Origin of the sequence: Nocardia xishanensis NBRC 101358 (genome assembly GCF_001613365.1) — a bacterium.
GTDB lineage: Bacteria > Actinomycetota > Actinomycetes > Mycobacteriales > Mycobacteriaceae > Nocardia > Nocardia xishanensis.
Genome location: NZ_BDCF01000029.1, coordinates 1 through 57,671 on the forward strand (window position 1 = coordinate 1; position 57,671 = coordinate 57,671).

At 66.5% G+C, this 57,671-nt stretch carries 31 protein-coding genes and 1 pseudogene (1 of these 32 running past the window's edge); 11 read left to right on the forward strand and 21 right to left on the reverse strand.

Features of this window, described 5'->3' with window-relative positions; genetic code table 11:
* On the forward strand, positions 1–408 hold a 408-nt coding region (locus NX1_RS21705; RefSeq protein ID WP_169812268.1), incomplete at its 5' end, for an acyl-CoA dehydrogenase C-terminal domain-containing protein.
* Positions 409–463: 55 nt separating this feature from the next.
* Here NX1_RS21705 and NX1_RS21710 read toward each other — a convergent pair.
* On the reverse strand, positions 464–1,366 hold the full coding sequence (locus NX1_RS21710; protein WP_068062562.1) for an MBL fold metallo-hydrolase: 903 nt from the start codon (positions 1,364–1,366) through the stop codon (positions 464–466).
* 158 nt (positions 1,367–1,524) lie between these two features.
* Between NX1_RS21710 and NX1_RS21715 the strand changes: the two genes are divergently transcribed.
* The 3 genes from NX1_RS21715 (at position 1,525) to NX1_RS21725 (ending at position 4,195) form a co-directional block, all read left to right on the forward strand.
* Entirely contained in the window at positions 1,525–2,379 is an 855-nt protein-coding gene (locus NX1_RS21715; protein ID WP_068062565.1) for a LysR family transcriptional regulator, read from the forward strand.
* 167 nt (positions 2,380–2,546) lie between these two features.
* Positions 2,547–3,434 (forward strand): fumarylacetoacetate hydrolase family protein, encoded by an 888-nt coding sequence (locus NX1_RS21720; protein ID WP_068062568.1) that lies wholly within the window; start codon positions 2,547–2,549, stop codon positions 3,432–3,434.
* Positions 3,431–4,195, forward strand: a complete 765-nt coding sequence (locus NX1_RS21725; protein ID WP_218024165.1) for an IclR family transcriptional regulator — start codon at positions 3,431–3,433, stop codon at positions 4,193–4,195. Before NX1_RS21720 ends, NX1_RS21725 begins: the two co-directional genes overlap by 4 nt.
* A 243-nt stretch (positions 4,196–4,438) precedes the next feature.
* Here the strand turns inward: NX1_RS21725 and NX1_RS36455 are convergent, their stop codons facing one another.
* Both NX1_RS36455 and NX1_RS38725 read right to left on the reverse strand, forming a co-directional pair.
* Positions 4,439–4,696 (reverse strand): nuclear transport factor 2 family protein, encoded by a 258-nt coding sequence (locus tag NX1_RS36455; protein WP_373864903.1) that lies wholly within the window; start codon positions 4,694–4,696, stop codon positions 4,439–4,441.
* Positions 4,668–4,799, reverse strand: a pseudogene (locus NX1_RS38725) (nuclear transport factor 2 family protein); the annotation flags it as partial. The pseudogene NX1_RS38725 and the gene NX1_RS36455, both read right to left, overlap by 29 nt.
* 164 nt (positions 4,800–4,963) lie before the next feature.
* On the opposite strand from NX1_RS38725, the gene NX1_RS21735 reads away from it, so the two are divergent.
* Positions 4,964–5,644, forward strand: a complete 681-nt coding sequence (locus NX1_RS21735) for a class II aldolase/adducin family protein (RefSeq protein ID WP_068062574.1) — start codon at positions 4,964–4,966, stop codon at positions 5,642–5,644.
* A gap of 39 nt (positions 5,645–5,683) precedes the next feature.
* Here the strand turns inward: NX1_RS21735 and NX1_RS21740 are convergent, their stop codons facing one another.
* Together NX1_RS21740 and NX1_RS21745 are read right to left on the reverse strand one after the other, a co-directional pair.
* Positions 5,684–6,163, reverse strand: coding sequence for an SRPBCC family protein (locus NX1_RS21740; protein ID WP_068062577.1), 480 nt, complete (start codon positions 6,161–6,163; stop codon positions 5,684–5,686).
* Positions 6,164–7,054: an NAD(P)-dependent oxidoreductase gene (locus NX1_RS21745; protein ID WP_169812269.1), complete on the reverse strand. Its 891-nt coding sequence runs from the start codon at positions 7,052–7,054 to the stop codon at positions 6,164–6,166. It abuts the gene before it with no gap.
* A gap of 137 nt (positions 7,055–7,191) precedes the next feature.
* Here NX1_RS21745 and NX1_RS21750 point away from each other — a divergent pair, with 137 nt between their 5' ends.
* Positions 7,192–7,935 carry a GntR family transcriptional regulator gene (locus tag NX1_RS21750; RefSeq protein WP_068062582.1) on the forward strand — a complete coding sequence of 248 codons (744 nt, stop codon included), beginning with the start codon at positions 7,192–7,194 and terminating at the stop codon, positions 7,933–7,935.
* A gap of 170 nt (positions 7,936–8,105) precedes the next feature.
* On the opposite strand, the gene NX1_RS21755 is transcribed toward NX1_RS21750, so the two are convergent.
* The 4 genes from NX1_RS21755 to NX1_RS21770 all read right to left on the reverse strand — a co-directional run bounded on the left by NX1_RS21755 (position 8,106) and on the right by NX1_RS21770 (position 12,160).
* A complete protein-coding gene (locus NX1_RS21755; protein ID WP_068062585.1) occupies positions 8,106–9,746 on the reverse strand; it encodes a long-chain fatty acid--CoA ligase in 1,641 nt (546 codons plus the stop codon).
* A 70-nt stretch (positions 9,747–9,816) separates the two neighbouring features.
* Positions 9,817–10,668, reverse strand: a complete 852-nt coding sequence (locus NX1_RS21760; protein ID WP_068062588.1) for an alpha/beta fold hydrolase — start codon at positions 10,666–10,668, stop codon at positions 9,817–9,819.
* 3 nt (positions 10,669–10,671) lie between these two features.
* Positions 10,672–11,580, reverse strand: a complete 909-nt coding sequence (locus tag NX1_RS21765; RefSeq protein ID WP_068062591.1) for a VOC family protein — start codon at positions 11,578–11,580, stop codon at positions 10,672–10,674.
* 37 nt (positions 11,581–11,617) lie between these two features.
* On the reverse strand, positions 11,618–12,160 hold the full coding sequence (locus tag NX1_RS21770; RefSeq protein ID WP_068062594.1) for a VOC family protein: 543 nt from the start codon (positions 12,158–12,160) through the stop codon (positions 11,618–11,620).
* Between the two features lie 169 nt (positions 12,161–12,329).
* Between NX1_RS21770 and NX1_RS21775 the strand changes: the two genes are divergently transcribed.
* A complete protein-coding gene (locus NX1_RS21775; RefSeq protein ID WP_084501649.1) occupies positions 12,330–12,725 on the forward strand; it encodes a YciI family protein in 396 nt (131 codons plus the stop codon).
* 327 nt (positions 12,726–13,052) lie between these two features.
* Here NX1_RS21775 and NX1_RS21780 read toward each other — a convergent pair whose 3' ends face one another.
* From NX1_RS21780 to NX1_RS21805, 6 genes are all read right to left on the reverse strand, one after another.
* Positions 13,053–13,496, reverse strand: coding sequence for a DUF6069 family protein (locus NX1_RS21780; protein WP_068062597.1), 444 nt, complete (start codon positions 13,494–13,496; stop codon positions 13,053–13,055).
* A 154-nt stretch (positions 13,497–13,650) separates the two neighbouring features.
* Positions 13,651–15,369, reverse strand: a complete 1,719-nt coding sequence (locus tag NX1_RS21785) for a CocE/NonD family hydrolase (RefSeq protein WP_068062599.1) — start codon at positions 15,367–15,369, stop codon at positions 13,651–13,653.
* A gap of 442 nt (positions 15,370–15,811) precedes the next feature.
* Positions 15,812–16,507, reverse strand: coding sequence for a TetR/AcrR family transcriptional regulator (locus NX1_RS21790; protein ID WP_157119933.1), 696 nt, complete (start codon positions 16,505–16,507; stop codon positions 15,812–15,814).
* Positions 16,508–16,603: 96 nt separating this feature from the next.
* Positions 16,604–17,629 carry a 4-hydroxy-2-oxovalerate aldolase gene (gene dmpG, locus NX1_RS21795; protein WP_068062602.1) on the reverse strand — a complete coding sequence of 342 codons (1,026 nt, stop codon included), beginning with the start codon at positions 17,627–17,629 and terminating at the stop codon, positions 16,604–16,606.
* Positions 17,626–18,609, reverse strand: a complete 984-nt coding sequence (locus tag NX1_RS21800; RefSeq protein WP_068062605.1) for an acetaldehyde dehydrogenase (acetylating) — start codon at positions 18,607–18,609, stop codon at positions 17,626–17,628. The genes dmpG and NX1_RS21800 overlap by 4 nt, the downstream gene beginning before the upstream one ends.
* A gap of 5 nt (positions 18,610–18,614) precedes the next feature.
* The gene (locus NX1_RS21805; protein ID WP_068062607.1) at positions 18,615–19,439 is read right to left on the reverse strand and encodes a 2-keto-4-pentenoate hydratase; all 825 of its coding nucleotides are present in this window, start codon (positions 19,437–19,439) and stop codon (positions 18,615–18,617) included.
* Between the two features lie 201 nt (positions 19,440–19,640).
* Between NX1_RS21805 and NX1_RS21810 the strand changes: the two genes are divergently transcribed.
* Complete coding sequence (locus tag NX1_RS21810; protein ID WP_068062712.1) at positions 19,641–20,372, forward strand: IclR family transcriptional regulator; 732 nt, start codon at positions 19,641–19,643, stop codon at positions 20,370–20,372.
* Positions 20,373–20,845: 473 nt separating this feature from the next.
* On the opposite strand, the gene NX1_RS21815 is transcribed toward NX1_RS21810, so the two are convergent.
* From NX1_RS21815 to eccA, 3 genes are all read right to left on the reverse strand, one after another.
* Positions 20,846–22,207, reverse strand: coding sequence for a phosphatase PAP2 family protein (locus NX1_RS21815; RefSeq protein WP_068062610.1), 1,362 nt, complete (start codon positions 22,205–22,207; stop codon positions 20,846–20,848).
* A gap of 394 nt (positions 22,208–22,601) precedes the next feature.
* Positions 22,602–23,693 (reverse strand): serine hydrolase domain-containing protein, encoded by a 1,092-nt coding sequence (locus tag NX1_RS21820; RefSeq protein WP_218024166.1) that lies wholly within the window; start codon positions 23,691–23,693, stop codon positions 22,602–22,604.
* Between the two features lie 246 nt (positions 23,694–23,939).
* Complete coding sequence (eccA, locus tag NX1_RS21825) at positions 23,940–25,757, reverse strand: type VII secretion AAA-ATPase EccA (protein ID WP_068062714.1); 1,818 nt, start codon at positions 25,755–25,757, stop codon at positions 23,940–23,942.
* A 199-nt stretch (positions 25,758–25,956) separates the two neighbouring features.
* Here eccA and eccD point away from each other — a divergent pair, with 199 nt between their 5' ends.
* Genes eccD through eccCa form a run of 3 tightly spaced genes read left to right on the forward strand, consistent with a single transcriptional unit; the run spans position 25,957 to position 32,857 of the window.
* Positions 25,957–27,411, forward strand: a complete 1,455-nt coding sequence (gene eccD, locus NX1_RS21830; protein WP_084501651.1) for a type VII secretion integral membrane protein EccD — start codon at positions 25,957–25,959, stop codon at positions 27,409–27,411.
* Positions 27,404–28,798 carry a type VII secretion-associated serine protease mycosin gene (mycP, locus tag NX1_RS21835; RefSeq protein WP_084501652.1) on the forward strand — a complete coding sequence of 465 codons (1,395 nt, stop codon included), beginning with the start codon at positions 27,404–27,406 and terminating at the stop codon, positions 28,796–28,798. Before eccD ends, mycP begins: the two co-directional genes overlap by 8 nt.
* 15 nt (positions 28,799–28,813) lie before the next feature.
* Complete coding sequence (gene eccCa / locus NX1_RS21840; protein WP_068062619.1) at positions 28,814–32,857, forward strand: type VII secretion protein EccCa; 4,044 nt, start codon at positions 28,814–28,816, stop codon at positions 32,855–32,857.
* Positions 32,858–32,873: 16 nt separating this feature from the next.
* On the opposite strand, the gene NX1_RS21845 is transcribed toward eccCa, so the two are convergent.
* The 3 genes from NX1_RS21845 to NX1_RS21855 all read right to left on the reverse strand — a co-directional run.
* Positions 32,874–33,266, reverse strand: coding sequence for a hypothetical protein (locus tag NX1_RS21845; RefSeq protein ID WP_068062622.1), 393 nt, complete (start codon positions 33,264–33,266; stop codon positions 32,874–32,876).
* 111 nt (positions 33,267–33,377) lie between these two features.
* Complete coding sequence (locus tag NX1_RS21850; RefSeq protein ID WP_068062625.1) at positions 33,378–35,537, reverse strand: WXG100-like domain-containing protein; 2,160 nt, start codon at positions 35,535–35,537, stop codon at positions 33,378–33,380.
* A 9-nt stretch (positions 35,538–35,546) separates the two neighbouring features.
* Positions 35,547–57,671, reverse strand: partial view of a C2 family cysteine protease gene (locus tag NX1_RS21855; protein ID WP_068062628.1) — the 3' portion only. It continues 6,654 nt past the right edge of the window; 22,125 of the gene's 28,779 nt are visible here — the last part of the coding sequence; the start codon falls outside the window, past its right edge — the gene reads right to left on this strand; the stop codon is at positions 35,547–35,549.

A 57,671-nucleotide genomic window follows, 5' to 3' on the forward strand; every position in this document is an offset into this window, starting at 1 on the left:
ATCCGGGAGACCGCCGATTCCGACACCGGCAACGGCCGCCTCAAGGCCGAGAAGATACTGCTCGCCACCGCGCTGGAGGACGTGCAGGACATGGTGGGCAGGCTGACCGGCCACCTCGTGGCCGCACAGGAGAATCCCGCCGAGCTGTACAAGGTCGGCTTGGGCTCGGTGCGCTTGCTGCTCGCGGTCGGCGATCTGCTCATCGCGTGGCGTCTCATCGCCGCCGCCGAAATCGCCTATACCGCATTGGATTCCGGCGTGAAGGAGGCGGATCGCGCCTTCTACGAAGGCAAACTGGCGGTCGCGACCTTCTTCGCCAAGACCGCACTGCCGCAGCTGAGCGCCGACTGGGCCGTCCTGTCCGAGATCGACGCATCGATCATGGAACTCGACGAAGCGGCATTCTGAGACCGATCGCGTGCCGGTGGTCGCTCTCCGGACGACCCCGGCACGCGGCACGGCGTCATGCCACCTCCGCGGGGTGTTCCGCGCACAGGCAGCTCACGCCTCGCTCGATCCATTCGGGCAGCCGCCACTCGGGGTGTCGTTCGATCATCAGCGCTCGAACCTCTTCGGCGACAGTCTCTTCGGCCACGGCCGAGTCCCGGCGCACCCAGGTCTCGTCGCGCAGTTCGGTGAGATAGTCACGGACGTCGGCCAGCAGACGCGCGCCACCGACATCGCCGTGGCCGGGGACCACGACGCGAGGACGCTGCTCCGCCAGCCGTTTCACGACCTCGATCCACCGGATGCCGGAGACGTCGGTGTCGTGCGGCGGGAACCACGGGAAGATCGCGAATTGGCCGGCTTCGGCCAGGTCGCCGGTGAACATCACGTCCACGTCGGGGACGGTGACCACCTGGTCGCCTTTGCTGTGGGCGCGGCCGGTGGGCTGCAACAACACGGTCCGGCCGCCCAGATCGAGTTCGTAGTCACCGTCATAGATGAAGTCAGGGAGGGGGATTCGGGTGCTGTCCAGTTCGCGGGCTACCGGTTCGCCGAGCTGGGTGAACATGGCCAGATACCCCTCGCCCTTGGTGGCGAGGTCCTCGGCCTGCGCCGTGTTGACGAGGTAGGTCGCCGCTCCGGTGAAGGTGTGCGCGCCGAAAGCGTGCTCGGGGTGGAAGTGGGTCGTGGTCAAGTACAGGCGACGACCGCGGGCGTACTCCGACGCGAAGTTCAGTACCTTTTCGGCGTTGCGTGGCCCCAGACCGGTATCGACGACAAGGACCGAGTGGCTCCCGCCGATCACCCCAATGTTCGGGACGAGATCCACGTTCCGGTTCTCGATCACCACGAGGTCGCGTGCGGCCTCCTCGACGTTCGCAGTCTCGACCAGGGGGTCGGGGAACGGGTAGTCGGCCATGATGTCGGCTCCTCTGCACGGTGGGAATACGGTGCGCCGCACCGATCGGGCCGGTGGGGCGCCACGCGAATGACTCGCTGCCAGTGCATCATCGGGTTCGTCGCGCGGTCCAAGACCAGTCGTGCACCGCCGATACCGCGACGGTATCGTCGCCGGTGATGGAGCTACGAACGCTGCGCTATTTCGTGGCCGTCGCCGAGGAACTCCACTTCGGCCGGGCCGCTGCCCGCCTGCACATGAGCCAGCCGCCGTTGAGCCGGGCGATCAGGCTGTTGGAGTCCGACCTCGGTGCCGCGCTGCTGCACCGCTCCCCCGCGGGCGTGTCGCTGACCGCGGCGGGCACGGTGCTGCTCGACGAAGCCCGCCGCCTGCTCGAGCAGTCCGAGCAAATCCGTGTGCGCGTGAGCGCGGCGACCGGTACCTCGACCATCACGATCGGACTCCTGGATACCGGGACCGACCCGGACGCGTTGCGAATGGCCGCTGCCTATCGGCGGCAGCACCCAGAGGTGGAGATTCGGATTCGCGAGGCCGACCTGACCGATCCGACCTGCGGGCTGCGCGCGGGATTGGTCGACGTCGCGATGACCCGCGGGCCGTTCGACACGACCGGGCTGTCGGTGCACGTGTTACGCACCGACCCCGTCGGCGCGGTGCTGCGCGCCGACGATCTGCTGGTACGCCGTGAGCATCTGACGCTGGCCGATTTGGCCGATCGCCGCTGGTTCCGGTTCCCGGAGGGCACCGACACGATCTGGCAGTCGTACTGGAACGGCGGCGAACCTCGCGAGGGACCGGTGGTTCGTGGCGTTCAGGAATGCCGGCAGGCCGTGCTCTGGAACGGCACCGTCGGGATGACGCCGCTCGGACACGATCTGCCTGCGGATCTCGCCGTCGTCCCGCTGACGGACATGCCGCCGAGTCCCGTGGTGGCCGCCTGGAACCAAGGCGACACCAATCCCCTGATCACTTCGTTCCTCCAGGTCGCGACGGACGCTTACCGAGCTCGATAGCTTCGCGACCACATCCTTGCCGGGGCCGGAAAGCGGTCGGCGGCACGAGTCGGCGTGCCCAGGAAATTTCGCCCTCCGGAACACCCGGCCTGCCGAGCGAGCAAGCTTGACAACCATCGCGAAAGTGTGTGCACTTTAGGGAGCTCACCTATTCACAAGGGGTTTTCATGTCGCAGCGTTGGTGTCTTGTCCAGTTCGTCGAGAACAACCGAGCCGAGCCCAGCATCGGCGTGCTCGCGGACGGCAAGGTCAGCCGAGCGCCGCGGTCGCTGTCCGGTCGCACCCTCCTGGAAGTCTTCGACCGATGGGCCGAGTTCACGCCACTCCTTCGGAACCTCCAGCTCTCGGCACTCGAGGTCGCGCCGGACGCCCAGCTGGTCGCTCCCCTCACCTATCCCCGAAAAATCATCTGCGCCGGGGCGAACTACTACGGACACGCGGAGGAGATGGGCACCCAGCGCCCTGACCCCGACGGCGAGCCGTTCTTCTTCCTCAAGCCACCGACAACGACGGTGGTGGGTGCGCACGACGACGTGCGGCTGCCGGATGCCGCGGACGTGGACTGGGAAGCCGAGCTGGCCGTCGTGATCGGCAAGGGCGGCCGCGATATCGATGAGCGAACGGCCCTCGAGCACGTCGCGGGCTACACCGTCGCCAACGACCTGTCCGCGCGCGGACGGTTCCCGAGAAGGGATGCGGTCCTCCCGCCATTCGGCTGGGACTGGTTCCAGCACAAGGCATTCGACGGCTCGTGCCCCTTGGGGCCTGGAATCGTCCCCAGCTGGCAAATCGGCGACCCGCACGACCTCACACTCCGGCTCGCCGTCAACGGGGAGATCAAACAGGAGGCATCCACCGCCGACATGGTGATCACGGTGCCGCGGCTGATCGCCGCCGCGAGCCGCGTTCTGACACTCGAGCCGGGTGACGTCGTCCTGACCGGAACGCCGGCCGGGGTCGGCATGCCGCACAAGACCTTTCTGCACGTCGGCGACCTGGTCGTCACCGAGATCGACGGCATCGGCCGACTGGAGAACAGAATGGTGGCCTCATGACCACGGCGGCGATGCCGTCGCACGAGTCGGTCTCCTCGGCCGAGAACGTCCTCACGCTCCTCATCGCACTCCGCGAGCACGGCCGGTTGCGCGTGGCCGACGCCGCCGAGCTGCTGTCGGTGACGCCGCCGACCGCACACCGGCTGTTAACCACCCTCAAGCGACACGAATTCGCCGAACAGGACCGGAAACGCGCCTACCTCCCTGGACCTCGGCTGGCACAGTTGCCGTCGGGCGCCGAGCCGCCGCACGACCTGGGCGTCCTGGCCCATCCCCATCTGGCGGCGCTGGCGCGCAAGGTAGGCAACACAACTTTTCTGGTGACGTTGCAGGGCAACGGCTGCCGTTTCATCGATGGCGTGCAGAGCGACCGCGCGCTGCGAGTCGGCAGTCGCGTCGGGCTCCTGCTCCCCGCGCACACCACATCGGGTGGCAAGGTACTCCTTGCCCAGCTTCCGGACACCGAACTGGTCGCGCTCTACCCCAACCGCCATGTCCGCCTTCGTGATGGCTCGGTGCGTGATCTCGTCACGCTACGTCGCGAGCTCGGCGTCGTCCGCCGGACGGGTTATGCCCTGAGCCTCGAGGAAAACGAGCAGTGCGTGAACGCCGTCGGCGTCCCGGTCATCACCCGGTCGGGCAAGGTCGTCGCCGCGGTCGTGGTGGCGTGCCCGTCGGTGAATTCGAGCCGCAGACACCTCGTCGATCTCGTGCCCGACGCCAGGGTGACCGCGACCGCTATCGCGAATAACCTCGCCTGACAGCGGGTTTCACTCCGGTCGGCCCGGTGCCGACCGCACCGCTGGTGCGACAGCCCCCGCGAACTGTGCGAACTGCTCGGCACGTTGGGCCGTCGGCCAATCGACGAACATAGTCATCCATGGTCGTGCTCGATGAGCACGCTCGGCGGCGGAGTGGGTTTGTCCGCGCAATCCCGGAGAACCTTCGTCACCCGCCTCCACAGGGTTCTGTGCGTGCGACGCGTCCTGTCGCGTTGGGCGCGGTTATGCGAAGACCGGCGCCAAGTCGAAGAAGACCCGGTATTCGTCGATCAGGCCGCTGTCACCGACGGTCCAGATCGACGCCACCGGGATCGCGACCCTCCGGCCATCCTTACGCGTGTACGTGACGGTGAGCTCGACGATCGTGTCCGTGCCCACGACCCACTCGTTGACGATGTCGTGCCGCATCCCATCGATCGTGGCGAAGAAAGCCGGCGCAGCCCGCCTCGACCGCATCGCGGCCTTCGAGAGTGGGCACATTGCCGAAGGTGATCTTGCCGCCGGGCGCGAAAAGCTCGGCGAAGCCCCTGGCGTCGAGGGCGTCGACCGCCCGCAATGCTGTGGCGGTCAAAGCGTTGGTCATGGTGCATCCTTTCGAACAAAGTACATACACCTTGACTCTCGATAGTGATGCCGGTCACGGTGGATGCCCGCGGATTTCAGCTAGCGGAACGAGTCCTCGGCAGGCGTTACCGAATTCGCTTCCAGCGTGGTGCCACCATTCCTGGGTGCATACAGTTAGCTCTTGTGCGCTCCCCCACCACCCAGACCCTCGAAATCCAAGTTGCCGACGCCGCGCGAGCCTTGGCCGCGCTGGGGCTCGTCGACGCGTTCGGGCACGTGTCCGCCAGAGACGCCGACCACATGGTCATCACCCCTGCGGCCGATTTGGCGACCGTCACGGCTTCGAACTGCCTCCGCGTCCCGTTGACCGCCGCGGCATTGCCATCCGGGTGCCCGGCCGAGGCATGGGCCCATCTGGCGCTCTACCAGCGCTACCCAGCGACCGGAGCGATCGCGCGTGCGCAGCCCGCGGCATCACTGGCCGTCGGCATGCGCACCGACCGCTTCTCCCCGACGCATGGTCAGGCGTGCTGGCTCGGCGACTCCATTCCGGTGTATCCGTCCGCGCTGCTGGTCCGCGAGGCCGACCGAGGCCGCGGGCTCGCCGAGGCGATGGGATCGGCGGACGCGATGATTCTGCGTGGCAACGGCGCGATCACGATGGGCAGCGACCCGGCCACGGCGGTGGCCACGATGTCGGTGCTGTCGGCAGCGTGCACCGTCTGGCTCCAGATGGGGGGCGAACCCGCCGCGCCCCTGTCGGCGGAGGAGATCCGCGCTTGGCAGGCCGTCAAGCCGGAGTTGCTGCCCCGGCTGGCAGCGCACCTGCTGCGTAAAGCGGGACAGGCGGGCCCGGCTCGGTGAGCCGGGCCCGCCTGGCGGCGAAGTTCGATCGACGGGACGTCAGGTCGCGGGCACAGTGATGTGCGCTTCTCCGCGCACGACGCGACGCATGGCGCCGAGCGTGGCGCCGACGGCCGCTACGTACTGGGTCGTGGTCTCCTCGGCGTACGCCGACTCCTCGGGGGAACCGCTCTGGGCGCCATCGAGCACAAGCGCGAAGCTGAACCGGAGGAACAACTCCCCCGCCTCCTCCTCGATGTCGTTGGCGATCGTGCCGAGGACCGGACCCGACAGGCGCGTGAACACCACCCGCCGCTGAGGCTGCAGGGTCACCCGCTCCAAGTAGCGGTCACCGAACAAGTCCATCTCGCGCTCGAAAGTCTCGCTGTCGAGGCGAGCGGTGACCTCGCAGTGCGTCATGGTCGGCACGAAGGGCAGCGCGTTGTTGGCCTTCATGACCAGTCCCCGCCACACGGCGGCCCGATCGAGAGTCGGCTCGCCCGGCTCGTTGACCGGCAGGCGGTGGGTGACATAGATCATTTACTGACTCCTCTGTGTGAGAGCGTTTTCGCTGGAAATCTGGTCGTGCACGCTGGCTATATCGAGTTCGCCCCAGCCATCGGCCAAGGCTTGGTCGAACACCGCTTTGGCCGCCTCGAACACCGGCCTGCGCTCGCCGAGATCGTGCAGGTGCACCTCGATCTGGTCGAGGATCTCGTGCAACGTCGCGATGGGCCCAGGGGCGGGCAGCCATGAGCGGTGCGCCATGATGGGCCCTCGCTGGGCGAACAGCGCCGAGCCCGCGATAGACGTCTCGAGGGTGCGCTGGACCATGTCCAGGTCCAAGTTGTTGCGGCGGGCCAGCACGATCGCTTCCGCCGCCGCGACCGTATGGGTGGCCACCAGCATGGACGAGATGTACTTCAGATGGGTGCCGCTGCCGAAGTCACCGGTTCTGACCCACGGGCCCGAGATGGCGTCCAGGACATCGGCCACTCGATCGATCGCCTCCGCCGCCCCGGAGGCGAAGACGGTGGCCATACGAGACCCGACCATTCCCGGACTACCGCTGATCGGGCAGTCGAGCATGGTGGCCCCGACATGCTCGAGCTGACGCATCAGTCCGAGCTTGCTCGCGACCGGGATCGTGCTCATCTCGAGGTGGACCGCCCCGGGGCGCATCGTCGACAGCGTGCCCTCGGGCCCACAGATGACGTGCTCGACGGTCTCGGCGGTCGGCAGGATCGACACGATGACTTCGCACGAGGCGGCCAGGTCCGCCGGCGACGACGCGATGGCGCCACCGGCGGCCTCGAGCTCGGGACACTCGATGCTGCGCCGGTACCCGACGACGTCGAAGCCGCGGTCGAGCAAGTTCTCAGCGATCGGCAGGCCCATTTTGCCCAGGCCGATGACCCCGATTGTTCTCACGTTCATCACGTCCTCACGGGTTTTCGGGGCGGGAAGGGGACGGCTTCGAAGCCGCTACTCCGCAATACTGTATGCAGTTTACTGGACGGTCACGGGAAAGAGAAGGAATATGTATACACATCGCTTAGGCTTGGGCCATGAGTCGCAAAGTGCTGGTCCCGCACATCACCAAAGTGGAGCTCCCCGAGGCACGTCAGGCGATCCCGCACGTCCACGCCTATCTGCGCGAGCGGATTCTCGACGGCACGCTGCGACCTGGGACCAAGCTCTCTCAAGTTTCGCTGGCCGAGCAGCTCGGCGTCAGCCGCACGCCGTTGCGCGAGGTACTGCGGATGCTGCAAGAGGAGGGCCTGGTCCAGATCGAACCGAACCAACGCACCCGCGTCTCCGTACTCGATCCGCGTGAACTCGACGAAATCTATGCGAGCCGAGTCGTGCTCGAGTCACTGGCCGTAGGAATGACCGTGGGCAACTTCGACGCCGACGCGCGACAGCAGGCGACCGAGCAGCTGGCGGCCATGCGAGCGGCCGCGAAGGCAGGCGAGACCGAGCGCTGGTTCGTCATCCATTCGGCATTCCATCGCACGATCACCTGCGGCGCGGGCGACACCATGCAGAAGCAGTTACGTCAGCTGGCCGACCGGTGCGTCCGGTACATCCGGATCTACCAGGGTGGCGAGCCGAACAGCTGGCACAAGGCCGGTGATCGCGAGCACGCGCAGATTCTGTCCGCACTGGAGGAGGGAAACAAGGCCGTCGCCCAAGCCCGTATGGCCAGCCACTTGGCCCACACCGCCCTCAAAGTATTGAGCGACACCTCACCCGACTACCAACCGACCGCCGTGCCGTTGGCACTGGCGATGGTCGGCGTTGCGGACTGACGGCGCGGCGACATGAGCAGCGACAGTCTTCGGGATCAGGTCGAAGCCAGGCTGGCGCCATGGCACCGACAGCTCGGTGCGGACCGCGCCGCGTGACCGCGCGGCGTTTGCGGACCGACCCCATATCACCACTGCCCATGGTGAAGTGGTGACGCGGGGGTCAGCAGTGCTCAGCCGAGCGTGGTGACGTCCATATCGCCGTTGGCGTACTGGCTGCGCAGCCGCTTCTTGTCGAACTTGCCGACGCTGGTCTTGGGCACCTCGGCGATGAACGTCCAGCGTTCCGGCAACTGCCATTTCGCGAACTTGTCGGCCAGGAAGTCGCGCAGCTCCTCGGCCTTGGCCTCGGCGCCCTCGGCGAGCACCACAGCCACCAGCGGGCGCTCGTCCCACTTCTCGTCGGGCACACCGATGACGGCGGCCTCGGCGACGGACGGGTGGCCGATCACGGCATTCTCCAGATCAACCGACGAAATCCATTCGCCGCCGGACTTGATGACGTCCTTGGAGCGGTCGACCAGGGTGAGGTAGCCGTTCGGGCTGATCTTGCCGACGTCGCCGGTGCGCAGCCAGCCGTCGTCGAACTTGTCCGGGTCGATGACCCCGCCGTCCGGCGAGTAGTAGGAGCCGGTGATCCACGGACCGCGGACTTCCAACTCCCCCAGCGACACACCGTCGTTGGCCACAACACCGCCCTCGTCCGCGACCAGACGGGCCTGCACACCGGCGGGGAAGCGCCCCTGCGTCACCCGGTAGGCCCACTTGTCCTCCTCGGTGACCGCGGTCGCGGGCGGATGCGCGACGCTACCGAGCGGCGAGGTCTCCGTCATGCCCCACGCGTGCAGCACCCGCACGCCGTGCTCGTCCTCGAAGGTGCGCATCATCGAGGGCGGAACCGCCGAACCGCCTACCACGACCGCGCGCAGATGCGTGATGTCCTGCGGATGCGCCGCCAGCCCCGCCAGCACGCCACCCCAGATCGTCGGCACCGCGGCGGCGAAGGTCGGCTGCCGCGCGGCCATGCACTCGAGCAGCGGACCCGGCTGCAGGAACCGGTCGGGCATCAGCAGATTCGAGCCGGACATCAACGCCGCGTACGGAAGCCCCCAGGCATTCGCATGGAACAGCGGCACGACGGCCAGGATGGTGTCGGTTTCGAACAGACCCATCCCGTTGTTCGCGCCGACCTGCATGGCGTGCAGCCAGTTGGAGCGGTGCGAGTACACCACGCCCTTCGGGTCGCCGGTGGTGCCGGAGGTGTAACACATTGCCGCGGCGGAGCGTTCGTCGATCACCGGGAAGTCGAAGGTGTCGGGCTGGGCGGCGAGCAGCTCGGTGTAGGAGTGCACCTGCACGCCCTCGGGGGCCTGCAGCGTGGACGCGTCACCGTTGGCGACGATGACGTGGCGCACCGTCTTCAGGTTCGGCAGGTACTGGGCGAACATCGGCACCAGGCTGCCGTCGACGATGACGACCTGGTCCTCGGCGTGGTTGGCCACGTAGACCAGCTGCTCGGGGAACAGGCGAATGTTGAGCGCGTGCAGCACCGCGCCCATGGCGGGCACCGCGATGTAGGCGACCATGTGCTCGTTGTTGTTCCACATGAAGGTGCCGACCCGGTCGCCGACGCCGATGCCGAACCCGCGCAGCGCGTTCGCCAGTCGAGCCGCCTCGGCGCCCATCTCGCGGTAGGTCATGGTCCGCACACCGGAGCCGGTCCAGGTGGACACGGTGGAATCGCCGGTGAACGTCGAGGCGTAGCGCAGCAACGTGGCCAACGACAGCGGCTCGTCCTGCATGGTGCTGAACATCGGAACTTCTCTTTCTTCCAGTGACATGCCGTCGAATTCGCCGCGGCGGCGGGCGCGCGGCTCGGCCAGGTCAGGCCTCGGACAGGAACGGTTCCACCACGCCGAGGAACTCGGCGGTCTTCTCGATCATGGTCCAGTGGCCGCAATTGCCCAGCACGTGCAGCCGGACGTCCGGCAGGAGTTCCAGCAACGCCCCCGACGATTCCTGCCACGGCACGACCCGGTCGTCGCGCCCGTGGATCATGAGGGTCGGCTGCGCCACCCCGGTCAGCTCTGCACCGGACAGGGCCAGGTCGTCGACCCAGCGTTGGCGCGGTTCGGGAAACATCGCTTCCCAGGATTTCGCGACCGCGGGCTCGGCGCTTGCCCCATAACGCATTTCGACCAGCTGGTCGGTGATCAGCCCGCGATCGTAGGCGAACAGCCCGATGATCTCGCGCATGTTCGCCATCCCCGGCCGATAGCTCCAGACCTTGTCGAGCCCTTGCGGGAGCGCCATCGCGACACCCATCGAGCCCATGAGGACGAGGCGGCGAACGGCCCGGGGGCGCTCGGCCGCGAGCGAAAGAGCGATCGCCCCGCCCATCGAGTTGCCGATGATGTCGAAGGTTTCGATGCCGAGTTCGTCCATCAGCGCGAGCGCGTGCCGGGTCCACGCCTGACGTCCCCACGTTCGCGGCTCTCCGGCGGCTGTGCCACCGAAGCCCAGCTGGTCGGGGGCGATGACACGCCGGGTCCGCGACAGGGACGGCAGCACAGGACGCCAGTTGGCCGCGGCGCTGACACCGGGACCGGATCCGTGCAGGAGCAGCAGCGGCGGCTGCGCGCTCTCGCCGCTGGGCTGCCCGGTGTCGATGACGGCGGTGGGCACCCCATCGACCTCACGGATCGATGCGGTCAGCTGATCGCTGGTGACGGTCACTTGCTAGCTCCTCGTTGGGGTGGAAGGGATTTCGGTCCTCGGGGCCGGACGCTGCGTCGAGACCCGCGCGACCGGGCCGAGCCACATATCGATCGAGCCCGGTTCGTCCGGATCGAACGTTCGCGGTCGCCAGGCCGCGTCATCCTCTATGCGCCGCACCCCGTACGAGTACTCGTAGGTGAAACCCTCGGGGCCGAGAAAGTAGAGGAACACCGCTGTCGACTGCGGGTGGCGACCAGGACCCATTTCGATCCGGACATCGTGCTCTTGCAGGAAGTGCCAGGAACGGAACACGTCGTCGATGGACTCGACCTGAAAGTTCATGTGGCACAGACCAGCGCTCTCCCCCTGGAATACGGCGAGCTTGTGGTGCACGGGATCGATCCGCATCAGGCACGCGGCGTCGCCGATCCAATCCGATACGCGGGCGTTGAAATGCCCGTTCCAGAACCGGTAGGCCTCGTGCACATCCGGGGCGTCGAGGCAGAGATGCCCGAACTCCGTGATACCGGCAGGTCGCGTGAAAGCGACCGGGCGGGTGATCGTCTCCTGCTGACTGACCAGCTCGATGCGATTGCCGAAGGGGTCGTCGAAGCCGATGAACTCGGCCACGCGCCTCGATCGAGCCTCTTGCTTCGACCCACGCCGCACCGCGAAACCTGCCCGCTCCAGATCGGTTTCGGCCGCCTCGAGCGCAGCCGAGTCGGCGACGGTGAACCCCGAGGCCAGGACCCCCGACACCCCCTCGACCAGAGCGAGACAGTGGTGGCGGGCGTCGGCGCGAAGATGCGCGACGCCCGGTTCGGTCTCACCGGCGAGCTCGAGACCGACGATGCGAGTCGCGAAGTCGACGGCGGTCCTGAGATCGGCGACTCCCGACCGCACGTAGGCGATGTCGGTCAGCGTGATCATGGGTTTCCTCTCCTGTGGAACCGTGCCGAACAGGCTGTCAGGAGTCGATCGCGTCCGGGATGAGGTTCTTCACCAGCCCCGGCTGCAGATAGCCGGTCTCCCCGTACCGAGCGACCAGCGCCGCGTTGTCGGCCAGCAGTTTCTCGATCGGTTCGGTGAGGTCGATCGCCGCCAGGAATGGCTGGCGGGCGGGCAGCCCGGTCTGCCAATACACCTCGCATCGGTTGCCCTCGGGATCGAAGAAGTAGATGCCGAACGCGTTGCCGTGCGTCACGATCATGTCGAAGTCGACATCGTGCTCGATGAACCTGCGGTGGAACTCGATCAGTTCGGTCAGATGGTTGACCCGGAACGAGACTTGCTGAATCAGTTTGGTGTTCTCGTCGGCGCGCGCGACGGTCCGGCCTTCGACGAGCTGGAACTCGTGGTGCTCGAATTCCGGTCTGGCGCTGAAGAACCGCATGCCGAGATTCAGATCTTCGTCGGTGACGGTCAATCCGAGAACATCGCGGTAGAAAGCGGTACTGGTCTCCAGGTCATTGCAAAAGACTCCGAAATGACCGAGTTCAGCGATCGGCATGGTGAACCTTCCTTTCGATTGATGGTGGCCGGGTCATGGGGGTGGTCGATGAATTGCGCCTCGAAGGGCTCGACCGAGGAGTCCGCATAGGGCGTCGCTCCGGTTCGCTACTTCCGACGGTAATGTGTATGCACTTTCGCGTCAAGCTCAAATTGCATACAGTTCTGGGATGAATTCCATGCCTCCCGTTACCGAGCACGACGCTCCAGATCTCTCGCGGCTCCTGGGCCGGGACTACTGGATGGCCATCTCGACCCCGGTGGACGGGACGACCGCCGAGGACATCGCCGCCCTCGTCCCGGCGCATATCGCCTGGCTGCTCGGCCTCGAGGAACGTCATCTCGTCTTCCTGTCCGGCCCGCTCGTCAGCGGTCCCGGCGTCGGCCCTGGATCGGGCGTCACGGTGTTACGCGCCGCCGACGAGGCCGAGGCAACGGCCATTGCCTCGGCGGATCCCTTCGTCACGGCCGGTCTGCGAACCTTCGTCGTTCATCGGTGGCGCCTCAACGAGGGCAGCGTCTCGGTGCGCCTGTCACTCGGTCACGGCACCTACGAATGGCAGTGAGACGGTGTCGCGCATGATCGACGGGAGGCTCGGCGCGGCGGCATCGGTCGCGTTCGCTCATCGCCAGAGCCGCTGACAAGGCATGGGCTGCAACGCTTTCCGCATATCCTGATCGATTCGAATTGTGGCCCGTCCCATTTCGTACATTGCCTTCGCGAAAGTGTGCGCTGCTACGGAGTCGGCCTGGTAGTGCATCGGCGGCCAACCCGGGAATTGGACTGTGACATGGCATTGCGTCGCATTGCCTCGGTCGTACGGTGCGGTCACGTGCGGACCTCTGATGGCAGCTCGGGCATCGGAGAGTGGATCGCACTTCCAACGGCGCTATCACTTGTCGGTGTGCTGCCGCGTTCCGGACCGATCGCCGCTTCCGTAAGCCAGGAGCGGAACGACTACGGCGGCGACTGCCAAGTGCATCAGGGCCAGCGTGGCTTTGGTACTGCCGGATGCCTGGACGTACGCCATGGGCGCAAGCGACACCAGCAACACGGTGAGGGTCAGTCGGGTCCAGATGGTCGCGGCCCGATCGGCGAACCGGTTCAGCCACTTCCGCGTCACCGAGGCGAGCAGGGAGACGACCAGCGTGCTGCCGACGACCTGAGGCAAGCCGACGACCTGGGGAGGCTGTCCATTGCGGGCATCGACGAGAAGTTCGACGCCGAGACCGTGGGCCGCGACCCACAGCAGGGCCGTGGCCAAGACGGCGCCGCCGACCGCGTACGCGTAGCGGAGGAGGGTGGGGCTGGCCTGGTTGGTGGATGTAGTGGTCATCAGGGGACTCCATTCAGAGATTGGGACGGTCTTGCCCGGGTGCGGGCGCCGCAGGAAACAGGGGTAAGCCGCGCCGGTTTCCGGCCAGGGGCTCAGCGAGAAGGTGATCGAGACGAGCGGACCGCCGAGCGACCGCGGCCGCAGGGCACCGCGTTCATTCGCCGTCCAGGATCGGAAGAAGCAGGCGCGAGCTGGAGTGCACCGTGTTGACGCCCGCTGTGCCGACGGGGGCGTGACTGAACAGCAGCATGGGCTGGAAGTCCTTGCGATTGTCGTCGCTGGTGAGGATCAGCCGGATGCGGTGCCCGCGCCTGAACCGGCGGGCATTGGCGACCAACGGAATTCGGTAGTCGACCGGCTCGCCAGGAGGTACAGGAAGCGGCGCCCGCATCGGGAGGACGGGCCGCCCCGTCTCGCTCGCCTCCTCGTCGACTCGGCGCATGCCTGCGCGCAGCCAGCCCTGGGTGATGTCGACGGCCGTGCCGTCGGGGCCGACGTCTTGCAGGAGCAGGATCCATGCCGTGTCGGTCGCGCTGCTGGTCGCGATGAGCCGTAGTTCGGGGTGACCGACCATGTCGATGTCGTCGGGAAGCGGATCGCTGGTCCAAATGAGCTGTCGCGGCATCGAATTCGCGCCGTCTGTGGCGTAGCTGCGCTCGCCCGGTCGCTCGACGGTCGTCAGGGAGCCGTCGGCGCTCAGGACGAGGGCTGTGTGCGTGGCCGGCGGGGGCCAGGAGTCGGCGGTGCGCCACTGTTCGGCCCCCGGCAACCAGTAGCGGATGGCAGGACCTTCGAGAATGCCGGTGTCCCGTCCCTTGAGCCAGTGGTCGAACCAGGCGAGCGCCTCGATGTGCATGCTTTCCCACGGCCAGGGCAGGCTGTGTTCCCCGAGCATGGCCATGCGCACGTGCGGGTTGCCTGCCAGGGCGTCCGCGGCTTTGAAGAGACCGGGCAGGTGGAGGGGGACGTTGGACCACTCGCCGCCGAGGTAGACGGGTATGTCGACATCGGCGAGAAGATCGGTCAAATCACGGTCGTCCCACCAGGCATCCCGGGTGGGGTGATCGATGGCTATTGCCTCGAGCAAGCCGTTCCATGGTTGGGGGTCGTGGCGGAAGCGGCTGACCAGCCGCAGGCCGCGGTTCGCCTGGACGCCGTCGATCTTGTCGAACCGCCGGTGGACGGCCGGGATGGCGAGGAACCGGCGCAGCAGACGAGACAGGCCCCTGCGGTAGAGGCGGTCGCCGTGCGCGGACAGGACCGCCAGCGAATGGATCCAGGGGGTGATGAAGGACTCGCTGAACAGACCGTTGTGGTAGGCGGCTTCCCAGACCTGGACAGTGACGTTGAAAGGGAACAGGGCTTTGAGGTGTGGCGGGCGCTGTGTGGCTGCCGCCAACTGAGTCATGGCGTAGTAACTGATCCCGATCATGCCGACGTTCCCGTCGCACCATGGCTGCGCGGCGGTCCACTCGACCAAGTCGAACAGGTCCTTGCGCTCCTTCTCGTCGAAGAAGGTGTAGTCGCCGCCCGAGCCGACCGTCCCGCGGAGGTTGGCGATGACATGGGCGTAGCCGCGCGGTACCCAGAAGTCGCTGGCCCCGGCCTCGATGACGGCCGCGGGGGCGCCGAGGTCCTGGAGCTGACGAGGGTAAGGGGCCGCGGCGATGAGTGCCGGGAACCTGCCCTCCGCGTCGGGCCGATGAACGTCGGCCAGGAGCTGGATGCCGTCGCGGACCGGGACGGGCACATCGTCCTGGCGGGTCGTCCCGTAGAGGGCAGCGGACAGATTGCGGTACTGACGACCGGTCGTCTGCGGTCCGTTGAGCCGGCGCTGACCGGGCTCCACTCCAGCGGCCTTGAATCGGGCCATGTAACTCTCATTTCCACGTGTACGGAAATTAACTGGCCTCACGGTACGCGCACCGACTCGCGGCGAGCAAGGGTAATTTCTATTGTCCGTGAAAATACGTTGTTCCGGTGGGCGTCGCCCGGGCGGTCGCTGGCTACCGGACGGTCGCCAGAAGTTCGCCGACACAGGGTCCACGTTCGGCTCGGCGGTACAGCGGGAGCCTTGGGACGGAGCCTCGTCCAGCGGCACGCTTTCGCCGCAGTCGCGTGGGGGTACGAACCGGACGCGTTTGCCACGCGGAAGCCCGACGTCCGAGAGCGGGGAGGCGCTTGGCGATCAGGTCGCGCAAGCCCGGGCGGCCAACTGCGATTCATCGGAGGGGGCGGCAGGCTTTGGAGACGAGCGGCCTGCGCTGGAGGACGGGGCTGGCGGGCACCGTCCGCGCTGGCCAGTTCCCTTCCCGTCAGGCGTTGCCCGCGATATCCCCGCCCAGGGGACCCGTGAGGTAGTGCTGCACAGTCGGCGCGACCAGTCGAATGACCTGCTCCGAGGGAATATCGGCGATGCGGTCGAGCGCCCAGACATAACGCGTCATCGCCAGACCCACGATCTGCGTGGAGACCAGGTCCGCGCGCAACTCGGCCTCGTCGCTGGGCAGGCTCGCCGACACGACCTGCAGTACGAGCGCGGAGAAGACGGCGCGGAGGCGCTCCATGGCGAAGGGCTCGTGACTTGCCGCGAGGACGATCGAGCGCAGGACCTCCGCGGTGGCCGGGTCGTCCCACATGCGCAGCGCCGCCTCGACGAAGGCTCGCCCGCGCTCCTCCAGCGGCGCCCGGGCGGCCTCGGCGATGCCAGCACCGAAGGCCTCCGGCGGCTCGAGCGCCGCCTTCAGAAGTCCCGGCTTGTTGGAGAAGTAGTAGTTCACCAGCGTGGGATCCACATCGGCGGCCTGAGCCACCGACCGCAACGAGGTCCCGTTGTAACCCCGCTCGGCGAAGGACTTTCGCGCCACCGTCAGGATGCGGTCCGCCTGCGCGCCGCGTTCCCCCCGCGGACCCCTTCCGGCTCGTGCCACTATGTCCCCCTCTTGCCCGTTCCACGAACGTGCGTGATCGCCGCTGATGCCGTTCAGTACCTGCTGAACATATTTCAGCATAGCGTGAAATTGCAACCAGCCGGGAAAGCCCAGCACGGCAGGACCGCCGTCAGCAGATCAGCTCGGCTTCTTCGACAGGCCCGCCGCTGCCCTCCGTCAGGCATTCGCCCCATCGAAAGCCGCGAGCAAGTCCAGGGCTATGTCGACGATGAGATCCTCTTGACCGCCGACCAGCCCGCGGCGTCCCACCTCGAGCAGGATCGTGCGCACGTCGATGCCGTACCGCTGCGCCGCCGTTTCGGCATGGCGCAGGAAGGACGAGTAGACCCCGGCGTACCCGAGCGTGAGGGTTTCGCGGTCCACGCGCACCGGGCGATCCTGCAGCGGCCGCACCAGGTCGTCGGCGGCGTCTTGCAGGGCGAACAGATCGCAGTTGTGCTTCCAGCCGGAGAGGTCGGCGACGGCGACGAAAGGTTCGATCGGGCAGTTTCCCGCCCCCGCGCCGTGTCCGGCGAGCGAGGCGTCGACCCGGGTGACGCCTTCTTCGACCGCCGCCACGGAATTGGCCACCGACAGCGAGAGGTTCTCGTGCGCGTGGATGCCGATCTCGGTGCCCGGGTCGAGCGCGTCGCGGTAGGCGCGGACCCGGTCGCGGACACCGTTCATGGTCAACCGGCCGCCGGAATCGGTGACGTAAACGCACTGCGCCCCATACGATTCCATCAGTTTGGCTTGTTCGGCGAGGCGAGCCGGTTCGGCCATGTGCGACATCATCAGGAATCCGGAGACGTCCATGCCGAGTTCCCGCGCGGTGGCGATGTGCTGGGCCGACACATCCGCCTCGGTGCAATGGGTGGCCACCCGCACCGATCGGACGCCGAGCCGGTAGGCGTGCCTCAGTTCTGCGATGGTGCCGATGCCGGGCAACAGCAGTGTGGTCAGGCGAGCGTTCGTGAGATTGGCGGCGGCGGCCTCGATCCATTCCCAGTCGGTGTTGCTGCCCGGCCCGTAGTTCAAGCTGCCTCCGGCGAGACCGTCGCCGTGGGCGACCTCGATGCCGTCGACACCCGCCGCGTCGAGCGCGGCCACGATCCGCCCGACGTCGTCGGGCGTGATGCGATGGCGCACCGCGTGCATGCCGTCGCGGAGTGTGACGTCCTGGATGAACAGCTGGGTGGTCATCGGAGCGCTTCCTGTCCTGCCGGCGCGGCGGCGATCGTGTCGGCGATGGATTCGGCGTAGCGCACCGCCGCCGAGGTCATGATGTCGAGATTGCCCGCGTAGGCCGGGAGATAGTGGGCGGCTCCTTCTACTTCGAGGAAGACCGTCACCTGATGGGTGGGCGCGGCCGCGGTGTCCGCGCCGAGCAGGGTGCGCACCGGTTGATCCTGCGGAACAGGGCTGATCTGAACTCGTTGCTTGAGGCGGTAACCGGGCACGTAGGTGGCCACCTGCGCGACCATCTGTTCCACCGATTCGCGAATCGCCTGGTGCGTGCCGGAATCGGGCGCTGTGATCAGGCACAGCACGGTATCGCGCATGATCAGCGGCGGGTCAGCGGGATTGAGGATGATGATGGCCTTGCCGCGCTGAGCTCCGCCGACCGTTTCGATCGCGTGCGCGGTGGTCTCGGTGAACTCGTCGATGTTCGCGCGGGTACCGGGCCCGGCGGATTTCGACGCGATGGAAGCGACGATCTCGGCGTAGGCGACCGGCACGACCCGAGAGATCGCCGCGACGATCGGGATGGTCGCCTGCCCGCCGCAAGTGACCATGTTGACGTTGCGGGAGTCGCGATGTTCGTCCAGGTTCACCGCCGGCACCACGAACGGGCCCAGCGCGGCAGGCGTCAGGTCGATCAGGTATTTGCCCAGCGGTTCGAGCACCGCCGCGTGGGCGGCGTGGGCCTTGGCGGAGGTCGCGTCGAACACCACATCGATCTCGTCGAAGTTCGGCAGCTTCAGCAGGCCCTCGACACCGTCGGCCGTGGTCGGGACTCCGAGTCGTCGCGCGCGGGCGAGGCCGTCGGAGTCGGGGTCGATGCCGACCATCGCCCCCATCTTCAGGACGTTCGAGTGCCGGATCACCTTGATCATCAGGTCGGTGCCGATATTGCCTGACCCGATCACCGCGACTGCGATCTTCGCGGGGTTGTCGTTCATTGATTTCACTCCTGGACGAAGGACACGGTCACCGAGCCGAGATCGGTGATATCCGCGGTGACGGTTCCGGGTGCCTCGATCGCGGCCATCGGGCCGAGCGCTCCGGACAGAACTATCTGGCCCGCACGCAGGGGCTGACCGAAATCGCGAGTGGTACGCGCCAGCCACGCCAGCGCCAGCAACGGATCACCGAGGCAGGCGGCGCCGGTCCCCGTGGACACGCACTCGCCGTCGATCGACATCCACATCCGCGCCGAAACAGTCTCGAACTCATCGAGAGTGCGGCGCTGAGTACCGAGCACGAACAAGCCGCTGGAGGCATTGTCGGCGACGGTGTCACCGAAGGCGATATCCCAGCCCGCGATGCGGCTGTCGACGATCTCGAGCGCGGCCACGGCGTAGTCGACCGCGCCGCGCACCTGCTCCTCATCGAGTGGTCCGTCGACCAGGTCCTCGGCCAGGACGAAAGCGATCTCGGCTTCGACCTTCGGTTGCAGCAGCCTGCTCAGCGGCACGGGAATGTCCTGCTCACAACGCATGTCGTCGAACAGCACACCGAAATCCGGCTGATCGACACCGAGCTGCCGCTGTACCGCCGGGGAAGTCAAGCCGATCTTGCGTCCAACGATCGTGGCGCCCGCCGCAAGGCGCTCGGCGGTCAACCGCTCCTGCACCGCGTAGGCGGCGGCCACGTCGTCGGCCCCGATGAGATCCCGCACCGGAGCGCACGGGGTGCCGGAGCGCGCAGCGGCGCTCAGCAGGTTCGCCGCGGCGATCGTGGCGGAACCCGCGTCCACGGCGGGTCGGTCGAGTCGGGAAGGTGTTGGCATCTGGGCTCTCGGATTCGTTCGGATGGGACTGGCAGTGGCACCCACTGTCGCCGCCGGGATGTCCGGTCGGCCAGCATCGCGTTCCACTGAGTCGAACGCCGAGCGATAGAGTTGGCTGGAAGCCCGAGTGGTTGGAGGTCGACGGTGTCATCGGCGGTGCCGGGTCGCGCAGTGGACAGTGCGACCGTCCTGGGCAAGATCATGGCGGTGCTCGAGTCGTTCTCGATCGACGACACCGCGCTGACCCTGGCGGAGATCGTGCGACGGACCGGCATTCCGAAGGGAACGGCGCACCGTATCCTCGCCGACATGGTGGTGGTGCGGTTGCTGGACCGAACGGAGGCCGGCTACCGGCTCGGCGGATACCTGTTCGAACTGGGCATGCGCGCGTCGGTCGAGCGAAGTCTGCTCGAGGTGGCCATCCCCTTCCTGGAGGAGCTGAACGCGCGCATCCACGAAACCGTGCATCTGGGCGTTCTCGACGGCACGGACGTGGTCTACCTGACGAAGATCGGCGGACGACGCCAAGCGAGCGCTCCCTCGCGCATCGGCGGGCGTATGCCGGTGCACTGCACCGCCATCGGCAAGGTGTTGCTCGCGCACGCCGATCCGGCGCTGCGCGACCAGGTATTGGCAGGCCCGCTCAGCCGCTACACTCCGCGCACAACGATCCTGCCGGGCCCGTTGCGCAAGCAACTGGATCGCATCGCCGCCGAGGGCGTGGGATACGAATACGAGGAATCGGCTCCCGGTCTCGTGTGCGTAGCCGCCCCGGTTCGCGACGCGGACGAGGTGGTGGCCGCGATCAGCGTGGCAGGCCCATCGCACCGGTTCCAACCCGTCGCCCACGCCGCCGCGGTTCGGGCGGCGGCGGATGGTATCGGCATCACACTGACCCGGCGGGCGCGAATGCTGGCCGCGCCTTCCTTTTGAGGAGTCGGGATAGCGGCGGGACTCCCCGACGGCACCGGATTCCCTGATACCGGAGCTACTGAGCCTTGGAATTGCCCGCGCCGCACGGTGTTTCACCATCTGACCTGGGTCGCTCATACCGGCGACAACTGGTGATCCGAACCCGTCATCCAGCCCGACGTCACTTGGCCGCTCGGTAACGCGATTCTGTGGGCAGTGGTATTAGCGACAGAAACCCCTTCCGACTACTTGGGTTCTAGGAGTCGGAAGGGGTTTTACTATCGGGCTGGCGACCTCGGGCCCTCCGAAAGATTTTCGGCCGAAGCGGTATTCACGTCCACACGGTCGCCGGCGGATGCCACCATGACACCGGAGCTCGAGACGGACCGGGGCATGGACGCCGAGGCGGGCTCGGTCGGAGCGGCAGACGCGCCGAATTGTGGTGCTCAGCGCGGGTGTGGTTCTGGTGATCAGGGGTCGAGTGGCTGCTCGCTTCAGCGACGCTCGAGTTCGACCTGGTCGGCCTCGCGCGCAACGACTTCTGGACGTTGCGGAGCGAACCAGGTTCGGTAGAACACGACAGACAGTGTGGTGAGAATGCCGACGATCGCGATGCCGAAGGGGAGCGGGTAGGTCGCCATCGGCATCGCGAAGTATCGGATGCACAGCAGCACTCCCGCGAACGTGGCGATCCCCATCGCCACCATCCGCACACGCGGACGGTCCCAGCCTCGGTCGGGGTCGCGCAGGGCGGACTCGATCGTCAGGCACAGTGCGGCGCCCGCCACGAGGTCGACGCCGTAGTGTGCCCCGAGGCCGAGCGTCGCGATGAGAGTGCACACCAGCCAGAAAGCACCGCCCCAGCGCAACCAGCCCGGCCCGCGTCGTGAGTGGATGAACAGCGCGAGCGCCCACGCCGTATGCAGCGACGGCATACAGTTGCGCGGTGTGATGCCGTCGAAGGGCATCGATTCGACCGAGGCGGGAAGCGCCGGAACGAGATTCGGCCAGACGTCGGCGAGTTCCATGCCGTGCCCCTGCGGTCCGAACGCGAGCACCGGCCCCACCACCGGGAAGATCACGTAGAAAATCGGGCCGATGAGGCCGAGTGTCAAGAAAGTGCGCACCAAATGGTGCCGCGGCCACGAACCCGTGGTCACGCCGCGCAACTGCCAGATGGCGACGACGATGGCCGCCACCGGAAGCTCGAAGTACACCCAGCGCACCAGCCCCAGCGGTACCGGCCCGGCCAGGTCGAGCGCATGCCCGACGACCCAGGACGGATTGCCGAGCGCTCGATCGGCCAGCTCCACATACGGGTCGAGGACCTGCGGGCAGGACCAGGCCGTGATGTCCAACCAGATTTCGCCGACCTTCGTCGCGAGGATGAGCAGCGCTCCGAGCGCGATCGTGTGCAGTGCCGTCCGCCGTCGCACACCGCTCCACCGTAGGGCGGCTATCACCGCCAGCGCCGTCAGCACAATGGTCGGTCCGTTGCCTACGGTGAACGGCCGACCGTCGAGTGTCCGAACCGCCACGAAGATCAGATCGATGGCGACCGCGGCGGCGAGGGCGCTCACCCGTACCCGGACGGTGACACCGATCAGTGCCAGCAGGAAGCCAGCCCACGGTGTCGTCGCCGACTTGGGTGTCCCGGCGTAGTCGCGAAAGAGGCTGGTCAATGGACCGAGAGCGTGGATGTGAACGGCCATGAGCTGACCCGCGACAAGCACCAGCACCGCGGCGGCAATGCCGCCCCACACCACGAACGGCCGAAATCGACGCTCCCGGAGTCGATCAACTCCCGCTGGCTCCGGGGGTGAGGTCGAACTGCGGTGCGCGTCGTGAATAAGCATTCGGACATCGTAAATACGCCGTGAACACGACATAACGGGGCACTTAACGCAGACCGACACCGAGCGATCGCGTGCGAAAACGTCCGCGCGCCTGCCGAAGCCCATCACCGCACGTCCCGGGGCCCGCGATCGGATCCGGTCGGACAGGTGAGCGCCGGGGCGGCTGTGTGCGAGGAGCCGTCGCGAAGCTTGGTGTCCGCTCGGTCCGATCAATCGGGGTAGGTACGGATTTACGACCCCAACGACCCGGTGCGGCCGCACTTCTGGGTTGTGTGTTCGGAGCTGAATTCGAGGGCGTCGGCGATGACCGGTGGCGCAGCGGCTGCCGCCGTTGAGTTCCGCAAGTGCAGACAGACGAGGGCAAGGTCGAGTTCTGCGGAACGACCGCGGCGGTTCAGCGGCACAGGGCGGTGTCCACGGCGCGTTCGAGATTCCTCCGGCTCGCCTCGTCGGTGAGCTGCATGGTCACCGCGACGCTGGCGGCGCGGCCGTCGTCGGTGGCGCCGCCCCGGGTTTCGTATCCCGGGAAGCTGCCGCCATGGCCCCAGGAAAGGCCGCCGCATGGCAGCGGCCGACTGACGAGCCCCAGCCCGTAGCGGGCACCGGGGCCGAATGTCTCCTCGGCCGGGACGGTGGTGCGCATCTGGGCGAGCTCGGCCAGCGGCAGGAGGCGACCGGCCAGGAGCGCGCCGAAGAAGTGGTTGAGATCGGAGCCGGTGGAGACCATTTGACCTGCGGCCCAAGCCCAGGAGGGATCGATCTCCGTGACGTCGCGCGGTGGCGCGTCCGCGGATTCCCCGTAGTAGCCATGCGGGTGGGACTTCCGAATGCCCACCTCACCCGGGACGGGGAAATACGTGTGGCGCAACCCAACCCGTCGGACGATACGCCGATCGATCTCCTCGGCGAGGGCGCGGCCGGTGACCTTCTCGACGAGTAGGCCGGCGAGCACGTAGTTGGTGTTGCTGTACTTCCAGCTCGTCCCAGGGGCGAACTCGGCGGGGTGCCGGAAGGCGATGGCAAGAAGTTCGTGCGGATCGTAGTACCGGACGTCGTCCCCGAGGTGGTTGCTGTAGTTGGGGAGCCCGCTGGTCTGTTGAAGGAGCTGGCGGACGGTGACGTGCCGCCCGTCGATCCCCGCCCCTCGGACGAGGCCGGGAAGGTAGGCCTCGACGGAGGCGTTCAAATCCACCTTCCGCTCCGCGACGAGCTGCAGGACGACGACCGCCACGAAGGTCTTGGTGTTGCTGCCGATCCGCAACTGACCGTCCCTGGGCACGCGCGCGCCGCTGGCCAGGTCGCCGACCCCCGCGGTGTAGGTGCGCGAGTGGCTGTACCGGTCTCCGACGCTCGCCAACGCGGCGGGCAGGCCGTCGTCGCGTACCAGCGTGTTCAGGGCCAGCTGGACGACGTCCGGCCCGGCGGTCGTGGAATCAGCGGAATCGGAGGCGAAGGCGGCGAGCTGTGCGAGGGCACCCACTGACATGACGCCGAAGGCCACCGCAGCCGCGGCCGACGCGGCAAGTCGCCGCTTGCCGCCCTGCCACCGGGGCGAAAAACGAAGTCCCCGTCGAATCCGAGTACGCATCAGTCAACTCCTGGGAATCATTCGATCCGGATGATCCTGGCTTACGGGGTCTCGCCACCCCGTCCACGGCCCGCAGGACAACGACACGTGGCTGGCGCCAATGCTGCGTCGACGCCCGCGACCCGACGTTTGGACGTTCGATCGTCAGGTCAGGGTGGCGAGGACTATGTCCAGGGCTTTGCGCATGTCGTCGGCTTCGATACGCATCAGGGTCTCTTCGTCGAGGGAGTGCGGGTCGAGTGATTCGTCCATGGCGAGACGGTATTCGCGTTCTTCTTCGGCGCTCTCGATGACGTTGCGGATGAAGCGGCCGTTGCCCGCGATGTCGACACCACGGCGCGGTAGACCGCTCTGGTCGGTGCGCTCGGCGGCGTACAGCTGCGCGCACGCAGCGCGCAGGATGTCGACCGCCTCGTCCGAGAGCGAGGAATCGCGTTTGCGGGCAATGAATTTGCCGATGTCGCTGAGCTCGTCGGGTGAGTACGAGTCGAATTTCACGCGTTTGGCGAAGCGGGAGGCGAGGCCGTCGTTGCTGGCCAGGAAGCGGTCGATCTCGCCGTCGTACCCGGCGATGATCACTATCAGGCGGTCACGGTCGTTCTCCATGCGCGCGAGCAGCGTGTCCACCGCTTCGCGACCGAACGCGTCACCACCGGAAAGACCCTGCTGGATCAGCGTGTACGCCTCGTCGACGAACAGCACACCGTCCATGGCCGAATCGATCAGCGCATTGGATTTGATCGCGGTGGAACCCAGGTGCTGGCCGACGAAATCGGAGCGCTTGGTCTCCACCACCTTGTCGGTCTTCAGCAATCCGAGCCCACAATAGATCTTGGCGACTACGCGGGCGATGGTGGTCTTGCCGGTTCCGGGCGGGCCGGTGAAGGCCAGGTGCTGCCCGCGCGGCATGCTGCTGAGGCCCTTCTCCGCGCGGATCTTGGCCATGGTTGCCGAGGACTGCAACTTTGCGACCTGAATCTTCACCGCTTCCAGACCGATTTGGGCGTCCAGCTCCGCACGTGCCGCGGCCAGAATCTCCTCGGCCCGGTCCTGGTGTTCCTGTTCAGCGGCCGCGTCCAAGGACGGCGCGGTCGCCGGATCCCAGCGGTCGGTACGGGATTCGATCTGCTCGCGGGTGGTGACCACGATGCGGAACGTGGGATCGGTCATGGCGCGCGCGTTCGAGGCGAAGCCGGGCACCTGGCTGTACACCGTCTCGAACAGCGCCCGCGCCTCGTCCTCGTTCCCCTGTTCGCGAAGCGCGAGGCCGCGGCAGAACATCGCCGCCGTGCGGGCCGCTGGGATCGGACCGCGCTCGGCCTGTTCGAGACGGCGAGTCGCCTCGCCGAACAGGCCGAGGTGCGCGCACGCGGTGCCGACCATGACGTGCGCGCCGACAGCCATGTACTGGTCCTGCCATTCGGCCGACCCGGCCAGGACAGTCATCACCTCGGGCCACAGCTGGGCGGTGAAGTACAACACGCCGCGGGCATAGGCACACACCCGGTCGTCTAGTGCGCGGTCCGGATCGTCGGTGAGCTTGTCGCGGCGCACGTCCAGTTCGTCCAGCACCTGCTCGGCCTCGTCGAACTGCTTGTCCTCCAGCAGGCGCATGGCGTGCGCGATCCAGATCTCGGTGAGGCTGGCGACCGGATAATCGATGTACTGCCCGATTTGGAAGCGGCCCGCCAGCTGGCGCGACGGCAACCCGAGGCGGCGCTGTTCGCGCATCAGCGAGGTGGTCGAGGTGCGGTGCAACTGCCGGAGAACCTCGTTGGACGCATCGCCTGCGGCGAGGCGACCCAGCCACGCGTCGCACATATCCGGGTCGAGCTCGGTGGCCCGGCGGAAGGCCACCTTGGCGTAGTCGAGGTTCTTGGTGGCCTGCTGGCCGTCGACCATCAAACCCAACGACAGTACGCCCGCATCGAAGACCTGTTGCGCTTGACGAATCGCTGACATGTCGCGCAACGTAGCCGCGATGCGGGGCCGCGTCACTACTCACCCGGTCCGCACGCACGCAGCATTCACCGTCGGTTAACCACGCGAAACCTTCTCTGCCGCGAAACCACACGTCGCAGCTCGCCCAGAGTTACGGCAAAGGAAACTCACTGCCGGGCCGATGCGACGCGGCGACTCCGTTGTTAATTTCCCGAAGGTGATGGAGTCCACGGCGATCGAGCCGCAACTGTGCCGCGTCTCGGTGATCGGCGGCAATACCCAGGTGGATGTGGTGCTGCCCGCCAATGTTCCGATCGCGAATTTCATCCCGGACGTGGTGGCGCTCATCGCTTCTCGCAATCCGGACCTGTCCGAGCACGAGGACAACGGGCCGCTCGCCGCCCAGCACTGGACCCTGGCCATGCCCGGCCAGACGGCGATCGATCCGGAACGCACGCTGACCGAGGCCGAGGTGTTCGACGGCGACCTGCTGGTGCTGCGCGCGGTGGATTCGGTCGAGTCGCCACCGCTGTTCGATGATGTGATCGACGCGGTCGCCCGGCTGACCGACGATTCCTTCCGCGGCTGGTCGGGCGAATCGGCGGGCCGAGCCGGGATGGCGGGCGCTATCGCGGCGGTGGTCGGCATGTGTTTCCTGCTGTTGTTCGCCGCGGCCCGCGGCTGGGGAGTCCTGGCCGGATCGGCGGGTATCGGCATCGGTGTGCTCGTCCTGGTCGGCGCCGGTTTGGTCGCCAGGAAATACACGGCCACCGCACCCGCCACCGTGCTGGCCTTATGTGGTCTGCTCCTGTCGGGAAGTGGTGCGGCGGCATTCGTGCCGGGCCGCCCTGGCTCGCCGCATCTGCTGCTCGGTTGTGCCGCCACCCTGCTGCTCGCGGTGATAACGATGCGGGCGATCCCGGTACGCTCGACGATGTTCACCGGTGTCATCACGATCGCGGCGTTGGGCACCGCCGCCGCGGGCATGGTGACGATCTGGGGTGTCGCACCGTTGAAGATCGCGGCGGGGATCATCGTCGTCGCGTTGCTCGGCATCACTCTCGCCCCGCGGATCGCGGTCGCGGCCGCGCGGCTGCCGGTGCCGCCGGTGCCGACCGCGGGCGGAGTCATCGACCCGCGTGATCACGAACCGCGTCCGACCATCGAAGGCATCGGCGCGATCGGCGCGACCGCCCTCCCCTCGGCGGTCGGCCTCAGCGCACGGGCCCGGCTGGCCAACGACTTCCAGTCCGGGATGATCTTCGGCATCGTCGCGGTCGCCGTGCTCGCGACGATCGTCACCGTCGCCTCGGCGACCGACCATCGCTGGCAGTGCGCGGCGCTCGCCGCCTCGGTCGGTGTCGTACTCGCCAGGCGGGGCAGGGCTTTCGCCGACCTGACGCAGGCGGCGGTGTTGGTGGCCGGTGGCTGCGCGGCCCTGATCGTGCCCATCGTGCTGTGGGGTGTGCGGGTGCCCGAATTGGCCCTGCCCGCCGCGGGTGCGCTGCTGTTCGTCGCGGGGCTGGCCATGCTGATCGGGGTGGCCGGGCCGAACATGGAAGTGTCACCGGTCGTGCAGCGAGCAGGCGAGATCGTCGAATACGCGCTGATCTGCTTCATCGGTCCGCTCGTTTTCTGGATTCTCGATATCTACGCCATCGCCCGCAATGCGTGAGTACGTAGTGAGCCGGTCGGCCATCGTCGTCGCCTTGACGATGACACTGGCGATAGCGCCCGCCTGCGACGCGCTCGGTGTGCCGCCGCCGATGATCGATCCTGGAGCGCTGGTCACGGACGCACCGGTCGCACCGCCGATTCCGTCGGAGCAGCGGCTGCTGTGCTCGCAACCGATCTGGACCGGGCCCGCGCCAGTCGGCATACCCGCGGTGCAGAAGATTCTCCGGCTCGAGCACGCCTGGCAGTTCAGCCGGGGCGAGGGACAGACCGTCGCGGTGATCGACACCGGCGTCAGCCCGCATCCGCGGCTGTCGGTACAGCCGGGCGGTGACTATGTCTCCGATTCCGACGGCACCGCCGACTGCGACGGGCACGGCACCCTGGTCGCCGGTATCATCGCCGCTCGGCCCGCACCCGATGGCAGCGACGGCTTCTCCGGTGTGGCGCCCGAGGCCTCGATCCTCACCATTCGCCAGACCAGCCTTGCCTACCAAGCCAAGAACAGCTACCGCTCCGACGATACGAGTGGGATGTCGGCGGGCGGCTACGGCACCGTCGACACACTCGCCAGTGCGGTGGTACACGCGGTCGATCGTGGCGCCACGGTCATCAATCTCTCCGCGGTCTCGTGCAGGCCGGCCGGTACCGACGCGGTGGACGGCGCGCTCGGCGCCGCGCTGCGATACGCCTACGACCGCAACGTAGTCGTGGTCGCGGCGGCGGGCAATCTGCAACAGCAGGGTGCGTGCAAGAGCCAGAACGGCACTGCCGGGTGGGATGCGGTCAGTACGATCGCGACGCCCGCTTGGTTCGCCCCGTATGTCCTGTCGGTGGCGTCGGTGGAGCCCGACGGATCACCATCGGCCTTCACCCTGTATGGGCCGTGGGTTTCCGTCGCCGCGCCGGGCAGCAATCTCATGTCGCTGGACAGCAATCCGGGCGGAACGGGGCTGGTCAACGGCACCCCGCAGGCCGATGGCCAGGTGGCGCCGGTGAACGGCACCAGCTTCGCCACCGCGTATGTCTCGGGCTTGGTCGCCCTCGTGCGCGCCCGCTTCCCCGAGCTCTCCGCCCAGCAGGTGATGGACCGCATCATCCGCACCGCGCATGCCCCTGGCAGCGGCCACGACGCTCGCATCGGGGCCGGCCTTATCGACCCGGTCGCCGCGCTCACCGCGGTAGTGCCGCCCGCCTCGGATGGTGATCCGGCGCAAGGCATTCCGATAGCGGGCCCGACGTCACCGGCGTTCGTGAGCCCGTGGCCGCGCCGCATCGGCATCGCGGGCGCGGTGAGCTGCCTGACGCTGCTGGCGATCGTGCTCGTCATGTCCATGCCGTTCCGGCGCGAACAGCGCAAGCCCCTCGTGTTACCGGGCGACGACTAACCGAAGGAATTGCCGATGGGCACAAAGGGTTTCATCCGACTGGCGAGGATCGCACCGCCACGGCCGCCAGGCGGCGAAGTAATTCTCAACGCACCGCCGGAGATCACCGCGCCGATCCCGGCACCGCTGTGGCAGCGGCTGCTTCCGGTGGTGATGGTGGTCGCCATGGTGGGCATGATGGGTTTGATGTTCACCATGGGCGGCCGGTCCATGTTCACCAACCCGCTCACCATGATGTTCCCGATGATGATGCTGATGTCGATGGTCGGCATGTTCGCCAGCCGCACCGGCGGCGGCGGGAAGAAGGCCGCCGAGCTGAACGAGGAACGCAAGGACTACTTCCGCTACCTCGACCAGCTGCGCCGCGATGTCCGCAATACCGGCACCGCCCAGCGCGAGGCGCTGTTCTGGAGCCATCCACACCCGATCGACCTGCACGCGCTGATCGGCACCCGCAGGATGTGGGAACGCAGGCCGAGCGACCCCGACTTCGCGCACGTCCGGATCGGCATCGGCAGCCATCGCCTCGCCACCAAACTGGTCCGGCCCGAAACCGTTCCGCTGGAGGATCTGGAACCGGTGGCGACGGTGGCGCTGCGCCGCTTCGTCCGCACGCACTCGGTGGTGCACGGCCTGCCGACCGCCATCTCGCTGCGCGCGTTCCCCGCGGTGAACGTGGAGGGGCCGCGCGAGCACGGCCGCGCACTGGTCCGATCGATGCTGATGGAGCTGGCCACCTTTCACGGTCCGGACAGCATGATCTTCGCGATCGTCACCGCCGACCTCGACGCCGAGGCGTGGAGCTGGACCAAGTGGCTACCGCACCTGCAGCATCCACGCGATACCGACCGGATCGGGTCGGCGCGCATGCTCTACGAGTCGCTGTCGGAACTGGAGACCTCGCTGTCGGAGGACCTGCTCGAACGTGGCCGGTTCCTGCGTAACGCGCCGGTGACGCCGGGCAGGCTACACCTGGTCGTGGTGATCGACGACGGTTACGTCAGCGGTTCCGAGCGCACCATCAGCGATGCCGGGCTCGACTCGGTGACCGTGCTCGACATGACCGCGCCACAGACCGGCCTCGCGGTCCGGCGTGGTTTGCAGCTGGTGGTCGAGGAAGCGGTGATCGGCGCCAGGACCGGCGGTTCCGTGGAGAACTTCGCCGGACCCGACCGAGTGAGCCTGGCGGTCGCCGCCACCTTCGCCCGCGGTGTGGCGCGCTACCGGATCGCCACCAGCGCGCAGGTCGTCGACCTCGGTGCGGAGACGAACACCGACCCAGGTCTGATGGCGATGCTCGGCGTCGCCGACGCGGCGACCCTCGACCCGGACGCGGTGTGGCGGCCGAGGTCGGCCCGCGAGCGGCTGCGCGTGCCGATCGGCGTCACCCCGGACGGCACTCGAGTCGAGATCGACATCAAGGAATCCGCCGAGAACGGCATGGGCCCGCACGGGTTGTGCATCGGTGCGACGGGTTCGGGCAAGTCGGAGTTCCTGCGCACCCTGGTGCTGTCGATGGTGACCACCCATTCCCCCGATCTGTTGAACCTGGTGCTGGTCGACTTCAAGGGTGGCGCGACGTTTCTCGGACTCGACCCGCTGCCGCACGTGTCCGCGGTGATCACCAACCTCGAGGAAGAGCTCTCGATGGTGGACCGCATGCGGGACGCGCTGGCCGGCGAACTGACCCGCAGGCAGGAACTGCTGCGTGCGGCTGGCAACTTCGCCAATGTCACCGAGTACGAGAAGGCCCGCGCCGGCGGCGCACCGCTCGACCCGCTGCCCGCGCTGTTCATCATCGTCGACGAGTTCTCCGAATTGCTCTCGCAGAAACCAGATTTCGCGGAGCTGTTCGTGATGATCGGACGCCTCGGCCGCTCTCTGCGGGTACATCTGCTGCTCGCGTCGCAGCGGTTGGAGGAGAACCGGCTGCGCGGCCTCGACTCACACCTGTCGTATCGGATCGGCCTTCGCACCTTCTCGGCGGGCGAATCCCGGCAGGTGCTCGGCATCACCGACGCCTACCACCTGCCCGCCCAGCCCGGCGCCGGCTATTTGAAGAGCGATTCATCGGATCCGTTGCGGTTCAACACGACCTATGTGTCGGGGCCGTACGTGCCGCCGGTCGCGGGCCGGACTACGGGTCCGGCGGTCGCGGCCGGGGTGGTCGACCTGTTCACCGCCGCCGCTGTCGCGCGCGTCGAATCGAACACGGAGGAGCGAGAGCAGCAACCGATTCCGGTGGAGCTGCCCGATCTCAGCGAACTCCTCGGTGAGACACCGCCCGCCGCACCCGAACGGTCACTGCTACAAGTGGTGGTGGACCGGCTCACCGGGCACGGCAGGCCGGCGCACCAGGTGTGGCTGCCGCCGCTCGATATCTCACCCACCGTGGATATGATGCTGCCCGAACAAGATTGGCGTTCGGAAGCCAACCAGAACGGCAATCTGTGGTTGCCGATCGGCATCGTCGACAAGCCGTACGAGCAGAAGCGGGAGGTGCTCGCCATCGATCTGGCGGGCGCCCAGGGCAATGTCGCGGTGGTCGGTGGACCGCAGTCGGGCAAGTCGACCACGCTGCGCACCATCATCCTCTCGGCCGCCGCCACACACACCCCCGAACAGGTGCAGTTCTACTGCCTCGACTTCGGCGGCGGCACCCTGGCCGCGCTCAACGGACTGCCGCACGTCGGTTCGGCGGCCGGGCGGCTGGAAGGCGACCGGGTCCGGCGCACCGTCGCCGAACTCAGCGTGCTGCTGCGCAAGCGGGAGGCCCGCTTCCTGGAACTCGGCGTGGAGAACATGCGCGATTTCCGCAAGCTGAAGGCCGAATTGGCGCAGCTGCCCGCCGAGGAGCGGGCAACCCGGCCGCTCGCCGCCGACGCGTACGGTGATGTGTTCCTGGTGATCGACGGCTGGGCCGCCTTCCGGGAGGAGTTCGACCTGATCGAGGGCCAGGTGCTCGCCCTGGCCGCCCGCGGGCTGTCGTATGGAATCCATGTCGTGCTCGGCGCGAACCGGTGGGCCGAGATCCGGCCCAATGTGAAGGATCAGATCGGGACCAGGATCGAGCTGCGCCTCGGCGATCCGTCGGACTCCGAGATGGATCGCCGTGCGGCGGTGAACGTACCGATCAACCGTCCGGGCCGCGGCATGACCAGCGACAAGCTGCACATGCTCATCGCCCTCCCCCGCCTGGACACCGACGTGAACCCGGACACTCTCTCCGACGGAATCGCCACCGCGAAGGCCGAACTCGCCGAGTTCTACGGCGACCGGCAGGCGCCCGGGGTGCGGATGCTGCCCGGCGAACTCGACCGCGACCAGGTGCTGGCCACCGCGCGCGGACTGGACATACGCCTGGACAGCAAGCGGGTGCTGATCGGGCTGAGCGAATCGGAGCTGGCGCCGGTGGTGCTCGACTTCGAGGAGTCGCCACACCTGCTGGTGTTCGCCGACGTGGGCTGCGGCAAGACCACACTCCTGCGCAACATCGCGCAGGGCATCGTGGAGAACTCACACCCCAACGAGGCGCGGGTGATCCTGGTCGACTACCGCCGCACCATGCTCGGCGCGATCGACGGCCCGCACCTGGCCGGGTACTCCACGTCGGCGCAGACCTCGGTACCCACGTTGAAAGAGGTCGCCGGATTCGTCTCCCAGCGCCTGCCCGGCGCCGACATCACCCCCGCACAGCTGCGTGAGCGCAGTTGGTGGACGGGGCCCGAGGTGTACGTGATCGTCGACGACTACGACATGGTGGCGTCGAACAATCCGCTGCTACCGCTGATGGATCTGCTGCCGCAGGCCAGGGACATCGGTCTGCACGTGATCATCGCCCGCCGCTCCGGTGGCGCGGCCCGCGCGCTCTACGATCCCGTGCTCGGCCCGATGAAGGACATGTCGGTGGACGGCATCCTGATGAGCACTCCGAAGGACGAGGGCGTACTGCTCGGCGATGTGCGCCCGGCCCAGTATCCGCCCGGGCGTGGCCTGCTGGTGTCGCGCACGCGGGGGCGGGACCTCATCCAGGTCTGCCATCTGCCCGCCCCCAGCTGACGGGATAGGCCGGGCCTCAGGAGAAAGCGGCGGTGGCGTTCGCTTCGGCGCTGTCGAGATCGCCTGCGGCCCTGCGCATTCCGTGTGCGAATGCCGAGAGAGTGTGCGCCAGGTCGAAACCGCCCTGTAGCAGACCGACGCTGAGTTTCACGTAACCGGAATCGCCATCGGCGAACTGCTTGCCGTACGAGTCGGTGCCCCACGACGGGCTGTCACCGCTGCCCGCGGTGACGACGGCTTCGGATTGCGGGGCACTTCCGTTGCACTGCACCGAGATCGGATCGCCGAGCAGAGTGAGGGTATCGGAGAGGACCCGCACCGCTCGACCGACCGCATCGGCCACACTGTCCATCACCACCGCGGCGGAATGCAGGTCCGCTGTCGACTCGACCGCTATGCCCTGCTGCATGCGAACAACTGTTGTCATGACAGTCGTCGAGGACAGTACGTGCGGGCAACCAGGGCTGAAACACTGTGCGAATGGTGGGTTTCGGCAAGCGAGCCGCCAAGGCCCGCCCGGCTATCGCGTGCATTCCGGATCTTCTGCATCCTCTGGCCCCTCCGGATCTTCCGGGTGCTCGGTATCCGCGGGTTCCGCGGAGTTGTCGAGGTACGGCGGTAGTCCCCACGCACTCGGATCGGGTGCCGCGGGCGCGGTGTACGGTGCGATCTCCGGCTGGTGGTACCGCTCGAGTTTGGGGCGAGTCTTGGCGCGCAGGTCGGTGCCCTTGGCCTGGTAGTGGTCCGTTCCCGGTCCGCCGCTGCCGTACTCCTTGCCCACCTGCTCGCTGCGTAGCAAAGCCCGCTGCCACCAGCTGTGCTCCGTGCCGATCGGGCGCACCGTCGGCTTGGCCTCGGCATCGGCTCCGCGGTTGATCACATCCGGATCGACCCGCACCATGCGCAGGTCGTCGGCGCGGAGCTGATAGAGATCGGCCCTGCGCTGCGATTCGTCTGCGCGAGATTGGAATTCGTCGGCCCGGCGCTGGTGTGCGTCGGCCCGCAGACGTGCGGCGGCCTGCTCGAACTCGGCGCTCGCGAGCTCGACGCGGGCGCGGGCGACCTGTAGTTCGGCTCGATCTATACGCCGCGGATCGGGGGTGTCGGTCGCGCGCAGGGCTTCCAGGCGGGATTCCGCGGTGCGCAGCTGCCGTTGTGCCTGTTCGGTGTGCGTCCGCGCCGCCACGGCGGCGTTGTCCTCCGTTGTCGCCCTTACCTGTTGCATGGTGGCCCGCCGCTGGACGGCATCGGCGCCCGTCTGCGCGCGATCGGCGCTCAGCTGGGCCGCATCGGCCCGATCCTGCATGGCTTGGGCTCGGTCGGCCATACGGGACGCCCACCGCGGCTGACGGTCGGCTGATTCCGTCCCGTCCGGCGCCCCGAGTGCGCGGGCCCGCGGCTGATTCTCGATGTGTTCGGGAGGCTGAGCTTGTAATTGGGGCTGGGCAGCGCGCACCTGCCGGTGGTATTCGCGCAAGTTGGCCGCGTCCTGGCGATCGAGTTCGCGCAGCCTGCGCTGATGTCGCGGCGTCGACTCGACCGACCGGTCGACTGAAGGCCGCGCTACCGGCGCAGGCCGCTCGATGGGCCGGTCGGTCACCGATCCACCGACGGCCGCGGCCCGGCTGGCCGGGAGGTACACATTCCCTTCGGCGTCGAGCTGGAAGTGCCGGAGGAAACCGGTGCGCGCCGCGCTTCCCGGCGTGCGATTCAGGTGGAACAGACCGCGGGCGCCACCTGCCACCGCGCCACGGAACGCGCCACCCGACGCACCGAGGCCGAAACCGCTCGCGGTGAACGCCCCCTGCCAGTCGCCGCTGTTCATCGCGGTGGCCATCGAACCGCCGATCGTACCGACCGCACCGGCGAACGCACCGATCGCGGCACCCCGGCCGACGTCCGCCGCACGACCGAGGCGGTTGGTGAGCCTGCCGATCGAGGCGTCGAAACCGATGCCGCCCCAGTGCGCGGCCGGTCGGCCGAAAAGGCCACCGGCAAACGACGCTCCGAACGAGAGCAGTGCCTGGTTGCCGTTGAATCCGCGCCGGGTACCCGCGGCTACTTGACCGCCCTGAATGGTCGCGTCCACCAGCACCGATTGCCCGCCCGACACAGCGCCTTTCACCGCATAGGTAGCCAGGTTCTTCACCACCAGCTTGGTCCACGCCTGCTGCCCGACGGTGCCGAAGGCCCGCAATATCATCTGCTCGATCCGAGTGATCACCAGATCCTCGACCCGCCGCAGCGCCGACCTGGTACCGGCGACGGCAGCGGCCTCCACGGCGGGAGCGGTCGGCGGGAACATCCACGCCCAGATGATCTCCGCGGCCAGCAGCACGTAGGAGACGATCATCGTCAGCTTCGCCGCCTGCACGGTTGTGCCGAAATCGAACGCGGCACTGCCGAGTTCGTCGTAACTGGAAGCCAGCGCGGCAAGCGAGCTGTCGCCGTCGAGCAGATCGGTGAACAGGGCCGAGATGGTCTCGGCACCCGCGCCGTCCCGGTAGGCGCCGCCGGCTCGCCGCCGCACCTGTGTCAGCGGATCGACTTGCGCGGCAATCGCTTTCGCCGCCTGAATCCAGGCATCACCGATGGCGAAGAGGAGGTCCTCGTTCCCTTCGGGAAGGTCGACGCCGACCAGCCAGCCGAGCCACTTCAGATCCTGCGGGATCTCGATCATCGAGACGCGCTATCGACCGAACGCGGTCGGATCGAAGAAGTCGGCGGCGGAGTCGGCACGGGGCGCCGCGTCCGCCTCCGCTCCTCGTCCGGGGGCGTGGCTAGCCGCGATCCGACTTGCCGCCGGGCCCGTTGCCGCGGTTGCCGTACCAGCGCCGGTCTTCGGCCCGTAGAGCCCCAGAGTGCCCGGACCGGCCGAGCCGATCCGGCCGAACTGGTTCAGGTAACCAAGGGGCACGGGAAACTCCGGGCCGCCGTGCGGATCACGCACAACCACCGACGTCGGCGCGCCGAGTCTGCCGCCCTCGGCGCTGGCACGGTCTATCCGGACAACAGAGTATGCGTGTCCGGGAAGCAACGTGACGGAGTTCGGTAGAAGCGCACCGGCATTCCGACTCGTACTCATGCTCACGGTGTCGCCCCGCTGGAGTAGGTAATCGATCCGTTCCGCCATCCACGCGGCCTCTGTGGTATCTGTCAGCTCGATGCCGCGTTCCCATTCCGCGAGAAGCTCATGCAGTGCCGCCGCCGATTGCATCCACTGGTCCACCAGGAACAATGCGAGCTGATCGACGTCATCATCGGCGCTGCCGTCGGCGGGCCAGTTCGGCAGTACATCGACGATCGCCGCCGCCACATGCTCGTCCCCCACAACCTCGACGAGCTCCGCAAGAGCCATCGTCCGCAGGTCCGAGGGTCTCCGGTTCGCGGCCTCCACGCTCATAGCCGCCTCGAGGCCCACGATTTCCAGCTCTCCCGCCAATATCTCAGCCGACGCGGCGCTACTCTCGCGACTAGCGATCAGCTGAGCGAGGCCGGAACTACCTCCGACCATGCTGGTCAGCGTCTCTCGCTCGATCCCGAACGAGAATATGGGCAACGCAGTCTCGACACTGCGTGTCGGCTGAAAACGACCTGCGGCACCCGGCATCCGAGGGGGTCGCAATTGTCCGGCTGCGGGCCCACTCATCCCACCGTCGAGCCCCTGATACCCCGCTTCTCCGCCATGGAATACCGCCCATGCCTTTTCGATCACCGCGGGCCACAGCGGCCGCGACACGTCATTTGCCGCGTAAATCATCTCCCCCGCAGGGGTCTGGTAGAAGGTGTCGTCCACCTTGATCCAAACCCAACTTTCGTTCGCCGGATCATAGAAACGAACGCTGAACGTGCGTTCCTGCCCTTCTTCGACATCGTCCTCATGAATCATCTCGCGGATCAGGTCCGGGTTATGACTGGCCAATCCGATCAGATTCGACAGCAGGTAGCAGTCCCCGATCCGGCCCTGTTGCACATCTTCCGGACGCGGAACGTCATTCAGATAGAGCTGACCGAACGCTCTGCCGATAACGATGCTCAATCCACCAGCTATACCGACCGGAAGCCATCCACCATCCGGGCGACGCAGGTCGACCCTCTCCGGCTCGTGTGGGTTCAGCCGAATGGCGATACTGGAGTCACTCCACTCTACGACCTCGTGAGCAGTATCGACGCAGAACAACCCGGAGGTTCGCGGGTGCCAGTTGTGTTGTGCCGAATCGTACTCGAATGCCTTGTTCACCACAGCATCCGGAATTCTCAGAGAAGTACCGTCGGATTTGCGGACCTCCCGAATTACCAAGCTACCGACGGTACTCGTCCCAGATTCGGTGAGTGTGGAATTCAAGGCGACAGCTACCAGCCTCCCGTCCGCATCACTCACGACCGCGTGGGTGTCCGGCATACGGTATCGAACCGCTGGCATCGCGATCGCCAGTCCCGGGGGCGGCGCATCCTCCCGGCCAGCGGGCGCCGGAACCAGCGACCGCTCGAATTCTGCTGCGAACCCGTCTGATTCACTCGACATCATCGACGCCAGGTGCTGGCCCAACAGCAGGACACCGTCAGCATCCGCAGTGTCGGCAGGCAGCGTCTGCGAATCCTGGATCAGCACGTCGTCGGTCGCCGAATGCGTGCCCATCGCCGAGAACTGCGAATCGTTGTGAGCCTGCGCGCCAACCGCGTCCGGTTTCGGCACCGGATCGCCGAGCGCCCCGGCGCGCGCGGCTCCGAAGGCGAACAGTGTGGCAGGACCCGAGGAGCTGATCGTGCGGAATCGGTTGAGATTCTGCAAGGGAACCCGGATCTCCGTGGCCGTGTCGTACGGGTCACGCACCACTACCGTCGTCGGCACACGCTTTTCGCCCGCGGTACCGGATGGCTCGACCCGGACGACGGAGTACGCATGCCGTTCACGCAGCGTGTTGCCGGATCGGGGGGTGTCCGAGGACTGCCGAGCGGTCGACAGGGTCACGGTGTCACCGCGCTCGAGCAGGTAACGGATCCGCTCCGCGATCCACACCGCGATCGTGGTGTCTTCCAGCTCGGCATCCGAAACCCATGTCTCCAGATGCGCCCGCAGCCGCTGTCGCGGCGAATCCCACTGCGCTGCCAGGAAAACGCCGAACCACGCACCGTTGTCGATGCCGCCTGCGCCTTCCCACTGACCGAGGGCCTCACTGATCGCGGAGGCCAACGCATCGCCACCCAGAACTTCTGCCAGCTGCGATCGATCCATCTCCCGAAGATCCGACGGACGCAACCCCTGGTCATCCATCACCCGCCGGACGGCGGTGATCGCACCCACTGACTCGGTATCGACGAACGCCGCGAAATCCGTCGCGGGACCCACAGAATCGAACCGCGCTTCCCAATCCAGAACCAGCTGGGCGAAACCGGAACTACCCAGCAGTTCGGCGAGCAAGTCGCGGTCGAGTTGGAACGGGTGCGTGAACAGCGGCTCGTCCACACTACGCGTCGGCTGTGTCCGGCCCGCGCTGCCTGGCATCACCGGCGGACGCAGCTGACCCGCCGTCGCGCCCGGCTTGCCCATATCAATGCCCCGGTATCCACGGTCCCGGCCATGGAAGGCCGCCCATGCCTTCTCGATCACGGCGGGCCACAGCGGCTGCCCGGCCACATGTGCCGCGTATTTCATCTGTTCCTGGGAGTTCCGGTAGAAGGTGTCGTCCACTTGGACCCACATCCAGCCGTTCCGAGGATCGGAGAACCGCACCGCGAACGCGCGCACGCCATCGACCACGGATTCGCGAATCATGTCCCTGATCAGCTGCGGATTCCTGTCCGCCAGACCCACCAGCGACGACAGCAGATAGCAATCGCCGACCGCGCCCTGCACGACGTGACTCGGCAGCACGGCCCCTTCGTCACCGAAAAGCGGTCCACTCGCCTTTCCGACTCCGATATCCAACAGCCCCAAACCATCGACCGGCAACCACTCACCGCTCGACTCGACGAGAATCTCCGTTTTCGCCGGATCGTCCGCGTTCGGCCGCACGGTGACGTGTGAACCCGTTGCCCACTGATGCACCTGGCCGGTGGCATCGCTGGCCACCCGAAGAGGATTCGGAATGGTCACCGTCGCGGGCGGCATCGAGGTGCGCAATCCCTTCGGCGGCTGGTGCTCGGAACCTGGCATCGCCTGCGGCGTCGACTCGACAACCTTTACCTCCAGGTCCGCCGCCGACCCGGTCAGCCTGCCCCAGGGGGAGCCGCCCACCATGTCCGCGTCGATATCGCCCGGCGCGGACGCCGCGTCCTCGGTGACCAAGCTCTCCAGGTCGACGTACTGGGACCACTCGTCCACTCCGGCCAGAGATGCCGATGTGTCATCGACTCTCGGTCCGGTGTTCTCGTCAGTCCGGTGTTCGTCGGGAGCGGCGATGAGATCTCTTGGCACGGAGCTGTCGCAGTCCGCGAATTCGGGCGCCTGGTCAGCGTCGTCGATGGCCGGCTGCTGGGAACGCCGCTTCTTCGTAGAACGCGCCCATCCCTGATCCGGGCCAGGCATCTCCGATTCCACGTCCGACCCACGTTCCGGCCGTGGACCCAAAACGCTGAACAGGTTCGGCACATCGGACCCGACCACCGCCGCAGCCCGCGTATGGCCGAGTTCGCCGGTTTCCACAGCGACCGATCCACCTGTTACAGCGGAGAGACTTTCCGGCGGGACAAGTGCGTCCAGCCAGGCGAAGTCATCGTCGTCCACATGTGCCGAAGCGCCCTCAGCGGCCAGTTCGATATCTTCCAGCCGCTGAGTGGGGTACTGCTGCGCATCGATATGCCGCTGGTGGGAATGCCGATGCGAGACGGCGGCCAGTCCCGAAGCCTCCGCACCAGCGGAGGAATCAGCCACGGATACATGCGCATTGGACTGCGATGGAAGAGCTTCCCGGCCCGCCCATGTGTCTCGATAGTCCTGTGCAACCCACATTCCACGCACACCCGACCGGGCCAGGTATCCAATGATTGTATCGAATCGAGGTTGGCGCACTATATCTGTGCCCGGCATTGTGTATCGTAGGTGCAATCGACCTTTTATGAGCAATGTTTTTGCACAAACCAACGCCCCTGAGTGATCGAGATAGGCAATGCGGATTCCAGATTGGACGATATGCTGTTCAGCCTCCCTCAACGAAATTTCCGCCGGTACAAGCCGCAGAAATTCCTTGACCCGTTCGGCGATCGGACCAATATCCGGCTCAGCAGTGGCCGGGGTCGATCCGGGCATCCCAGACGCAATGACGACAGACCGCGACTGTGGCTCATCATCAACCGCGAGCCCATCATCTGTCCTAGCACGGTCGCCGTCCTCGCGGGTAGCGGGGGCAGACCGCGACTTCTGCTGATCAATAGCCGCGTCCACATCATCCAGCCAGGCGAGGTCCATGCCTTCGAGATCGGCAGGAACAGACCGTAACTCCTGTTCATCAAGAGCCGCTTTTACATCATCCAGCCAGGCGAGATCCGTATGCCCGAGGTCGGCCTGGGTTGAATCGCCGTGCTCCTGCGCGCCCTGACCACCGCGAACGTCCATCCCGGCCCGCGTCGAACGCTCGGTCGGAACATGCAGCTCGCCCTGCGCATGCTGGAAGCCCACGGTATCCACGACCGCGCTACCGTTTCGGTGCACTGCCACCCAATAATGCGCACCACCGTCCACACGATTCAACATGAACGTATTCAACTGCTGCTCAGTCGACCCGAAATGCAGATGCTTTACACCGCCATCCGAGTGATACACGTCCAGATTCAATCTCAATGCGGCAGCCGCCGACGGCAACAAATGATCAGCGGCATCGCTGTCCCACGTGTCAGGCTTCAGCAATTCCGTCAACTGCCGCACGAACTCGGTCCGACGCTCTTCCAACGGCTCGGAAAGCATGAACCCACCCAAGTACGCATCCGGATCAGCCAGCATCATCCGCACGACCCCATCCCGAAAATCCCGATGCGCACCCCGATCGGCCACATCCGCACCAACCGCCCGCGCCAACGCCTCCCACAAACAATTCCCCACCCCAGGCTGCGACTCCCACACACTGCCCACACCCGGCGGACGAATCCCACTGATCTCATCTCGAACCTCACGCACCGACAAGACCCCGCCATACCGTTCCGCCTCCGCTTCGGAAGCCGAAACGTTTGCCACGGAGGATGATTCGTTCACCCCCGCACCACGCAGCCGCACGGCGCTCCTATCGTGGCCTGCACGACCGGAATCGGAACGCGACTGGTCTGCGGCGGATGCTCGCGTCGGCGATACCGGTTCGTCCGCAATGAGTTTCGTCGGCTCGCTGCCGTCGAGGTGTTGCCTCGTTTCGGTGACCGGATTGTCCGAGAACCGCGCACGTCGGCTCTCGGAACGGACATTGTCCGGTCCGATGAGTTCGCCCGCCGACTCGGAACCATCCGGTCGCTCGGCGATCAGACCGTACACAACCGGGCCGAGCATTCCGACGAACTCCTCCCGAGTCAACAGGCGAGTTTTTCCCTTCGGGAGAATCACATGGAATTTCGGCGAATAGTCGCCGTCGCGCTGGGCGCGCTCCTGGTTTCTTCCTACCACGTTGACGCGGTACGTCCGCCCAAGCTTGACGAACAACCACAACCGCGCGCCCGGCACCAACCGCGGATCGTCCGCCCCGAGCCGGGGCACGAATTCGGTGGCACTGGGCGTTTCCCGCATCACCCTTCGAGCCCAGTCCGCCAGTCCGGGCACCGTGCGCGGAGACTGCTCGGAATGCGGTTGGGTCGGTGCGTGCGGCACAGTCGCCGAGGCCAAGGGTCCCGTATCACCGATATTTCGGTCGCGCGCGCTGACCAGCTCGCGGCGCGCGGTAATAGCTGCCTCCGGGGTCAGCACGGATCCGGTTACTTCCGCCACTGTGCGCGACCGCGGCAACGATCTCAGCAGACCCCGGGCACCGTGACCGACCGTCGCGTCCGCCGATCCCGGAAGCGAAGTCATTTGCGGCGGTGTGCTGTTCGCACGCTGTCGAGCTACCACCGGCGCTGGCGCCGAGGCCTGTGCGAGCGTGGCCTCCGCGAGCGCTGAGCCGGGATCGATCCGCTGAGCCGCCGCGCTCGTCGCGCCAGACGCTGGGAGCGAGCGGCTTTCGCGCGGCCGCGGGCGAGCGCCGGCCGCCTCGCGGGCGAGCGGCGTGACCGGGCGGTGGCCCGTCTTGGCAGCTTGCACGAGTTCCACCAAAACGTGGCCCGTCTTGTCAGCTCGCACAAGCTCCAACAAAACGTGGCGCTCTTCGTTGGCGACCAGCGCGTAGGGAGGTAGGCCGAGCACATCGCCTACCAGCGGGTCGAGGTGCTCCAGTAGGAACGGCCCGCCGTGGTCGTATTCACGGGTCAGGATGTCGACGGCACGGCGGATGGCGGTCAATCGCTCCTTCGTCGGCTGAGTGGTCCCGTCGAGGTATTGCGCAGCGCGGACGATATCCCTCGTGCGGTCGATGTCCTCCTTGCGCACGACCTCCGTCGAGCGGCCACCGCTGAACCACGCCAGCGCGCGGGCGGCGACCCCATGTTCCCGGTGAACCCCGATATCCTTGGCCAACTCGGCAAGTTCCGCGTCCGTGCGGTTGACCTTCTCGGCCGGATCGGCCCCGGTGAAGTAGCTCAGAACAACCCTGGACCGTACCTGTGCCGCACCATCGCCGATCATGCGCGCGTGCTGCGAGTTTCGCTCTCTTCGGCGCACGGACACCTGGAGATCGGCGGCCGAGAAATGCGGGTCCAGTCCGGCCAGATGGGCGTGAAGGCGACCCAGGAAATAGCCCCCGACCGCATTGCCGCGCGCGGCGGCCAGTCCCTTCTCGTCGGGCATGGACTCGACCGTCAAGTCCAGACGGGGCAGTCGCATGGCTTGGTTCTGCCGCCATGCCACGACCTTCGCCAACAGCGCCGACATCTTGTCCAATCTTTCCTGCTGGACCGATTCGAGGGCCGCGCTCCCGGGGGAGAACTCCAACTCCTGACGCTGGGTCCCGTGGTTGGCGACGAGCACCACGGCGATTCGATTGGCCGTCGGGCCGACGACTTCGAAAAACGACTCACCGCGCGCACGCCCGTACATTGCGACGGTCCACATATCGCCGCCGGAGCCCAGTTCCTCGCCGAAGACGGCGGCCAGGTTTTGCTTCGCGGCACCACGTGCTGTGGCCAAGTCCCAGTTCAGCGTGTCGCGCTTGTTCTGCATCGCAGTGGTGTGAGGTGAATTCCTCGCCTCGGCATCGAGTACCGCGAGCCGCTCCTCCGCGTCCAGGACCTTCCGCATGCTTTCCATGAGTTTGTACCTGGGGTCCTTCGCGCCGAGACCGTGTGCGGCGGCCAGCCACGCTCGCATGTTTGGACGGCGGTAGTGCTCCAGGTTCAGGTCGAGCACATCGTCGAGTTTCTTACCGTGCGAGGAACGTATGTTGTGGTTCTCGATGGTGATCTGATGCTGTCCGTCCTGGCTTTCCAGCACGACCGGCGCGAAATGGTAGCCGTAGCGGGTGGGGATCTCCCGCGAACCTTCGCTGTCTTGCGACGACGCGATCGCCTGGAGGAGGTACGCCTCCATCGGCCTGGCGAACGCCGCGGCGTTCACACCCAGCACCGACTCGGCTGCCTCGAGTGCCTGATTCCGGCTGATCGAGAACGAGTCGGCCACAGTGCTGTAAGACGCTCCAGGAATCGGCCATTCGTTCTGCGGCTCATCGATGGCGCGGGAAACCACAACGGCGGCCGATTCCGGCGTAACCGAGTAGAGCTGCGGATTGTCGGCCACTCTGGCCAAGAGGTCGGCCAGATGATGGGTTCCAGCCACCTCGGTCGTGGACAATGTTCGAATCGGTGCGGTCGTCACCGCCCCGGTGCCGCCGAATGCTTCGGAACGGCTGTCGAACAGGACCATGTGTGTATGTGGTCCGCCCAGAACCTGCTCGGAGAAATCGCGGCACACGTCCGTCGGCGCATTGCGGAATTCCGGAGCGACCCGGAAGAGCCGCTTCTTCTGACCGTCGTGAACGAACTCGACATACGTATCTTCGTCCAAGCTCAGGCGCACCTCGCTACCCGCCTGCGCCAAGGTCTTGGACGCCCTCTCGACGACCTCCGGGAGAGCGTAGAAATCTTTCGCGTCGGACGTATCCGCATTCAGCGCTATCGAACCATCGCCCGAGACCCGCAGGCTTGGGTGCTGATGCACGACGACCGGCCGTGCCGCGCGGATGCGAGGAAAGGACAGCGCAGTACCGTCATCCGAGACCTGACCTTTTTCCACGTTGTGCGGATCACGCATAGCGAACGGTCCCGAGCGGAGCCGATCCTTGGCAGACATAGCGGCAATGGATTCGGGCGAATGCGGCGTCACCAAAGTGTATTCGGAGACGATCCGAGACGGACTCGGCGCCGGCGGCGCGGGACGCCCACGCTCGGCACGCGCTGACGGAATCACGTCCCCACTCTCGGGCCGGGCCGCCGCGGTCTCCAACTTCGCTGTCGATGTCGAGGCAGGGCCCGGCTCCCCCGACGCGGATACCCATCCGGTGCCGACGCCGAAGGTCTCTAGCCACAAGAACTGGTGCATCTCGTGCAGCGGCACGAGGATCTGCTCGGCCGGCCTCTGCGGATCGCGGACCCGGACGCCGGTGGCCCTGCCCGATTCCCACTGGACGTGGTCCAGGGTGTACGCGTGGTTGACAGTCAGGCCGGTACGCGGGAGCTCGCTGCTGTCAGCCCGCGTGGCGGTACCCAAAACCACCAGATCACCCCGGGAACGGAGTTCATGGCATCGACCTGCCAACCACTCGGCGAGACGTGTGTCGGATAGGGCATCATCCGAATCCCACTGGCGCAGAATTATTTCGAGACGATCGAGCGCAGGTTCCAAGTGGCTCTGCACGTAACCCGCGAAGGCCCAGGAGTCCGACGGGTCTAACGCGTCGTGCTCGATGAGCGGCCGCAAGTCGTCGATCACCTGCGCGAGCCCCGCGCTTCCGAGCAGTTCAACCAATTCGTGGCGGTCCATATCCGCCAGGAGCATTGGATCGGACGCAGCGGTTCGCATCCGTTCCCCGATCCGCCACCAGACGTCGGGCAGCACCCGGAAACGCACGAAGTCCACGAAATCGAGGCGGCCGTCGCCCCGGTGGGTGGCCAATACAGGGTCGTCCGTCCAATCGGGTGGCGACCACTCCAGAATCAGCTGAGCGAAACCGTCGCCCGGTGCGTCATCCGAGGTCAGAAGATCAGCCAGCGTGTCACGGTCCAACAGTGTCGGATCGGCCAGAATCACTTGCGAGACGCCGACGCGAGATTGTGGCGTGCGCCACCCAGGCGTCGTGCGTGGCAGCAGGCTCACCGCCGCCGATGCGGAATCCCCGCCGATGACCCCGGCGTATCCCTGTTCCCGGCCCCGGTAGACCGCCCACGCCTTCTCCCACACCGCGACAGCCAACGGCCTGCCGCGCTCCCCCGCATAGAGCAGGTCACCGGCGCGATCGACATAGAAGACGTTGTCGACCCGGATCCACACCTCCAGGTCACCCTCGAAGAACAACACGCTGTAGGTGTTGTCCTCCGGATGCCAACGGATCAGCTTGTCGAGCAGGTGCGGATACGCGAGCACCATGGCGATGAAGTTCGCTATCTGGTAGCACGTACCGAGACCACCCTGCGCGAAGTCCGCCGAGCGCGGCGCCAGCAGCTCGCCGTCTTCGCCCCGTGGCCACAGCGGACCGGTGACGGGTTCGGCTCGCACGGGCAGCAGCTGCCCGGACACCTGCCGCCACCGGTCTTCCGCGGCGTGGTAGACCTCGGTCACCGTGGCGTCATCGGTACGCCGCGCGGCGGCCACACCCGGTTTCAACCACAGCAGTTCGCCGTCGAGATCCCGGTAGATCCTGCCGAGGACGGCCGGGGACAACGTCCAGGTACCGTCGTCAGCCGCTTCTCGGACGAAATACGCGTCGACCAGATCCCGTTCCAATATCACCGATGCGTCGCCGGGCTCGCCAACGACATAGCGACCGTCTCGGTCGACGACGGCTCGGGTCGAGCTGCCCTCGTCGAATGCGACAAATCGGTCGCCGACACTGAGAACCAGAAGGTACTCGCCCGAAATGCTCTGCACGGCAGCAGGCATCACCGCCGGTTGATCCGGCGGCTCGGTGGCAGGGGTCCACTCCGGACTGAGCGCCGCAGCCGCGGTCGAGCCGTCGTCCGCGCTGTCGGTCGCCGACCGATCGGTGACGGCACTCGGTCGAGCGGCCTGAATGTCGTACTCCGCGAACATATTCGCCAACTCGGCATCGCCCCACGGCGCACTGTCACCCGAGTGGTCCGTGAAATACCCTGGCCCCCAACCGTTCGCCGCTCGCAGCGCGGCGTCCTCGATATTCGACCCACGAGGCTCGGTCGGCCCGACCCGGAGTCCGGCGCCCGACCCCTCGGGCAACGGACGCTCGAGCAACGCCCCGTGCTCATCCACCGCGACGTGGAAATGCCCGCCATTACCGGTCGACCGCAACAACGTGTACACCGGTCCCCGCCCGAAACGCAGGTGTGTGGTCTGATGGCTGGGATCATCGACATCGATGTTCAGCCCGAGCTCCCACGCCAGATACGGCAGGAACAGCTCCGCCACGGGACCCATGTATTCCCCGGCCTCGAACAAGGTGGTGAGCTGCTTGTCGAACACGGCTCGCCGCACCTCGTCCGGTACCCCTGGCATGAAGCCGCCGAAGAGGTTCCATACCGCATCCGGTGCACCCGGCATGAAGCCGCCGAAGAGGTTCCATTCACGGGCCGCGCGCACACGCAACGCCTCCACAACCGCGATCCGCAGATCCTGGTGCGCGGTGGGGTCACGCATATCCATCAACTCCGCCAGGGCATGGAACAAACAGTCGCCGCCACCGGGCATCGACTTCCATGCGCCGCCTCCTGGCGCCAAGACCCCCTCGACCACCGCACTCACCGCGCCCACCGCCGACTCGGTCGCGCCGCCGGTCAACGACGGTCGGTCGGACACACCTGCCCAGATATTCGGCACGGCGGCGTACTGGTAGTGGTTACCGCCCACCCGCATCAGGTGGATGACCGGCGCGGCCGGATCACGATTCTCCGGAACGAATTCCTGCGGCTGACCGGTCTCCGGCACCACGACCACCACCGTGCCGGTCGCGTCGGCGAGCAATCGCGGAGCCAGATCACCCACCTCGGAATCCCAGTGCCCGCGAGTACTCAAATCCGATGCCAATCCCGAGACGTGCTGCTCGGTGGGCGCGGTGATGAACGGTCGATACCGGTCGATGCCGTCCAGCAGCCTGTCCGACAGCCGATTGCGCAACTGGTCGACGGCGGCGGCACCCTCGTATCCCACCTGGCTCAACCATCCCCCGCCGGCGTGTATCGCGGCATGGAAGAAGCAATCACCGTCGTCGGGGACATCGATCGCGAACATTTGCCGATCCGCCAGGAAGTTCCGCTGCGAATCGTTCAGTCGCGACGGCAGCGCCACGCGCATCATGTCGCCTGGGCCCGCGAGTACCGTGAGCTGTGTCGGCCTCTCCGGACCGTGGAAGCGCTGACTGCCGTCCCCCGCGATCACCCGAACCCGGACACCCGCCCATTCCGCGAAGGCAGCGGGGTCGGTCCGGCGCGCGATCCACTGCAGTCGATCCTCACCTGTCGGGGGAGCGAACTCATTCGCCAACGTCCGCAGGAACTCCGGCGAAACCGCGCCGCCGTCCGAGGACGCCGGACGCAGCATCGCCGCACGCATCGGAAGGGCAGGCAGGGGATCCGACACAATCGTGTCTTCGTCGAGCCCGGCGAGTTGCCGCTCGGTCGGATAGGCGGGCGCTGTCGAAGCGACCGTCGGGGGAACCCACTCAGCCCCGGTATCGGAGATTTGGTTGGCCACGATCAGCCGATCGTCCACGGTGCGCACCAGCACCAGGCGCTGCAATACCGAGGGGTGTCCAGCCCAGTTCGTGGTGTGGACATCGTCGCCGTCGACGATCGTCACAGCAACACCTATCACTTCCGTGGCCAGCTCGGCATCGATGCGAACGAGCTCGCCCGCGCCGAAGTCGTCGCGCTCGAACGGCCGCAGGTGTAGTGGTCGCTGGTTCCACAGGTATTGGACGAGGGTCCGCTCGTCGCGGTACTGGTCGTGCAGCCGGGCGCCGAACATCCGGATGATGGCTCCCGCGACGGTGCGACTGCCGTGATCCTCGGGATCGAGCCGATAAGACGACTCGGCGAGAAGATTCGTTTGCGCAACTGTCAGCACATGTTCCATAGGCGGCAGGATCGCCGTGGTCGACCGGTGCGTGAATTCGGGAACGGTTGCCTGGTAGTCGTTCCCCCCATGATGGAGCAAAGTGATCGTGGGAGTGTCCGCTGTCGGCTGTTGCGGGAAGAACCACTGCTCACGGACACCCTCCCCTGCCTGCTCGGAGACCACTCGCACGGACGCACCTGAAACATAGGCAAGCAACTGTGGCGCGATGTCCTCCATCAGCTCGTCCCAGCTACCTGGAGTCCGCCAGTAGGCAGCGGCGCTCTCGGCGTCGGGGTCTCGAGACGTGTCAACGAGCTGTCGCGCCAACAGATCACGCAGCCACATGAAAGCATCCGCGCTCTGTCCCACCGAGTCACTCAGCAGTCGACCACCCGCCTGCACAGCCGCACGGAAGAACCCGTCTCCGTCGACAGGCACATCGACAACGCGCAATCCCATTCCGCGCGCGTGGTTCGCCAGCGCTTCGGAACCCCGCGCCGGGACCGCGGCCCGCATCGACCGGTCCCACCCGATCAACACGGTAACCTCCGGCCACTCGGAATCGCCATCGATGGTCGGGCTTCCATCCGGATGGATGACTCGCAAACGTATTTTGGTTTCCTGCGCCAACTTCGCCGAGCCCCATTGAGCCGGATCGCGCCCGTGCAGTCCACTCAGCGTGGCCCGAACCGCTTCGGGCACCTCTGGATTCGCGGCAGCGCTCCGCCGAACCGACTCGAGCTGGGCGGTGTTCCCGCTATACGGCTCCGACGCGACCAGCCCGAACTGGTCCAGCACCTGCCGCTGCGGTCCGGTCGTTTCCTCGGGCCACGGTGTAGGCAGCAGCGATGCCGCGATGAAGGTGTCGAATCCCTCCTCCGCGAGATATCCGGAGAAGGTGACGCTGTCCATCACCGTCCCCCACCCGGGTGTTCGGGGGTCGAACACGACGAACTCGACGCGTCCGTCGTTCCGCCTGCCGCCTATCGCACCGATCACGCTGTGGCCCTTGCTGATCCAGTACCGGAGACGTTCCGGAGCGGACACCACACCTCTCCAGAAGCTCCCCGGCGACCGATGCACGGCAAGGATCGAGAATCTCCACCGCGAGAGGTAGTCGATCGCGAACCCCACCTGATCCTCGTCCGCCTCCCACTGGGCGTACATCAACCGGATCAGTGCGGCCTGAGATTCATCGCCCTGCTCGAAAAAGCCTGGAACAAAAGGGCGGCGACGACGATCGGTCAGCCAGGTCAGCGTGAGCGCGTTGTCGGATGTGGCGATGGGGGCGCCGTCCTCCGGCACCTCGGGCGCGACCGCCAACGAATCGGGCCCGTTGAAAAGGGACGCCTGCGCATACGGCCGTCGCACCGACCATCTAACCGGCACCAGCGACAGAGGTCCCCCCGACACAGACGCCACGACGGTCCTCTCGCCAGCCTCCTCTGGCACCTCCTCGGGTGGCATGGTGCCGGGCAGGAGACCACCCCGACCGGCGTCGTAGGCAGGCGGCAGGCTGGATGACGGATGAGCCGACAGATAGTTTCCGGTGGGCAGCGCCACCAGCACGACATCGCCGTCGTGGTAGTTCAAGGCGTACCCGGTCTCGAATTGCCGGACACTGCCCGCGGCGTGGTCGTCGACCACTCCGCTCCGGCGCACCACCCGGACGCGGATTCCGGCCTGTGCCAATTGCCGGATTCGCGAGTAAGGCACGACCAATCCCGCGCCATCCACCGAGTCGGCCAACTGCAAGCCCGCATCCGACACAACGGTGTGCTGACCGGGGAACAGCCGTGACTGCGCCACCAGGACGCGGTCCACCTCGGTTGCCTCGAGGTACGCCACGAACTGCTCACGGGTCATCGCCAGAGGACTGCCGGGGGTGGTCGAGTCCGCGCCATGACGACGGTCGAATACGTGGAAGGTCCTGCCGTGGTTACTGAGGGTCGCGGTGGCGGCATGGTCGCCGCCGGCGATCCACAGCTGCCGGAGACCCTCGAAACTTCCCACCTCGAGCTCGGCCAGGAACTCTTGCCGGGACCGGAACACGGCCACCTCTCGATAGCCCGCACGGCCGAGGAAGCCGCGCGCGACCGCCGTCCGCTCGTCGAAACCGCGGGAGGCCGCATGGTGGTCGACCATCAAACCGATCAATCCGAATTGCCGGTCTCCCAGAGCGTCGAAGGGCCCGACGAAATTCCGCCGGTTGGTGAGCGAAGCCAACGCCCAGGCGTCGCTGGACCGGGCCAGAATCTCCGATCCCGCCGGTGCCTGCGCCGCGACTGTCAGTCCGAATTCGCCATCGCGGTACAGGTACAGCTCGTCGGCCCGCTGCCGCGGCTGGACCAACCACACCTTTCGCCGTGTGCCGTCGAACGTGGCGACCTCTATCAACCGGTCGTCATGGGCACTGTCTTCGGGTACCTCCGTCCCATAGGCCAAGGGCGGCCGGTCGTCGCTGACGCGCTGCGTGTGCAGAAGCTCGGACCGCGCCGATTCGACGTAGATTGTCTCGGCGGACCCGAAGCCACCGGACTCGACCGAATATCGGTAAGCCTCGCCGTCGGCGTACTCCCTGATCAGGCCGCTGCGCTCGAGGACGATGATTATGGATCGTCCGTCCGTCGTCCTTTCCCGCAGAGCTGCGTCGTCGAACGGGATGGCGGGCGCGTCGGCCACGTCGCGCACCCGGAAATCGGAGTCCTCCAGGAAATCACGCTGTTCTTCGGTGAGCAGAACATGCATCGGGTCGAGCGGTGCCACGACCATACTGTCGAAACCACGACCCGCGAGGTGCTGGATGAATTCCGCCGAGGACATCTCCATCGGAGCGCGGAACTCATCCGCATCCGGAACGGAGAAGCCTAGGTCCATGACGGAGAACCGAAGCTCGTTCCCGCTCCAGTACGCGATCGCCGCGATCGCGTCGCCACCACCCGCGATCCACAGCCGCCGGTCGGCCCTGATCCGCTCGGCCAGAAACTCTGTCGAGAGTTCGTGAGGCAAGGGGACCACCGCGAGATCCTGGTAACCCTGCCGACCCAGAACGCCCACGGCGAACGGCGCCCAGCGTTCGAACCGATCGGCCGCCACCTGCCTGTCGGGTGTCAGCTCGGCCGCATGCTGCTCGAGCATCAACTCGATCAGGTCATCCCAGGCCTCGTCGCTCATATCGACGAAGTCCAGGACTGCCGACTCGTCGCCGATCAGCCAGGACAACGACTGCGCCGGACCTGATCGAGCCAGGACCTCGATGTCCTGTGGCATCTCGGGGCCGATGGTCAACCGGCCATCAGCGCCACGGTAGAGATACACCTCACCGGTCTGCGCGGGGATCGGCAGTACCCGGACGCCGTATTCCGGGGGCGGAGCGAACTCCGCCGGATCGGGTACATAGCGCTGGAGGTCGGTCGGAGGAGCGGCCTGCCCCGCGGCTTGGCCCGCTGCCTGCCCCGCGGCCTGGCTCGCTGCCTGCCCCGCGGGCACGTAGCGTCCGCCTCCGGCCTCGACGATCATGACCACCCGCCGCGAGTTCGACGGATCGCTATCACCGTGCTCGGACACCGTGCCCTGGCGGGTGAGCACACGAATGGTCGCGCCGAGCGTCGAAGCGAGCCGATCCAGCGCTCCCGCATCCCGCCGCGCAGCCCGTGACCGTGCCCAATATTCGGCGAACTCGTGCTGCCGCATCGGAGGCAACCAGCGGTGCGCGCCGTCGTCGGTATAGAAGAACGGCTGACTCAGCGCGCGAGCGAGAGCACTGCGCATGCTTTCGGGCCGCGCTTGCGGCGCGATATCCCAGTTCGAGCCCTGCAACCGATCCCGCTGGGCGTCGTTCAACTCGAGACCGGGCCGACGCTGTAGCAGACGCCGGACCCGATCGCGCACGTTCCCGATCGTCGGCTCGGTGTCGAGCCCGCCGTTCGCCGATGCGGGGATCCGGCCGGTGGACTGGCTCTGGCCACCCCCGCGGAACGACAGCGCGGAACCATCGTCGGCGACCGCGTGTACAGCGGTACCCGAACCCGTCGGCAACGAACGGCTGAGCCGCACACCGTCCTCGTCCACCGCGACGTGATAGTGCCCCGCGCCGTCACCGGTCGCCCGCAACAACGTGTACACCGGCAGCCCGGGCCCATGGTGCAGAGATCTCGTCACGCCACCCGGATAGACAACATCCAGATTGAATTCGAAATCCCGCACCACATATGGCAGGAAGAACTCGGCCGCGGCATCCCCGAACTCCCCATCCAGCAGCAGATCCTCCAACTGCCTCCGGAACTCGTCCCGCCGCACCTCCTCCGGCTCGCCTGCCTTGAAATCATCGAAGAATTCATCCCATTCGCGGGCCGACCGCTGATACAACGCCTCCACGACCGCCGCTCGCAGATCCATGTGCGCGTCGTCGCCATCCATACGCAGCACCTCCGCCAGCGCATGGAACAAGCAGTTGCCGTCACCCGGCATCGACTTCCACACCCCGCCTTCGGGCGCGGAAACCCCCTCGACCACCGAACTCAACGTGTGGTAGCGCGGTCGAGCGCGGGTGACCGGATCGAATTCCAGCAGATGCACCGCCGGCGCGGCCGTGCCCGCCTGGGCGGCTGCGAGCCGGGCGGCGAGTTCTTGTTCGGCCAGCTCGAGCAACGTATCCACCGCGTACCGCTCGCGCGGTGATGCGGAGTCGGGGGCCGATACCCGCAATTCCGCCTCCAAATATGCCCGGTTGAGCGCATTTCGGACGACGGACGGAATCTCGTCCGAATCGCGCAACCGAGGGAAATCCAGAACAAGGCGACGCTGGAATTCCGACGACAGATCCGAGAAGTGCAGCCTGCTCCACCACTGGCGGCCGTGCTCGTTCCACCAGGTTGCCAGCTGCTGGGCTTGGTCAGGAAGCAGTGGCGCGGTATCGGCATCCCTGACCTCGGCAGGGAAGCCTGGGGGCACGATGCGGTCGTTGTCATCGACCGGATCCGGGTGCGCCCACAGATCCAATCTGTGCGACGGACGTACCCGCCCGGCCTCGAGCGACTCACGCCATCTGCGGAGGTCGCGCTCCTGTCCCTCCAGCCGACGATGTTCCGCAGGCAACCACGGCTGCACCTGATCGGCATCCGCGCTGTTGTCTCGCTTGCTCAAGGCTATACGCTGCGCGTACAGCCACCACCGCCGTCTTTGGACTTCGGCGCGCTGCCGTTCCAGTTCACCGACCCGTTCGCGGACCGGGCCGTTGAGCCCCGAGTGCGTGGGGTCGAATTCCCTGCGTTTGAAATAGCTCGCGGTCCGAAGGCCGCGGCGGCGGAGCAGATCGAGGGCATAGTCGTTCATCTGCGGGGTCGGTCGGTAATGCCCACTGTGGTCGGTCATCGTCTTGAGCCGGCCATCGATTACCACGAGATAGCCAGCCGCGGTGACCGTCCGCCCTCCCAGGAAGGAGGAATGGAAGGTCACTGCCGTTGTCGTGCCCGAATACAGATTGCCGAACTCGTCCATGACGAACTTCGCTCCACCCGGAGCATGGAACGGGGCACCGTCGCGCGCTTGATACAACCTGCCACCGGGACCTATGAACAGCCGATGCTGTTCACGTTCCTCGGGAGTCATGTAATGAGTCGGTCTGGCGAATACGAAGGGACTGATCTCGAGGCTGCTTCGGTCGATAACGGTCGATTCATCCACGTTGAACCGGGCCAGAAGTTCACGAACGGTCAATTCAGCCAGTCCGAGATTGCTCAGGGCATCGATCACGTTCGATTCGGACACGCCGAACGACTTCAGGAGACCACTCACATCGGATGCGTCGAAGCCGAGCGTGGTCAGGGCGACGATCACATTCGATTCGGCCAAGCCGAGTCTCGTCAAAAAGTCGATGACATTCGACCCAGCCACGTCGAGTGTTGTCAGCGCACGCATCGGCCGGGTCTCGCCGGTGTAATTTCTGCCGAGCACGGCACCGTCGAGCAGCGGTACTTGCCGGGATGCCAGCACACGATCGAGCGGGGGCGGAATCTGCTCTGACGGTACCGCTCCCGGTACCGATGCCGCTGCGGGCTCGATCCGGCGCACCCCGGCCCAGAGCGAACCGTCGGCGTTCAATCCGATCTCGTAGTGACCGTTCGACAGCCGCAGATGCAGGGTCGGGCGATGGGGGTCGTCCGTCCACTGAGGGGTCGGCGCGCCCTGTTCGTGCAGAACGAGGTTCGCACCGAATCGATCACCCGCCATGGTCAGCAATTCCTGCTTCGAGAGGCCGCCCGCGGACTCGGAACGCGAGTCGAACTCCGTCCCGACGTCCCGCAGATTCGCTATCGCCCAGCGCAATCTGTAGTCGATCTGCCGCAGGGACAAGTCGACCACCTGCCGGAACGCGTCGTCGAATTTCTGACGGAGTCCTTGTTCCCACACTCGTGAATGCGGGATCCTCGCCGGATCGGTCGCGAATATCGCGTTGTAGGTCTGCCGACGGGCATGCTCTTTCGCATGGGAGACCATCAGATGTTCGGGTATGAACTTCTCCCGGTAGTACCGGAGATTGCCTTCGAGTTGATTGGCGAGTTCGTTTCGCAGGGTGAGCGGGTGGCCGAGGTTGAGGGTCAGCGCGAGTGCGGTGCACAACGGGTCCGTGCTGCTGGGCACCACGAACCAATCCGGTGGCATGGGGCGGGGATCCGATGGGAACTGGACCGATTCCGCGGAGGTCCGCGGCCCCGCACTCGCCGGCACGTCACCGGCGCTCTGCGACGCCGGCTGTTGTGGCTCCATGCCGATCTGCACTTCGCTCTCGTCGGTGAGCCAGCGCAGCTGCTTGAACACCGCGACCATCTTCGGGTCCAGCACAGCGAGATAGTCCGGCCCCGTCAGCGGACCGATGCCGAATACTCTGTTCAGATAGTTCGCGATGGTGCCGTGGCTGGTCTCTTCCGCGGGCTTATACGTCCGCATCGCCATCGGGCCGCTGACGTAGGCCGCACTGCGAGCCAATGCCGGAACTTGGCCACGCGTCGTCGCTATGTCGCGAAGTTGGCGGATGACATCCGGAGTCGCCTGCACCCCTTGGTCACGCAGGACTTCCAGCATCGTGCGATATTTGCCTTCGAGCGGTGTGAGCCCTCCTTGGTTGGTCTCGTAGTAGGCCAGTAACCGCAGCAGAGCGTCGAGCTTCGCACGGTCCGCCAGGATCGCGGTCCAGTCTTCCTCGTGGTACTGGTGGAGCAGTTTCTCCGGAATCGCGGTGACCAGATCCGCCAAATACCGTGATCTCGGTGATGCCACGATGAATTGGTTACCGAACCAGCCATGGTCGTACAGGCTGTCGACAACTCGCCGCACCCGTTCCGGCAGTGGAAACGCTTGCAATTGACCGTCATTCACCGCGCGCTGGTCTCGGAGCAGCGGCCCGAACATCGGTATGTCGTCCTCGTGCATGTACATCGGCTCGAGAGCGGCGAGGTCGACCGCACCCGGTGCGAGGTCGACGTCGGCGTAGAGCCCACCCCGGTCGTACAGCACCGCGTAACGCGCGATGTCCGAGCTCAGGTTGAAGGCGCCTGTCCGGAGGCTCAATTCGAACGCGGCGGCAATCTCTTTGCCGAACACAGAGCCGATGAAGTCCTGGAGATGGTTTGCGACATGGAGCGTGTCACCGAGAACGTTCGCGAGCTCCGGGTCGGCCAGCAGCTGTGTTCGCACCTGGTCGTAGCCGCTTTGCGTCCACAGCGTCAATTGCCAGTCCGAGCCGGCGGCGGATTTCACCCATTCCTTGACGTTCGCCAGCGCGGTCGCGCTCAGTTCACCGCCGAACCATGCGAAGTTCAGCTCCCTGGGCACTTCGTGTACCGAATTCTCGGTGGAAGCACCCGAATACTGTGTCAGCTGCGCCAACTCGCTGTGCAGCCACCGTCGGCCATTTTGCTGGAGCTTCCCGATCAGCAGTCGGGCGGGTGCGAGGGCTCCGCTCGCGACAAGGTGTCCGAGTTCTGCCCGCAGTTCCCCGAGTCGCACCGTGCGGCCGTGCACGGTTCCGGCGACGAGGTCGAGGAATTGGCGGTAGGTGGCACCGATATCCAAGGTGGAGAACGCTATCCCGTGTGCTTCGAGATCGTCGAGCATATCGAGAAGTAGCAGCCGGTGATCCTTGATCACGGCCCGGCTGTCGCCGTGGAATGTGGCTAGCAGGGCGTCCACGTGCCCGACGTTCACAGCCGTGGAATTGTCGATGATCTGCCGATCACGCAGCAGGTCGGTCAGCCGCTCGATGGTGGTCAGCATTCGAGCTTCCGAAGCCGCGTCTGCGCGGACCGGACCGACCAGATCGTCCCGGAGCTGTCGCAGCGCCCGCGACCAAGGCTCCGGGATCACGACGGCGTCGGAATTCCAATCCGGTGGCAGCGAGTGGACCAGTGGTTCCTCGCCCCCGGCCTGCGAAGCACGCGGCCGACGCCGCATGCTGACGCCGAACCAGCCGGGCCGACCAGTGGAAGGTGCTGGTGACTTGGATCGGCCTGTATTCGCGATCCACCGCTGGAACCGATCCACCCCGTCACCGAAAATCCGTCTCCGCGACTCGCCGGCATCGCCGCCACGCGACGGCTGTGACCGCGCGGCCCCTGCGGGCACCGTCGACTGCTGGTTTTCGCCCTGGGCATCGGCATTCACCCCGGTCGGCTCCGACGTATCGACCCTGATATTCAAGGGAGACAGCAACTCGCCTGCCTCGACCGCCGCCTGCGCGGTCGGCAGCAACGCAGGCGCGGCGATCGAATCGGCGGATCCGGGCGTTGCGGCCTCGGGCTCGAGAGGGTGCTGCGACTTATCGAGATTGCCCGGAAGTCCAGCCGACTCCCTACGCACCGCCCGGTGCACCGTGACGACGTAACAGCCACGAGTCAGCCCATAGTGCGTGCGCACGGCCTCCCAGGAATCGAAGGTCGCGAGTCCACCGGTCCTCGGGTCGTACACCGCCAACATGCCTGCGGGCGTCACGACAGCGGCGAGCACGTCGACGGGAGCCTTGCCTGCGACAGAAGGGTTCCCGAACAACAACGCGGTTCCCGGCGCGGGCTCGTCGATCGTCGAGCGCCCCTTCGAGATATCGATGCCGGGACCCAGCACTCGCCGCAGAAGGTCGGCCCGATCGCGATCGCTTCGGGCAGACCAGAACACCTGCCGATCGATCTGCTCCTGAAGGTACTCTTCGGACGCGCCGACCAGGGACGGCAACTGCTCGGGCAGACCGGTGTCCGGCGATATGCCGATGCTCTCCGGCGACGTCACCGACTCCACGAACTTCAACGCGAGCGCGGCGTTGAAACGTTCGTGCTGGGCGTGGCCCCCCGAACGACTCACAGATGGTGCCGTGGTGGCCAGGTATCCCTTGCCTGCCGAACGCAGCCTCAGATACGGATTGGACGCGATGTGCGGAGCGGCCGGCTGAAGTCTGAACTCGACACTCACCCGGCCGCCGTCGCTCACGGGAGCCGACAAGCCCGCCGGAACGGACGC

Excerpts from the sequence above, each read along its gene's own strand:
- NX1_RS21710 (WP_068062562.1), bottom strand. The coding sequence starts at position 1,366 with ATGGCCGACTACCCGTTCCCCGACCCCCTGGTCGAGACTGCGAACGTC.
- NX1_RS21715 (WP_068062565.1), top strand. The coding sequence starts at position 1,525 with ATGGAGCTACGAACGCTGCGCTATTTCGTGGCCGTCGCCGAGGAACTC.
- NX1_RS21720 (WP_068062568.1), top strand. The coding sequence starts at position 2,547 with ATGTCGCAGCGTTGGTGTCTTGTCCAGTTCGTCGAGAACAACCGAGCC.
- NX1_RS21725 (WP_218024165.1), top strand. The coding sequence starts at position 3,431 with ATGACCACGGCGGCGATGCCGTCGCACGAGTCGGTCTCCTCGGCCGAG.
- NX1_RS36455 (WP_373864903.1), bottom strand. The coding sequence starts at position 4,696 with ATGTGCCCACTCTCGAAGGCCGCGATGCGGTCGAGGCGGGCTGCGCCG.
- NX1_RS21740 (WP_068062577.1), bottom strand. The coding sequence starts at position 6,163 with ATGATCTATGTCACCCACCGCCTGCCGGTCAACGAGCCGGGCGAGCCG.
- NX1_RS21750 (WP_068062582.1), top strand. The coding sequence starts at position 7,192 with ATGAGTCGCAAAGTGCTGGTCCCGCACATCACCAAAGTGGAGCTCCCC.
- NX1_RS21755 (WP_068062585.1), bottom strand. The coding sequence starts at position 9,746 with ATGTTCAGCACCATGCAGGACGAGCCGCTGTCGTTGGCCACGTTGCTG.
- NX1_RS21765 (WP_068062591.1), bottom strand. The coding sequence starts at position 11,580 with ATGATCACGCTGACCGACATCGCCTACGTGCGGTCGGGAGTCGCCGAT.
- NX1_RS21770 (WP_068062594.1), bottom strand. The coding sequence starts at position 12,160 with ATGCCGATCGCTGAACTCGGTCATTTCGGAGTCTTTTGCAATGACCTG.
- NX1_RS21775 (WP_084501649.1), top strand. The coding sequence starts at position 12,330 with ATGAATTCCATGCCTCCCGTTACCGAGCACGACGCTCCAGATCTCTCG.
- NX1_RS21780 (WP_068062597.1), bottom strand. The coding sequence starts at position 13,496 with ATGACCACTACATCCACCAACCAGGCCAGCCCCACCCTCCTCCGCTAC.
- NX1_RS21785 (WP_068062599.1), bottom strand. The coding sequence starts at position 15,369 with ATGGCCCGATTCAAGGCCGCTGGAGTGGAGCCCGGTCAGCGCCGGCTC.
- NX1_RS21790 (WP_157119933.1), bottom strand. The coding sequence starts at position 16,507 with ATGCTGAAATATGTTCAGCAGGTACTGAACGGCATCAGCGGCGATCAC.
- dmpG (WP_068062602.1), bottom strand. The coding sequence starts at position 17,629 with ATGACCACCCAGCTGTTCATCCAGGACGTCACACTCCGCGACGGCATG.
- NX1_RS21800 (WP_068062605.1), bottom strand. The coding sequence starts at position 18,609 with ATGAACGACAACCCCGCGAAGATCGCAGTCGCGGTGATCGGGTCAGGC.
- NX1_RS21805 (WP_068062607.1), bottom strand. The coding sequence starts at position 19,439 with ATGCCAACACCTTCCCGACTCGACCGACCCGCCGTGGACGCGGGTTCC.
- NX1_RS21810 (WP_068062712.1), top strand. The coding sequence starts at position 19,641 with ATGGCGGTGCTCGAGTCGTTCTCGATCGACGACACCGCGCTGACCCTG.
- NX1_RS21815 (WP_068062610.1), bottom strand. The coding sequence starts at position 22,207 with ATGCTTATTCACGACGCGCACCGCAGTTCGACCTCACCCCCGGAGCCA.
- NX1_RS21820 (WP_218024166.1), bottom strand. The coding sequence starts at position 23,693 with ATGTCAGTGGGTGCCCTCGCACAGCTCGCCGCCTTCGCCTCCGATTCC.
- eccA (WP_068062714.1), bottom strand. The coding sequence starts at position 25,757 with ATGTCAGCGATTCGTCAAGCGCAACAGGTCTTCGATGCGGGCGTACTG.
- eccD (WP_084501651.1), top strand. The coding sequence starts at position 25,957 with ATGGAGTCCACGGCGATCGAGCCGCAACTGTGCCGCGTCTCGGTGATC.
- mycP (WP_084501652.1), top strand. The coding sequence starts at position 27,404 with ATGCGTGAGTACGTAGTGAGCCGGTCGGCCATCGTCGTCGCCTTGACG.
- eccCa (WP_068062619.1), top strand. The coding sequence starts at position 28,814 with ATGGGCACAAAGGGTTTCATCCGACTGGCGAGGATCGCACCGCCACGG.
- NX1_RS21845 (WP_068062622.1), bottom strand. The coding sequence starts at position 33,266 with ATGCAGCAGGGCATAGCGGTCGAGTCGACAGCGGACCTGCATTCCGCC.
- NX1_RS21850 (WP_068062625.1), bottom strand. The coding sequence starts at position 35,537 with ATGATCGAGATCCCGCAGGATCTGAAGTGGCTCGGCTGGCTGGTCGGC.